We start from the raw sequence: 57,671 nt of genomic DNA on the forward strand, positions 1-57,671 counted from the left end.
CCCGGGGGGGTGTCGTTGTCGTGCGGGTCTTTGTTTGGAAGGCCAGGCTTGGGGGTTGGGGGGGGGCGGGCCGGGCGGCGAGCCCGGCCCGCCCACCCCGTGCGGAATCAGTCGCTGTGCGTCAGTCGCTGTGTGCGAACAGCTTCAGGACCGGCACCCCCACCTTGTGGCGGGCCCGGGACGCCCAGTCGCGGTGGAAGAACTCCTCCACGTAGTGCGGGGCGGTCAGCACGATCACCTCGTCGGCCTCGGACTCGTCGACCACCGATTTCATCTTGTTCAGGGGGTGGTCCTCGACCACCTGTCCGACGGCCTCGCAACCCGCGGCCCGCAGCGCCTGGAGCGAGGCCTCCAGGGCCTGCTCGGCGAGCGGCCTGGCCTCCTTGCCCTCGGGCTCGTCGCCCTCGCGGGTCGCCTCTTTCAGTTCGCCCATCGCCACGTCGTCGATGGCGCGCAGCAGTAGATCGGCCTGGTCACCACGCGGCTGCATCAGAACGATGAACGAGACGACCTCGTCACCGTGGAGCGTGGTGACGAAGTCCACGTCGGTGGACGTGAGGGGCTTCTCGATCATCAGAACGCTTGTGAACACCTCAGGAGCCCTTCTGCGGAAACCATCCTTCCCCGTGGCCCCACGGGGATTGCGAGAGTGATTCTGCCCAGCGGACGCTAAGCGGAACGACAAATTCCGCCGATTGTCAGATCCGACGGTAGCGGGTGAAGAGGAAGCCGTCCTGCTCCAGCACCGACGCCACGGCGAAGCGTTTCGGAACCGCGACGGACGGGCCCCCGGCGATCCGCTGCGCGGCGCCCGCCGTCATGGTCGGGGAGAGGGTCAGACACAGCTCGTCGAGCACCCCGGCGGCCACGAACTGCCCGAGCAGGCGCGGCCCGCCCTCGGTCAGCTGGCGCCGCAGTCCGCGCTCCGCGAGGGCCGTCACCGCGCGCTCCGGATCGATGCCGCGGTCGTCGCCGGCGATCACCACCTCGGCGCCCGCGCGCTCGGCCTCGGCACGGCGTTCGGCGGAGGAGCCGGCGCCGGTGAGGACGAGGGTGGGGACGAGCGGCTCGGTGAAAAGCGGAAGCGAGAAATCCAGGTCGAGCGAGGCGGTCACGACGGCGATCACCGGCGCCGGGCCCTGGCCCGCCGCCGCCCGCCGGGCCGCGAAGGCGTCCCGCGCCCGGGCCGGGCGGTAGCCCTCGCTCCGTACCGTCTCCGCGCCGACGACCACGACGTCCGCCAGGCCCCGCAGGGTGCCGAAGATCCGCATGTCGGCCTCGGAGGACAGCGGCTGCGAGCGGCCGTCGTGCTGGCCGGCGCCGTCGAGCGAGGAGACCATGTTGGCCCGCAGCCAGCGCCCGGTCGCCGCCTCCGGCGGGTACGCGTAGGCGTCGGCGAGCTCGTCGAGCGACCAGTCGTGGTCCGCGGGGCCGGCATGGTCGGTGCGGTCGGCGCTGGGAGCGGCAACGGTGTCGTGGGCCGTCGCTGTCATGTCCGTCACAGGAAGCAGGCGTCGCATCCCGGCAGTCTGACACGGCGCTTACAGTGGATAACTGTGTCGACCCGTGCCATGACAGAAGCCGCTTCCCTCGATTCCGCCGAGGCGGCCCCGCTCTCGCTCTGCTCCCGGGAGCCCCACGTACCCGCCGACCGGCTTGTGGCGGAGATGGTGCCGCCGCCGCGGTTCGACTCGGTGCGTTTCGACACGTACATCCCGGATCCGAACCAGCCCAGTCAGATCGAGGCGGTCAAGGTCCTGAGCGGCTTCGCCGAGGGCCTGGGCGGCGCGCACGCCACCGGTGCCGGCAAGCGCCGCTGGTTCTCCCGCGCCCCGAAGGCCACGGCCCCGGCCGGCCCGCGCGGTGTCTACCTCGACGGCGGCTACGGCGTCGGCAAGACCCACCTGCTCGCCTCCCTCTGGCACGCCACCCCGGCAGAGCCCGCGCTCAAGGCCTTCGGCACCTTCGTGGAACTGACGAACCTGGTGGGCGCGCTGGGCTTCCAGCAGACCGTGCAGACGCTGAGCGGGCACCGGCTGCTGTGCATCGACGAGTTCGAGCTGGACGACCCGGGCGACACCGTCCTGGTCTCCTCCCTGCTCAGCCGCCTGGTGGAGCACGGCGTGGCGCTCGCCGCGACCTCCAACACGCTGCCCGGCAAGCTCGGCGAGGGCCGCTTCGCCGCCGCCGACTTCCTGCGCGAGATCCAGGGCCTGTCGGCGCACTTCCGCCCGCTGCGGATCGACGGCGAGGACTACCGCCACCGCGGTCTGCCGGAGGCCCCCGCGCCGTACGACGACGAGACCGTGACCCGGACCGCGTACGCCACCTCCGGCGCCTCGCTCGACGACTTCCCGCACCTGCTCGAACACCTGGCCAGGGTTCACCCGAGCCGGTACGGAGCGCTGACGGACGAGCTGACCGCGGTCTGCCTCACCGACGTGCAGGCGGTCCCCGACCAGTCGACCGCGCTGCGGCTCGTCGTCCTGGCCGACCGGCTCTACGACCGCGAGATACCCGTGCTCGCCTCCGGACTCCCCTTCGACCGGCTGTTCAGCGACGAGATGCTGAACGGCGGGTACAAGAAGAAGTACTTCCGGGCGATCTCCCGGCTCACCGCCCTCGCGCGGGACGCGAAGGGGCTCGTGGCGCAGTAGCTTGGGGGCCATACCCGATCGAAAGGGATACACATGGCCACCGTGCGTCACGCCCACACCGTCTGGGAGGGCGACCTCCTCAAGGGTTCCGGTGTCGTCACCCTCGACTCCTCGAAGCTCGGCTCGTACGACGTCACCTGGGCGTCCCGCGCCGAGCAGCCGGACGGCCGGACCAGCCCCGAGGAGCTGATCGCCGCCGCGCACTCCTCCTGCTTCTCGATGGCCTTCTCCAACGGCCTGGCCAAGGACGGCCACGCGCCGACCCGCCTGGAGACCAAGGCGGACGTGACCTTCCAGCCGGGCGAGGGCATCACGGGCATCCACCTCACCGTGCGCGGCGAGGTGCCGGGCCTGGACGCGGCCCGGTTCCAGGAGCTGGCGGAGGACGCGAAGAAGAACTGCCCGGTGAGCCAGGCGCTGACGGGCACGACGATCACGCTGACGGCCGAACTGGCGTAGGTTCTCGCGCTCTTCTCATGAGGCGGCGTGCGGCCCGCATGGGTTCACGTGTCACCACACTGCGTGGTACACACATGCGGGTCACGCGTCACATCACGCACTTCAGTCCTGTCCGCCAACAGGAAGTGGGTTGCCTCATGTCCGCAACACGACGTCAGATCCTGACCGGCACCGGAGCGTCCGTCGCCGGGATCGTCTTCTCCGGCGCGCTGTCGGAACTCTTCGCCGGCACCGCCGTCGCGGCGCCGCCCCTGCGATCCGGCGGCTCCAGCGGCTACGGCCCGCTGGTCCCCGACCCGGCCGGGCTGCTCGATCTGCCGGCCGGCTTCTCGTACACCGTCCTCTCCCGGGAGGGCGATCCGCTCCGCTCCGGCGAGGGGCCGGTGCCGAGCAACCACGACGGGATGGGCGCCTTCGCGGGGCGCCGCGGCCGGGTGCATCTGGTCCGCAACCACGAGAACCGGGTCACCGGGAGGATCGGCGTGCCGGTCGTCGACGGCCTGACCTACGACCCGGCCGCCAAGGGCGGCTGCACGGCCCTCACCCTCGGCGGGCGCGGCGACGCCGTGCTCGACGAGCGGGTCGCCATCGCCGGCACCGCCGTCAACTGCGCGGGCGGGCCCACCCCTTGGCGTACCTGGCTGACCTGCGAGGAGACCGAGGACCGGGCCGGCACCAACGGCTACACCAAGGACCACGGCTTCATCTTCGAGGTCGACGGCGCCGACCCGCGCCGTACGGGCGCGGTGCCGCTGACCGCGATGGGCCGCTTCCAGCACGAGGCCGTCGCCGTCGACCCGCACAGCGGCATCGTCTACGAGACGGAGGACGCCTTCGAGCGCCCCTTCGGGCTCTTCTACCGCTTCCTGCCGGAGAAGCCGCTGGGCGGTACGGGTTCGCTGCGCGCGGGCGGCACGCTGGAGGCGATGCGGGTGCCGGGGGTGCCCGACCTGTCGGTGGTGCAGGAGCCGGGCACGCGGTTCGAGCGCGTCGAGTGGGTGCCCGTACCGGATCCGCTGGCCGCCGGGACGCCGATCCGGCTGCAGGACTTCGGCCCGAGAGGGATCACGCACGCGCAGAAGCTGGAGGGCTGCTACTGGGGTGGTGCGCAGAACGCCGTCTACTTCGTGTCGTCGTTCGCGCGGACCAAGGACGGCTCGGCGGGCACCCACTTCGGGCAGGTGTGGAAGTACGAGCCGGGGCGGCGCCGGCTCACCCTCGTCGTCGTCTTCGGCCCGGACACGGATGTGCAGCTGCCCGGCGAGTCGCCGGACAACATCTGTCTGTCGCCGACCGGCGGTCTGATGGTGTGCGAGGACGGGAACGGCGCGCAGCACGTGTTCGGCGTGAGCCGGCGCGGCGAGGTGTACGCGGTGGCGCGCGGCGCGCAGAACATCGGCACCCCGGACGACCCGGAGTGGGGCGAGTTCGCGGGGGTGACGTTCTCGCCGGACGGCTCGACGATGTACGTGAACTGCTACACGCCCGGGACGACGTTCGCGGTGCGCGGCCCCTGGTGCTGATCAGGCGAGGTCGTACCGGACGCCGGTGAGGCGTTCGGACAGCTCCCACAGGCGGCGGCCGTTCTCCGGATCGGTCGCCGCCGGCGCGTAGGCGACCGGCTTGGGCGCGCCGCGCAGTTCGCCGGGCCCATCCGGCCCGTAGAACGCGCCGCTCTCCATGTCCGGCGCGGTCGCCACGTACAGCTGCGGCAGCGCGCCGCGCTCCGGCGGCTGGGCGAGCAGCGGGCCGAGGACCCGGCCGTACACCCAGCGGACGAGGGCGACCGGGGTGTCGTTCTGGAGGTTGGTGGCGGTGTAGCCGGGGTGGGCGAGGACGCTGCGGACGGGGCTGCCGGCGGCGGTGAGCCGCCGGTGCAGTTCATGGCCGAAAACAGTGTTCGCCAACTTGGACTGGTTGTAGTGGCCCATGGGCGAGTAGCGCCGTGCGCCGTCGAGGTCGGCGAAGTCGAGGGTGCCCTTGCGGTGCTGGAGGCTGCTGACGGTGACGACCCGGGGATCGCGACCGGTGGCGGCGAGGCGGCCGAGCAGCAGCCCGGTGAGCGCGAAGTGGCCGAGGTGGTTGGCGGCGAACTGGAGTTCGTGGCCCTGGACGCTGAGAGTACGGGGCGGGGCCATGACGCCCGCGTTGTTGACGAGGACGTCGAGGCGGGGGCGCTCGGCGCGCAGCTTGGCGGCGAACTCGCGTACGGAGTCGAGGTCGGCGAGGTCGATCCGGCGGACGTCGAGCCGGTCCCGGACACCCGGGACCTCCTGGGCGATCTGCCGGGCGGCGGCGTGGCCCTTCGCCTCGTCGCGGACGGCGAGGACGACGTCGGCGCCATGGCGGGCGAGGGCGTGGGTGGTGGCGAGGCCGAGGCCGCTGTTGGCCCCGGTGACGACGAAGGTCCGGCCGGTGAGGTCGGGGATGCGGGCGGCGGTCCACTTCGAAGGTTCGGTCTTGGACTGTTCGGTCATGCGGCACACGTTGCCGCCGGTGTCACTCGGTGTCAAGTTTTTCGCGGAGTGACAAGGGTGTCGCTAGGATGCGTTTCATGACCTCCGACTCCTCTCTCTCACTGGCCGAGCGCAAGCGCCTCCTCGTCGCGACCGAGCTCTCCGAGGCGGCGCTCCAGCTGCTCGCGCTGCGCGGCTTCGACGCGGTCACCGTGGACGAGATCGCGGCCGAGGCGGGGGTGTCGAAGCGGACCTTCTTCCGCTACTTCGCGTCCAAGGAGGACGTGGTCGTCCAGTTCCTGTCCGGGATGGGCGGCGACATCCACACGGCGCTCGCCGCCCGCCCGGCGGACGAGCCCGCGTCCGCCGCGCTGCGCCACGCCCTCGCCGTACCCCTCCTCGCCTGCACCGACCAGCACCCCGACCACGCGGCCCGCGCCCTGCGGGTGGTCCAGCTGATCCTGCGCACCCCCGCGCTGCTCGCCCGCTTCCTGGAGCGCCAGGCCGAGTGGCGCGAGGCGCTTGCGGCGGAGCTGGCCCGCCGCCGGGGCCTCGACCCGGCCGCCGACCTCTACCCGCGGCTCGCGGCCGGCACCGCGCTCGTCGCCTTCCACACGGCGCTGCAGCGCTGGGGCGACAGCGACGCGGCGGACGACCCGCTCGGCCTCCTCGACCGGGCCTTCGCGGTGGTGCGACCGGCGCTCGACGCGCAGGATCGGTGACAGGACCGAGAAGGGCGGGCGGATGCCGAAGACGAAGCGGGACCAGCGGGACCAGTCCGTGCGGGAGCTGCTGCGGCTCCCCGTCGGCGAGCGGATCGACCTCTCGGCGTACGACGCGGGCGGGACGCCCGGCGGCCCGGACGGCAAGAAGGCCGGCGCCGCCGCGACCGCCGCGCTCGGCCCGCGCCTCGCCGAACTCCAGGAACGCCTGTACGCGGCGAGCACCGCGGGCGACCGGCGCCGGCTGCTCCTCGTCCTCCAGGGCATGGACACCAGCGGCAAGGGCGGCACCGTCAAGCACGTCATCGGCCACTTCAACCCCTCGGGCTGCCGCATCCGCGCCTTCAAGGCCCCGACGGAGGAGGAGCGCGCCCACCCCTTCCTCTGGCGCATCACCCGCGCCCTCCCCGTCGCCGGCGAGATCGGCATCTTCGACCGCTCCCACTACGAGGACGTCCTCATCGCCCGGGTCCGCGAGCTGGCCGGGCGTGAGGTGATCGAGGACCGCTACGGCGAGATCGACCGCTTCGAGAAGTCCCTCGCCGACGACGGCGTCACCGTCGTCAAGGTCTTCCTCCACATCTCCTACGAGGAGCAGCGCACCCGCCTCCTGGAGCGCCTGGACAACCCCGACAAGCACTGGAAGTTCAACCCGGGTGACATCGAGGAGCGCGCGCTGTGGCCCGCGTACCAGGAGGCGTACGGCATCGCGTTGGAGCGCTGCGCCACCGACCGCACGCCGTGGTACCTGGTCCCGGCGGACCACAAGTGGTACCGGAACTGGGCGATCAGCTCGCTGCTGCTTGAGCACCTGGAGGAGCTGGACCCGAGCTATCCGGAGGCGGATTTCGATGTGGCGGGGTGCCGGGCGAGGCTAGTCGCCTCGTGAGCGGCGCCACTTCTCGATGTAGCGGCTCAGGTCGCCATGGACGTACTCGTCGAGCTGGTCGAGCCTGCCGCGCGCTTCGAGAGAGGCGAGGAAGCGGTCGAAGAGGGCTGTGTCAGCGGCGAGGTCTTCGGCGAAGCGGCTCATCCCTCCCCCGGGGTCGACCCCCGCCATCAGATCGAACAGAATGTCGATCGCCACGTCGTCGTGCCGGGTCTCCGCGAGCTTCCGCAGGCGCGCGTGCTCCCCGTCCGGTGTGGAGGGCAGTTCGGAGCAGTACAGGTCGGCGACCAGCTCGGCCACGTCAGGCCTCCCCGCACGAACGAGACCGACCATGACGCGGAAGGCGAACAAGCGGTGCCACCTGAGGCTGCCACTCCTGGCCAGCGCATACGCCGTACGCCGGAAGCCCTCCCGCGACCGCTCATGGACGAGCGCGCCCACCGTCAGGCGGACCGCCCGGTCCGGGTCCGGTGTCCGCGCCACGGTCAGTGCCAGCAACTCGTCGGCCTGGGAGCCGGTGAAGGCCAGACGGGTCTCCTTCAGCCCCTCGTAGAAGACAGCGACATTACGCTCGGTCACGCGCGAGGAGATCGCGGTGAGCCAGGTGACCCCCAAGACGTACCGCGCCTTGGCCCTGAACTCGCGGGCGAACCAGAACAGCTCCTCTGCCGGCCGCAGCCTCCCGATATCGGTGACGAACTGGTCTCTGGCGCGGTCGGGGCCGTGCTTCTCCAACCACTCCAGCAGGTCCTCCGCGTCCTCCAGAGACCTCGCCCACGCCGCCTCCGTCAGCTCCCGGGACGCCTCCGCGAATTCGTCCGCCTCCCACATCGCCTTCAGCTGCCCCAGGAAGGCCTCCAACGGCAGCAACCCCGTCCCGCCGCCCTCCGGGCTTCGCCGGGACAGCTCCCCTTCCAGCCGCAGGACCTCGTCCCGCAGGTCGGCGCTGCGGCGTTCCGCGTCCAGGCGCAGGCGTTCGGCGTCCGCGAGGTCCAGCTGGAGGCGGGCGAGTTCGGCGCCCCAGTCGAGGCGGAGGCGGTCGAGCTCTTCGGCAGCAGTGTGGGCCTCGGCCTCCTTCTTCTCCAGGAGGGCGTGGAGCGCGTCCACGTTCCGGTGGGCGCGCGCCGCGTCGCGCCGGGAGCGGGCCAGCTCGGCCCGGAGGCTCTCCAGCCGGAACTCCGCCGGGTCGGTGACGCGCAGCGCCTCCATGCGCTGCGTCCTGATCGCCTCCTTGGCCTCCAGCTTCAGTGGGGCCCCTACGTGGGTCTCGACCTCCGCGACCAGTCGGTCGACGAACTCCTGCGGGGCGAGCCGACGCCCGCTGAGGAAGCGGGAGACCACCGACTTGTCGACGTGCACGCGGTGGGCGTACTGGCTCTGGCTGATACCGAGCCTGTTGAACAGCTCCTTCAACACGTTGCCGAGCGCCGCAACCTCGGGCACGCAGCCCCGCTCCATCTCGGACGAGCCGCCCTGCGTACGGGCCACTTCGGTCATGCCGCGCACTCCCCCACCGTGTTGACTCCGCATCGGCAACGGTTGCCGCTTCCGCAACGTTCCGGCCCCGCCCCAGCCTCTCCCCATGCGAACTCTCCGCTGGGCCCAGCGCGCCCTCATCGTCCTCGTGTCCACCCTCCCCCTGCTCCTCGTCACGCTCGCCTTCCTCCCTGCCCTGCTCGTCCTCCCCTTCCGCCGCGACCGCGCGGCGCACGCGCAGGCCATGGTGCGTCAGCTCACCGCGTGGACTCGGGCGCTGCTGCTGTCGAGCCGCGAACGATAGGGGTATCTGATCGGATATTTTCCGTGGGTGACCATTCCTGTACGAAGACTGTCGGCACTCGCCCTGTTGGGTGCCGTACTCGTCGGCTGCGGCGGGGGCGCGGCCGACACTCCGGCGCCCGCGAAACCCTCCGCGCCGGCCACCACGTCGCCCACTCCGGCCACGTCGGCCAATCCGGCCGCCGCGCCCGCCCCGCCCGTCCGCAAGGCACCCGCCCGCAAGGCCCCGCCGACGCTCGCGCCGGCGGCGGGCGGGCTCACCGCCGTGTACACGCACCGCGCCAAGAGCCCGGAGAAGGTCGTCGCGCTCACCTTCGACGCCGACATGACGGCCGACCAGGGCCCGCGTGCGGCGCGCGGGGAGCACTTCGACAACCCGCAGCTCATCGCCACGCTCCGCCGCCTGAAGGTGGACGCGACCGTCTTCATGACGGGCCGCTGGGCCGAGGAGTACCCGGAGCAGGCGAAGTCCATCGGCAACGATCCGCGGTTCGAGATCGCCAACCACTCCTACAGCCACTACGCCTTCGCGGAGCCCTGCTACGGCCTGCCGACCGTCGCCCGCCCCGACATGGCCGCCGACGTCCAGCGCGCCTTCGACGCCTTCCGCGACGCCGGGGCCACCAACGTCGTCCCGTACTTCCGCTTCCCCGGCGGCTGCTACGACGACACCGCCCGCCGCGCCCTCGCCCCGACCGGCGTCACGGCGGTCCAGTGGGACGTGGTCAGCGGCGACGCCTTCGCCAAGGACCCCGACGCCGTCGCCGACCAGGTCCTCGACGGCGTCAGGCCGGGCTCCCTGGTCGTCATGCACTGCACCCGCAGCGCGGCCCCGGTCACCGAGCAGGCGATCCGCCGCATCGTCCCGGAGCTGCGGGCGAAGGGCTACCGCTTCGTGAAGGTGTCGGAGCTGATGTCCTGACATTCTCCGCACACGTGATCGAAAGCTGCTGTACAACTCCCACTACCCGGTGTGAGGGTGTTGCCTTGTCGACTTCCGAAGAGCCGAGAGCTCGAAAGGCGGACCTTCACGTGCGTCGCTCCACCCGGCCCCTCTTCACGAGGGGCCTTCTGGCGACCGGGGGCGGGGTGGCGCTCCTCGCGTCCCTGCTCGTCCCCTCCTCCCAGGCCTCGGTCCCCGGGGAGACCGCTCCCCTGCCGGCCGCGGTCGCGGCCGCCGAGGCCACCCCGACGGTCTCACCCGTGGCGCAGACCGGGCCGCGCAACATCATCAAGCGGCTGTCGGACACGTACATCAAGAGCACGGACACCGCGGACCACTCGCAGGAGCGTCTCCTGCACGTCGGCTCGCCCGACAACGGCGCCACGAAGTACCGCAGCTTCATGCGCTTCGACGTGTCCAAGCTCCGCGGCGCACCGATCAAGAGCGCCACCCTGCGCGTCTACAACTCCTTCGTCTCCGACTGCGCCGCCAAGGCGTGGATGGGCGTCTACCCGGTCACCGAGACGTGGGACCAGTCGACGATCACCTGGGCCAACCAGCCGGCGGTCGGCGCGGGCAAGGACACGGCGTTCGGCCTCGGCCACCCGAACTGCCCGGACGTGCCGAACAAGACCAACCCGGAGGCGTCGAACGGCATCACGCGCATCGACGTCACCGACTGGGTCAAGGGCTGGGCCGCCACCACCCTGCCCAACCACGGCATCATGTTCAGGGCCCAGGAGGACGGTTCCTCCGGCTACAAGGACTTCTGCTCGATGAACCCGGTGTCGACGGACTACGCGTGCCACGCCGCGTACAACGCGCCGACGCTGGAGGTGGAGTTCAACGAGGGCCACACCCCCGTCATCTCGGGCAACGTCCACGGCCCGGCCTACCCGGACAACTACCCCACGGCCCACGCGGCCCTGGAGTTCTTCGACTCCACCAATCCGGCCGTCTGGCCCGCCTCCGGGCCGTACCAGCGCTGGATCCCCGACGCGTACCACTCGGTCTTCGACACGACCCTGAAGGGCGACACGTGGGAGGGCGGCACCTCGCACAAGCTGCGCCCCGGCGGCGTGTACGGCGGCAACGTCCTGGTCACGGGCGACGGCGCCAGCGGCTTCATCGGCGTGATCCCGTACCCGTCCCTCGCCGGCTACCACTGGGCGATCAACGTGGGTGACCCGGGCGACCTCCACGGCGTGGAGATGCTGCCGGACGGCACGGTCGTCGCCGCCTTCGCGTCCAGGGTCTTCGGCCAGGACACGACGGGCAAGGACATCAACGGCGGACTCCTCGTCTTCTCCAAGGCCCAGGGCACGCCGGGGAGCTGGAACGCGACACCCGTCCAGGACACCTCCCTGGCCGGCGCGCACGAGGTCCTCTACGACCCCGCCACCAACGTGCTGTGGGCCGTCGGCGACGAGCTCCTCGTCCGGTACAAGTACGCCAACGGCAGGCTCAGCTGGGACAAGGGCTTCCCGCTGCCCAAGCAGGCGGGGGACAACAAGGCGTACGGCCACGAGCTCGCGCCGGTGTACGGCAATCCGGACCGGCTCTGGATCGGGTCGAACGGCGGCATCACGCAGTTCTCGAAGAGCGAGGCCGTGGACTGCTACGCCAACACCGACGAGGTCCTGAAGAACCGCTGGCCGCTCGCGACCTACGTCACCGGCTTCGAGAACCGCTGGTGCACGGACTACCCGAACGCGGGAGAGGTGACCAACCGCACCCTGATCAAGAGTGTCGGCAACGACCCCGTCACGGGCGCCGTGGCCTCCACCTGCTCCCAGGGCTGCCCCGAGACCCAGACCTCGAACTACGTCTGGGAGACCCACTCGATCCGCTTCGTTCCCACCAGCGGCGCCCAGTCGATCGCGCAGGCCGACCCGGCCGACCGCCGCTACAAGGCGACCTGGGCCGTACCCGCCTACCAGTAGGGGACGGGCTCACCCACGCCAGGCCGTGGCCCTGCATGCCAGGGTCACGGCCGCCGCCGTGAGGGCCACGGCACCCGCCAGGGCCGGCCAGGGGTACGGGACCGCACCCGAGGTCGAGGCGGCGACCAGGGACGAGACCGCCGAGGCGGCCGGGGAGCCCGTCGCCACCAGGCCGAGGAGCGAGGCGAGGAGCAGGGCCGTCAGGGACCAGCCGCGGGCCCGGATCAGGGGGCGGGTGGTCAGGGCACCGATCGCCGTGCCCGTCAGGACGCACACGGTCGCGCCCAGGACGCCCGCCACGGCCGCCGGGAGCGGGCCGGCCAGACGGTGGTCGCTCATCCCGGTGACCGCGAGGACGGCGGTGACGCCGACGAGGAGGACCGCGCCGGTCGCGGTGAGGACCGCCGCCAGATGGGCGCGGGCCCGGCCGGCGGCCGCCGCGATGACGGTACGCGCGGCGGGCGGCTCCTGGTCGAGGCAGATGCGGACCGCCCAGGCCGCGACCGGGACCAGGCCGGCCACCGCATAGCCGAGGGCTCCGAGCACCGGTTCACCCGCCTGGATGCCGACGCCCACGAAGGCCGCGTACAGCAGGAAGGGCGCGAGCCAGCGCTGGGAGCGCAGGAGCAGCGCGGCCTGGTAGCGGAGCAGCGCGCTCATCGCCGTACCCCTTCGATGTGCCAGCCGGTGTCGAGCAGCGCCCGCAGCACCTTGTCGGAGTGTTCGGCTTCGACGGTGAGGGTCAGCCGGCCGTCCCGGTCGTCCTCCACCGTGCCGTCGGCCGGGAGCTCCGTGCCTCCGGAAGCGGTGATACGGAGCCGGGGAGGCGGCACCGGCGCGGGTTCCGCGCGGCAAACCCGGCCCTGCGTCACCTCGTACGCCGCGTCCTGCTCGCCCGCGAGGCGGCGCGGGTCGTGGTCGACGAAGACGACCCGGGCGCCGGCGGCGACGCGTTCGCGCACCGCGCGGTCGAGTTCGGTGCGGGCGCCGGCGTCGAGTCCGGTCCAGGCCTCGTCGAGGACGAGGAGGCCCGGCTCGGCGAGCAGGGCCTGGGCGACGGCCACCTTCTGGCTGGTGCCCTTGGAGAGTTCGGCGAGCGGGGTGTCGCGGTAGCCGGCCGCGCCGAAGCGTTCCAGCCACTCCCCCGCCCGGGCCCGGGCGGTCCGCCGGTCCAGGCCCTGGATGCGGCCGAGGTGGACGAGATAGCCGGCCGCGGTGAGCGGGAGGGCGGCGGGGAAGCGCTCGGGGACGTACGCGGTACGGGCCGGGCGGCCGGTGATCCGGCCCTCGCCGGGCGCGTCGATGCCCGCGACGAGCCGCAGCAGGGTCGACTTGCCGCTGCCGTTGCCGCCGCCGATCCGGGCCAGGGTGCCCGGGGGCAGCGCGAATCCGACCCCGCGCAGCACCCAGGGCCCGCGCGGTCCGTACCGCCGCCCGACGCCTTCCAACCTCATGCCGCCGTGTCCCCTGCCCCTGTTGTCAGTTGGCCACCTTCTGCGGGGTGGCCTCGCTCGGGCGTACGATGACGAAGCCCTGGCCGTCCAGGCGCAGTTGCACCGCCTCGCCCGAGCCGCCGCGGATCATCGAGCCGAAGGACTGGGAGCGGTGCAGCGAGGTCTGCAGGTCGGCGCTCCAGCCGACGACGGCGTCGGTGTCGACGCAGACGGGCGCCTGCGGGGTGACCGGGATGACGATCGGGTGGCCCTCGCACATCAGGGCGAGCTTGCCGTAGCCGGTGAAGACGCTGTTGAACAGGCCGCCGCCGGTCATGCCGGCGCCCTTCACCGTCTTGATCTCGTAGTGCAGCGTGGCGTCGAAGCACAGCACGTTGCGGCCGTTGACGGTGAGCGCGTCGCCCTGCTCGATCTCGACGATGAAGCAGTTCTGCGCCTCGTGCGCGAACCACGCCTCGCCCTGGCCGCGTACGGCCATCAGCGCCAGGCCCTCGCCGGTCACGGCGCGCTTGAGCAGCCCGCCGAGGCCCTGGCTCTTGTGCTCGAACTGCAGGTTCCCCCGGAAGGCGACCATCGAGCCCTGCCGGGCGTGCATCTCCCCGTTGACGGCGTACTTGACCGACTTGGCGTTCTGGAGGGTCATCCCCGGTATCTGCGCCGCCTCGGCGAGGTGTTCCTTGTTGAAAAGATCGCTCTTCATGGCAGGCATCCTGTCCCGGAACGTCCCATTCCCACAAGGAACCCTCCCGCGGGGAAGGCGTTCGCCCCACGGTGGCAGACTTGCCGGGTGAGCAGCAACGACCCCCGTGACGAGAAGCCGCAGTTCGTCCTCCCGCTCGTGGTGCGCATCGAGCGCGCCGCGCCCCCGGCCCGTACCGACGCCCTGGAGACCTCGGCCCGCGCGGTCCTGGAGATCCTGGCGGACGAGCGCTCGCAGGGCGAGGGCGAGTGGGCGCGGGCCGTCGAGGACTGGCAGGACGCCCGGATCCGCAAGGTGGTGCGCCGGGCGCGCGGTGCGGAGTGGCGCCGCGCGGAGGCCCTGCCGGGCCTGACGGTGACGAGTGCTCAGGGCACGGAGGTACGGGTCTTCCCGCCGGTCCCGCTGGACGGCTGGCCCAAGGACCTGGCCCGGCTCCAGGTCTCGGGCACCGACCTGGAGGACCCGGCGGCGCCCGGCCCGGCCCCGGCGGACGTGCCCGTGCTGTGGCTCAACCCCGAGCTCGACATGTCGGCCGGCAAGACGATGGCCCAGACCGGCCACGGCGCCCAGCTCCTGTGGTGGCGCCTGTCCGACGCCGACCGCGAGGCCTGGCGCGCCGCCGGCTTCCCCCTCGCGGTCCGCACCGCCGACCCGGCCCGCTGGCCGCTCCTCACGTCGGGCGACCTCCCGGTGGTCCAGGACGCCGGCTTCACCGAGATCGCGCCGGGCTCGTGCACGGTCGTGTCCGAGTACCCGGCGCTCGGGATCCGGGCCGCCGACGGCGTCTGACGAGCGGCAGCTTCACGTTCCACCACCATCGGCGTCCCGGGCCGCGAACCTCAAATCAAGCTCTGAAGGTTCCCCGGTGCGGATTCGAACGACGGCTTCGGGGCCATCACCCCAGGGACCGAAGGAGGGGGACATGGGGGACATGAAGAAACTCGGGGTCGGGATCGGGTGGCGGCCCGAGATCGCGGAGGCGGTCGAGGCGCTGGCCGGGGTCGACTGGGTGGAGGTCGTCGCCGAGAACATCTGCGCCGACCACCTGCCCGACTCCCTGGTACGGCTGATGGGGCGCGGGGTCACCGTCGTGCCGCACGGGGTGTCGCTGGGGCTCGGTGGGGCGGACCGGCCCGACGCCGGGCGGCTCGACGCGCTCGCGCGGAAGGCGGAGGCGCTGGGGGCGCCGCTGGTGACGGAGCACATCGCGTTCGTACGGGCCGGGGGCCCGCTGACCGCGACGCCGCTCCTGGAGGCCGGGCACCTGCTGCCGGTGCCGCGCACCTGGGACGCGCTCGACGTGCTCTGCGAGAACGTGCGGATCGCGCAGGACGCCCTGCCGGTGCCGCTGGCCCTGGAGAACATCGCCGCCCTGGTCGCCTGGCCGGGCGAGGAGCTGACGGAGGGGCAGTTCCTGGCCGAGCTGGTGGAGCGCACGGGGGTGCGGCTGCTCATCGACGTGGCCAACCTGCACACCAACCACGTCAACCGGGGCGAGGACCCGGCCGAGGCGCTGTCCGCGCTGCCGGTCGAGTCCCTCGCGTACGTGCACGTGGCGGGCGGCCTGGAGCGGGACGGGGTCTGGCACGACACCCACGCGCACCCGGTGTCCCCGGCGGTCCTCGACGTGCTGGCCGACCTGGCGTCGCGGGTCACCCCGCCGGGCGTGCTCCTGGAGCGGGACGACCGGTTCCCGGCGCCGGAGGAGCTGGCCGCCGAGCTGGCGGCGATCCGTACGACGGTGGAGACCGCCCGGCCCCGGCCGCTGCTGATCGGTGCGGGCGCCCGGGCCTCGGGCGGCGCGATGCCGGTCGCGCCCGTGCCCGTGCGTACGCCGGCGCCCGTGCCCCCGCCCCGTACGGTCGACGCGGCCGCCGCCCGGCAGCGGGTCGGCCTCGCCGAGGCCGCGCTGCTGTCCGCGCTGGTCGCCGGGACGCCCGCGCCGGAGGGCTTCGACGTGAAGCGGCTCGGCGTGCAGAGCCGGGCGCTCGCGGCCAAGCGGGCGGACGTGGTGGCGAAGGTGGCGCCCGAGCTGCCGGAGATCCTCGGCGAGGAGTACCGGCCGGCCTTCCTCGCGTACGCCCGGAAGCGCCCCATGACCGACGGCTACCGGCACGACGCCCTCGACTTCGTCGAGACGCTGCTCGTCGCCGGCCGTCCCGAGGACCCGGCGGCCCGCACCCGCCTCACCGCCTGGTGGCGGGAACGGGCGGACATCCGGCCGCCCGGCCCGGCGGCCCGCGTCCTCCACCGGATCCGTACCGCACTGGGAAGGGGTGAGAAGGAGTGAACACCATCGCCTTCCTCTACTACCTGTTCTTCACGCCGTTCGCCGCCGTCCTCGTCGTCAAGCTGCGCCGGATCCGGCGCACCCCGCCCGGCGGCGTCGCGGTCCACGACCGCTACGAGACGGCGTTCCTCAACGGCGGCCCCGCCCGGGTCGCCGACACGGCGATCACCGCCCTGCACGCGGACGGGCGGCTCATGGTGGGCGGCCCCGGCATCATGCAGGTGCTGCGGCCGACCGCGTACGACCCGGTCGAGCGGGCCGTGCTCCAGGAGCTGTCGAGCGCGCTGACGGCGGCGCTCGGGCCGCTGCGGTTCGCCGTGATGCGGCACCCGGCGGTGCAGGAGATCGGCGACGGGCTCGCCGCCCGCGGGCTGATCCTGCAGCCGCGGGCATGCCGCTCGGCGGGCGTGTGGGGGGCCTTCGTGGGCATGTTCTGCGGCATGGCGACGCTGTTCGCCCTGATGTTCTCGCTGCCCGACCTCGTCGGCTTCGGGCCTCGGCAGGTGCCGTTCGTCCTGAAGGTGCTTCCGGTGCTCGCGGTCACGCTGACCGCGGCCGTGATGTGCGCGGTCGCGGGGAAGCGGCGGGTCACTCCGGCGGGGCGGGCGGCGGTCGACGCGTTCGCCCGGTCGCAGGCCGTCGCGGACCCGGCCCTGCTCGTGGCCCTGCAGGGCCTGCCCGGGCTGCCCGACCCCGTGCTGCGCGACCAGCTGGCCACGACGGCCCGCACCTACCGCCCGGCGCCGCCGCCGCGCCGCTCCTCCGCGCACCCCCACCACGCGTCCACCTCCTCGTCCTCGTCCGACGCCGCCCTGATCCCCGTGATGTGGTGCGCGGCGGCGGCCGGCGGGGAGGGCGGCGGCTGCGGGGGCGGCGGGAGTTCGTGCTCCAGCAGCAGCTCGTGCTCCGGGGGCGGCGGCGTCAGCGGCTGCTCCTCGTCCAGCGGCAGCTCGTGCTCGTCCTCGTCGGGCAGTTCCTGCTCCTCCAGCAGCGGTTCGAGCTGCGGTTCCAGCTCGTAGGGCTCCTGGGGGCGCCGGACAGGCCCCAGGACCGTTTTCCGGTGGCGGGCCCGGCCCCGCTGCCGTACAACCGGATCATGGTCTGGGTCCCGCTGTTCCTCGTCGCCCTCGTGGTCACCGGCATCGCCTGCGCGCGGGCCTGTCGGGACGCCGTCACGGCCGACCTGCTGGGCCGCGGGGCGGCGGCCGAACTGACCGTCCTGGAGGCGGCGTACCTCGCGGGCGGGCCGCTGCGGGTCGCCGACCTCACCCTGGTGAGCCTGCACCGGGCGCGGCTCGTGCTGCTCGCGCACACCGGCTGGGCGACGGTCGTGGACGCGGCCGGCGGGCGCGACGAGCTGGAGCGGACGGTGCTCGGGGCGATCGGCCCGGACGGGCAGTCGCCGATCCCGGCGGTCCGGCCGCTGGTGGCCGAGGCGGCCTGTGTACGGGCGCTGGCGGACGGCCTGGTGGCGCGCGGGCTCGCGCTGCCGGAGCCCGCGCGGCGGGCCACGGTGGCGGGCGGTCGGGGGCTGCGGGCGGCGTTCCTGCTGACCCTGGGGCTCGGCGCGGCGGCGGCCATGCTCGTACCGGAGGGCGAACGCGGCCCGGTGCTCGCCTGGTTCGCGCTGCCGCTGCTCGCGGCGGGCCTGTGCCTGCTGGTCGCCCGCGCCGACGCGCCCGGCTGCTGGGCCTCCCCCGCCGGGCGCCGGCTGCTCGCCGAGCTCTCGCCCCGCGACCCGATGACGGCCCTGGCCCGCCGGGGCACGGCGGTGCTCGAACCGGAGCTGCGGGCCGCCTTCCGGACCCGCCTTTCGGGTACATGACACCCGACACCGGCCGTGGATCCTTTACTTGGGCGGTGCGCTGGGGTCCGCTGAAGCCCCGCCCCGCACCTAGAAGGGGATGCGCATGAAGGCCGCCGCGCTCGTGCTGTCCGCTCTCCTCGCCCCCACCGCCGTCGCCGTGCCCCGCGCCGACGCCCCGCCCTCCGAGAGCCGGGGCGTCACCGTCGCCGCCCGGGCCGCGGCGGCCGAGGGGATCGCCTTCGGGCCCTGCCCCAAGGCGGAGAAGCTGCCGGCGCCGGTGGAGTGCGGCACCGTGCGGGTGCCCCTGGACTACGCGGACCCGGACGGCACCCGGATCCCGCTCACCGTCAGCCGGGTGAAGGCCTCGGGGCCGGCGGCCGAACGGCAGGGCGCCCTGGTCTACAACCCGGGCGGGCCGGGGGCCTCGTCGACGTACTTCCCGCTGGCCGCCGGACTCCCGGCCTGGCAGCGGATCTCCGCCGCGTACGACCTGGTGGGCTATGCCCCGCGCGGGGTGGGCCGGTCGGCGCCGGTGTCGTGCCAGGACCCGGCGGACCGGACGAAGGGGCCGACGCTCGCGCCCACCGTGCCGTCGGAGGTGTTCAAGCAGGAGCGGATCGCGCGCGCCCGGACGTACGCGGAGGGCTGTGCCCGGCGTACCGGCGCGGCCCTGCGGCACTACCACTCGCTGAACAACGCCCGCGATCTGGAAGTGTTGCGGGCGGCACTGGGCGAGCGGCGGCTGACGTACATGGGCGCGTCCTACGGCACGTACTTCGGGGCGCTCTACGCGTCGCTGTTCCCGCACCGGGTGCGGCGGATGGTGTTCGACGCGCCGGTGAACCCGGCGCCGCAGCAGATCTGGTACGTCAACAACCTCGACCAGTCGGCGGCGTTCGAGCGGCGCTGGACGGACTTCCGCACCTGGGCGGCGAAGCACGACGAGGTATACGGGCTCGGCGCGACGGCCGGCGAGGTGGCGCGGAGCTACGAGAAGGTGCGGGCCGAGCTGGCGGCGGCGCCGGCCGGCGGGAAGGTCGGGCCCGGGCAGCTGCATGCGGCGATGCTGCAGGCGCTGTACGACGACCGGTTCTGGGCCGCGCGGGCGGGCGCCCTCGGCGCGTATCTGAAGGGCGATCCGAAGCCGCTGGTCGCACAGGCCGGTCCGGCCGATCCGCCGCCCGGGCGGGCGGAGGGCGCCGAGGTGGCCGATCCGGGGAACGCGGGGGCCGTCTACACGGCGGTGGAGTGCAACGACGCGCCGTGGCCGGAGGACTTCGCGCTCTGGGACCGCGACAACACGCGGCTCGCGCGGCAGGCGCCGTTCGAGACCTGGGACAACGTGTGGGCGAACCTGCCCTGCGCGTACTGGAAGACGCCTCGGCAGAAGCCGCTCGACGTACGGACGGGGCCCGGGGTGCTGCCGCCGGTGCTGATCCTGGCGGCGGAGCGGGACGCGGCGGCGCCGTACGAAGGGGCCCTGGAGCTGCAGCGCAGGCTGGGCGGCGCGGCGCTCGTGACCGAGCGGGACGCCGGGTCGCACGGCATCGGGGGCGGCGCGAACGCCTGCGTGAACGGCTATCTGGAGCGCTATCTGCTCACGGGTGCCGTGCCGGACGCGGCGAAGGTCCCGTCGGAAGGGACGCCGGTGCGGCGCGCGTCATGCGCGCCGCACCCGGAGCCGGACCCGGTGTCGCTGGAGCGGGCGGCGAAGCTTCGCCGGCCGTCTGATCTTCCGGGTCAAGGGATCACCGCCCGGCTGGGCGCCGGGCGGTGACCGGGTCAACGGTGCGGGGAGGCCGTCAGGCCAGGCCCGCCACCAGGTCGGCGACGCTCTTGCGGCGGCCGGTGTAGAACGGGATCTCCTCGCGGACGTGCATCCGCGCCTCGGAGCCGCGCAGGTGACGCATGAGGTCGACGATGCGGTGCAGCTCGTCGGCCTCGAAGGCGAGGATCCACTCGTAGTCGCCGAGCGAGAAGGAGGCGACCGTGTTGGCGCGCACGTCCGGGTAGCCGCGGGCCATCTTGCCGTGGTCGGCGAGCATCCGGCGGCGGTCCTCGTCGGGCAGCAGGTACCAGTCGTACGAGCGCACGAACGGGTAGACCGAGACGTAGTCGCGGGGGGTCTCGTCGGCCAGGAAGGCCGGGATGTGCGACTTGTTGAACTCGGCGGGGCGGTGCAGCGCCATGTTCGACCAGACCGGCTCCAGGGCGCGGCCGAGCTTCGTACGGCGGAAGAGGTTGTACGCCTCCTGGAGCTCGTCGCTCGTCTCGGCGTGCCACCAGATCATCACGTCGGCGTCGGCGCGCAGACCGGACAGGTCGTACGTGCCGCGGATGGTGATGTCCTTGGCGGCGAGCTGGTCGAACAGCTCCTGGACCTCGTCGGCGTAGCCGCTCCGGTCCTCGGGCAGAACGTCGCGCAGCTTGAACACAGACCACAGGGTGTAGCGGATGACCTCGTTGAGGTCCTTCGCCTTCTTACCGGCGTTCGGGATCTTTTCGGGCGCACTCATACGCCTATTCTCGCCCGTCACGATGCGTGCCCCGCACCAGGGTGGGTGGTTTTCGACGTGGCGATGATCTCGTCGGCCGCGCGCTCGGCGGAGGCGACGCAGGCGGGGATGCCGACGCCCTCGTAGACGGCGCCCGCGAGGGCGAGTCCGGGCAGGCCGGCGACGGCGGCGCGGATCCGCTCGACGCGGGCGAGGTGGCCGACCGGGTACTGGGGCAGACCGCCGAGCCAGCGGGTCACGGTGGAGGCGACGGGCCGGGCGGTGAGGCCGGTGGCGGCGGCCAGGTCCTTGAGGGAGACGTCGACGAGGTCGGCGTCCTCGCGGTGCACCTGGGCCTCCTCGCCGTGCCGGCCGACGGAGGTGCGAAGGACGAAGAGGTCGGGGGCGCCATCGGTCACCCAGCGCCACTTCGCGCTGGAGAAGGTGGAGGCCTTGATGGTGTGGCCATCGACGGGCGGGACGAGGAAGCCGGAGCCGGGGAGGGCCGGCCCGTCGAGGACGTCGCTGCGTTTGAAGGCGAGGGTGACCAGGGCCATGGAGGCGTACTCGACGGCGGCGAGTTCGGTCGCCGCTGCCGGGGCGTGGGCGCCGAGGAGCGCGGCGGCGGGCCCGGCGGGGGTGGCGAGGACGACGGCGTCGGCGGGGTACGTACGGTCCGGGGTCACGACCTGCCAGCCGCCGGTCGCACCGGTGCGGCGCAGTTCCGTGACCGGGGTACGGGTCAGGATCGTGCCGCCGGCGGCGCGGATCGCGTCGGCGACGGCGAGCGGGAGGGTGCCGACGCCGCCTTCGAGGCCGGCGAAGGGGGCGCCGCCGAGGCCGGACCCGCCCAGGCCCGTACCGGCGCCCGCCGCGTCGCTCGGGGTGGCCGCGCCGGCCCGCTGCACGGCGCGCACGGCCTCGCCGAGGGTGGCGTGCGCGCGGGCGGCGTGGAAGAGCGCGGGGACGGCGGCCTTCATGGAGATGCGGTACGCGTCGCCCGCGTACACGCCGCCGAGGAGGGGTTCGACGAGCCGGTCGACGACCTCGTGGCCCATGCGCTCGGCGACGTACGCGCCGATGGCGATGTCCTCGCCGATCTCGGTCTGCGGGAGTTCGCGGTCGCGGCCGATCCGCTCGACCGCCTCGGCGGAGAGCAGCCCCTCGACGGCCCGGCCGTCGGCGGGGACGCCCATGACATGGCCCTTCGGCATGGGCACGAGCTCGCCGCGGGACCAGACGGAGGCGGTGGTGGTGGCGGGGGCCTGGATACGGCCGGCCAGGCCGACCCGTTCGGCGAGCGCGACGGCCTCGGGGCGGCGGGCGAGCAGCGACTCGGCACCGAGGTCCACCGGGGCGCCGGCGATCTGCCCGGCCAGCAGTTTTCCGCCGATCCGGTCGCCGCCCTCCAGGAGGGTCACCCGGGCGCCCGCGGTGACGAGTCGGTGCGCCGCGGCGAGACCGGAGATGCCGCCGCCCACGACGACGACCTCGGGACCGCCCGCGACCTGCTGCGCGTTCGCGTTCATCGGGCTCATGCTCCTCGCTCCTGGGGACCGTGCTCGGGGGGGGCGGCGCTCCCGGTGACCGTGCTCAGGGGGCCGTGCCCATGGGACCACTCTCTCAAATCGCCCGGGCGGGCCGGTTCCGGACCCTGGCCGAAGGGCCCCGGCCGAACGGACCCTTCGTCGTAGCGTGTTCGTATGAGCGAACGACTGGTGGTCATCGGGGGCGACGCCGCGGGCATGTCCGCCGCCTCGCAGGCGCGCAGGCTCAAGGGGCCGGACGAACTGGAGATCGTCGCCTTCGAGCGCGGGCACTTCAGCTCGTACTCGGCCTGCGGCATCCCGTACTGGGTCGGCGGCGACGTACCCGTACGGGACCGGCTGATCGCCCGCAGCCCGGAGGAGCACCGGGCCCGGGACATCGACCTGCGGACCCGGACCGAGGTGGTCGAGATCGACGTCGCCGGGCAGCGGGTGCGCGCCCGGGACCTGGAGTCGGGCGCGGAGACGTGGACCGGCTTCGACAAGCTGGTGATCGCGACCGGGGCGCGGCCGCTACGCCCGCCGCTGCCGGGCATCGACGCGCCGGGCGTGCACGGGGTGCAGACCCTGGACGACGGCGAGGCGCTGCTGGCCTCGCTGGACCGGGCGAAGGGCCGGCGCGCGGTGGTGGTCGGCGCCGGGTACATCGGCGTGGAGATGGCGGAGGCGCTGCTCGGCCACGGCTTCGAGGTGACGGTCCTGAACCGGGGCGAGCAGCCGATGGCCACCCTGGACCCGGACATGGGGCGGCTCGTGCACGAGGCGATGGACGGCCTCGGCATCACCACGGTCGGCTCGTCGCCGGTGACGAAGGTCCTCACCGGAGAGGACGGACGGGTGCGGGCGGTGGCGACGGACTCGGGCGAGTACCCGGCGGACGTGGTCGTCCTCGGTACGGGCGTGGTGCCGGAGACGAGCCTCGCGCGGGCGGCGGGGCTGCCCCTCGGCGCGTACGGCGGGCTGCTCACCGACCTGGCGATGCGGGTGCGGGGGCACGAGAACATCTGGGCCGGCGGCGACTGCGTGGAGGTCCTCGACCTGGTGTCGGGCCGCGAGCGGCACATCGCGCTCGGCACGCACGCCAACAAGCACGGCCAGGTGATCGGTTCGAACGTGGGCGGCGGCTACGCGACCTTCCCGGGCGTGGTGGGCACGGCGGTGTCCAAGGTGTGCGACCTGGAGATCGCCCGCACCGGGCTGCGCGAGAAGGACGCCCGCGAGGTGGGCCTGCGCTATGTGACGGTCACGATCGAGTCGACGAGCCGCGCGGGCTACTACCCGGGGGCCGCGCTGATGACGGTGAAGATGCTCGCCGAGCGCCGCACCGGCCGCCTGCTCGGCGTGCAGATCGTGGGCCGCGAGGGCGCGGCGAAGCGGGTGGACATCGCGGCGGTGGCGCTGACGGCCGGGATGACGGTGGAGCAGATGACGGCCCTGGACCTGGGGTACGCGCCGCCGTTCTCGCCGGTGTGGGACCCGGTCCTGGTGGCGGCGCGGAAGGCGGTGACGGCCGTACGGGCGGCGGGGTGACCCGGGCGGCGGCGTTACGGATGGTGACGAGTTGCGGGGTTCCTGTCACCGTGCGCGACTGATCGCATGATGCGACAGACCCTGCGCGCGCTCTGCGCCGCCTCCCTCGCCCTCGCCCCGCTCGCCCTCGGCGCCGCGCCGGCGCACGCCGTGACCTCGTGCACGGTGAACGGCGTGCCGGTCACCGGCCCGAACGTGAACGGCACGCCCGGCAACGACGTCATCGTCTGCTCCCTGGTCGAATCCGGGGAGTCCGTCAACGGCGGCGCCGGCAGCGACTACATCACCCTCACCGGGCCCGTGAACGGTCTCGTCTACGGCGGCGCCGGCCGCGACAGCATCACGGCGCAGCCGGCCGCCACGGTGAACGGGTTCATCGTCGGCGCCGAGGACTCCGACCTCATCAGGGTCGCCGGCACCGTGACCAACCTCGTCGCCGGCGGCTCCGGAAACGACTACATCCAGGTCGCCACGAACGAGGGCGTGGTCACCGGCGACAGCGGCCTCGACGTGTGCCGGATCGGCACGGGCAACGCGCCCTTCGACTGCGAGGTGTGACCCCCGTGCCCGCGCCCGTGCTCGCGCGCGGGCCGCCGTGCCGGCCCGGGCCCCGGTCCGTCAGACCGCCGTCCGCGTGTGGACGTAGTCGACCAGGCGGGTCAGCGCGTCCGGGTCGGTCGTCGGCAGCACCCCGTGACCGAGGTTGAAGACGTGCCCCTCCAGGCCCTTCGCGGCGGCCAGGACCTCGTCCGTCTTGGCCTCCACGGCCTCCCGGGTCGAGAACAGCACGGCCGGGTCGAGGTTGCCCTGGAGCGCCTTGCCCGGCCCGACCCGGCGGGCCGCCTCGTCGAGCGGGACCCGCCAGTCGACGCCCACGACGTCGGCGCCCGCCTCGCCCATGAGGCCGAGCAGCTCGCCCGTACCGACACCGAAGTGGATGCGCGGCACGCCGTACGAGGCGACCGCGTCGAAGACCTTGGTGGAGGCGGGCATCACCGAGCGGCGGTAGTCGGCCGGGGCGAGGGCGCCGACCCAGGAGTCGAAGAGCTGGACGGCGGAGGCGCCGGCCTCGATCTGCACCTTGAGGAAGGCCGAGGTGATCTCGGCGAGGCGGTCGAGCAGATCGGCCCACAGCTGCGGGTCGCCGTACATGAGCGCCTTGGTGTGCTCGTGGTTGCGCGACGGGCCGCCCTCGACGAGGTAGCTCGCGAGGGTGAACGGGGCGCCGGCGAAGCCGATCAGCGGGATGGCGCCGAGCTCGGCGGTGAGCATGCCGATGGCCTCGGTGACGTAGTGCACGTCCTCCGGGGTGAGGTCGCGCAGCCGGGCCAGGTCGGCGCGGGTGCGGATGGGCTCGGCGACGACCGGGCCGACACCGGGCTTGATGTCGAGGTCGACGCCGATGGCCTTGAGGGGGACGACGATGTCGCTGAAGTAGATGGCGGCGTCGACCTTGTGGCGGCGCACCGGCTGCAGGGTGATCTCGGTGACCAGCTCGGGCCGCATGCAGGACTCGAGCATGGGGATGCCCTCGCGGACCTTGAGGTACTCGGGCAGGGACCGCCCGGCCTGTCGCATGAACCACACCGGGGTGTGCGGCACGGCCTCCCGCCGGCACGCCTTGAGGAAGGCGGAGTCGTACGTCTGCGGCTGGTGCTTCGTCTGCTGCCCCTCGGGGCCGTGGTTGGCGCTCACGCCCAGAATCTTCGCATGTGGCGAGAAGCCGCTCGCCCGGCCCGGGTGTCCCTCCCCGCACGCGGGCTCCGTTCCGCCTACTCTTCCCCGCATGGCTGCGGCTCAGGGACATTTTTCCGATCATTCCGACGGCACCAGAGGGACGAGGAAGACGGCGGGCGACAGGGTGAATCCCACGGATTCCACGGATCCCACGAACTCCGTGGATCCCCACGAGACGAACCCCGTGCCGGCCGCGTTCCGGCGGGCGGTCGAGGGGCTGCGCGCGGCCCGGCTGCGGCCGGAGATCGAGGTCGACCCGACCCGCCCGCCGCAGCGGCTCGCCCCGCACGCGTACGCCCTGGAGGCGGCGGTCGTGGCGGGCGAGGAGGACCTGGCGGACGGGCGGCTCGTGCTGCTGCACGACCCGGCCGGGCACGAGGCCTGGAAGGGCACCTTCCGGCTGGTGACGCTGGTACGGGCGGAGCTGGAGCCGGAGATGGCGGCTGACCCGCTGCTGCCGGAGGTGTGCTGGTCCTGGCTGACCGGGGCGCTCGACGCGCGCGGGCTCGCGTACGGGGAGGCGAGCGGGACCGTCACGATGGCGGGCTCCCACTATTTCGGGGGACTCGCGGAGCGGCGTCCGGCGACGCAGATCGAGATCCGGGCCTCGTGGTCGCCGGAGGCGGGCCCGGCGGGGGTGCCGGACACGGGGGCACACCTGGCGGCCTGGTGCGATCTGCTGTGCCAGGTCGCGGGGCTGCCGCCGGCGCCGGCCGACCCGGGGGCGGGGCCGGGCGCGGGGACGACCTCGGGGGCGGGTGTGGTGTCGCTGCCGCAGCGCCGGGGGCCGCAGCAGGCGTAGCCCGTGCTCGGGGGCGGGGCGCGGGGGCTTTTTTCGGACATTCTCGGTCGGGTCGCGGTCGGGTCGCGGGCGGCTTCGGGCCCGCGAGGGCTCGAAAGCGTTCGAAAGGGCCCGCCGGACCGTCCCCCGAAAGACTCACGACCGCGTGAGGCTCGTACGATGATCGATCACGCGTCCGAATTGCCCCAATTGTTACTCACCAAATCGTGATCTTTCCCTAAAGGCGGGCGGGCAAGGTGCCGAAGGAGTCAGTGACCCCTTCACAGCACGGGTTCGCCCCCGGCTTCTTCCCCGAGCCGGCTCCGTCCCGCACCTTCCCCAGGAGGCCTGGTGTCCGTTCTCCTCGAGCAGCCCGCAAGCCTGGTCGCCTACCGCCCGAACAAGCCGACGGCCATGGTCGTCGTGGCCGACCCGCGCGTCCGCTCCACCGTCACCCGCCACCTGTGGGCGCTCGGGGTGCGCGACGTCATCGAGGCGTCGTCCATCGCGGAGGCCCGTCCCCGCGTCGGCAATCCGCGCGACATCTGCGTGGCCGACGTCCACCTGCCCGACGGCAGCGGTCTGACGCTGCTGTCCGAGACCCGCGCGGCGGGCTGGCCCAACGGCCTCGCCCTCTCCGCCGCCGACGACATCGGCGCCGTGCGCAACGCCCTCGCCGGAGGCGTCAAGGGATACGTCGTCACCGGCACCCGCACCAACATCGGCCACCCCACCCGCCCGGGCGCGGCCCCCATCGGCTCGGCGGCCGCCCGCCTCGGCCACCGCCGCCCCCCGGGTGCCCCGAGCCACCCGGGCGGCTACCGCGAGCTCTCCGGCCGCGAGGTCGAGGTCCTGCGCCTCGTCGCGGAGGGCCAGTCGAACAAGGCGATCGGCGTCTCCATGGGCCTCTCCGCCCTCACGGTGAAGAGCCACCTCGCCCGCATCGCCCGCAAGCTGGGCACCGGCGACCGCGCCGGAATGGTCGCGGTGGCCCTGCGCACCGGGATCATCCACTGAGCGGCGGCCCGGTCTCCCGCCGGGCGTGAAGAGCGGTGGGCGCCCACCGACGGAACGTTCCCTCTCATCGGGACGCCGGGTCCGCACGACGGCCCGGCGTCCCGGTCGGGCTCCGATCCGACGCGAAACCGAACTCGGATCCGATGTCGCGGACTGTTCCGTCGCTGGGCGCTTGCCATTCACAGATACCCTTGACAGGTGACCGACGCCCAAGACACCGCGAGTGACACCGCACTGCGAACCACCGGGGGCGCCCCCTCGGACGACGACGTCCCTCCGCGTGGGCTGCCGATCCCGCTGCTCGAACCCCGCGAGGGCATTCCGCCCGTCGTGGCCTCCGAGGACGCCCTGGCCGAGGTGGTCGCCGCCTTCGCGGCCGGTCGCGGGCCCGTCGCCGTCGACGCCGAACGGGCGTCCGGCTATCGCTACGGGCAGCGCGCCTATCTGGTCCAGCTGCGCCGGGAGGGCGCGGGGACCGCGCTGATCGACCCCGTGGGCTGCCCCGATCTGTCCGGCCTCGGCGAGGCGCTCGACGGGACCGAGTGGATCCTGCACGCCGCGACGCAGGACCTGCCCTGCCTGCGGGACATAGGCATGCTGCCGAGCCGGCTGTTCGACACCGAGCTGGCCGGGCGGCTCGCGGGCTTCCCGCGGGTGGGCCTGGGCGCGATGGTCGAGTCGGTGCTCGGTTTCGCCCTGGAGAAGGGCCACTCCGCGGTCGACTGGTCCACCCGCCCGCTCCCCGACCCCTGGCTGCGCTACGCGGCGCTCGACGTGGAGCTGCTGGTGGACCTGCGCGACGAGCTGGAGAAGGAGCTCGACCGGCAGGGCAAGCTGGAGTGGGCGCTGCAGGAGTTCGACGCGATCGCCTCGGCCCCGCCGGCGCCGCCGCGCAAGGACCCCTGGCGCCGTACGTCGGGCATGCACAAGGTGCGCCGGCGCCGTCAGATGGCGGTGGTACGGGAGCTGTGGACGACCCGTGACCGGATCGCCCAGCGGCGCGACGTCTCCCCCGGCAAGGTGCTGAGCGACGCGGCGATCGTCGAGGCGGCCCTGGCGCTGCCGCCGAACGCGGGCGCGCTCTCGGCGCTGCCCGGCTTCGGGCAGCGGATGGGCCGGCGCCAGCTGGAGCAGTGGCAGGCGGCGGTGGACCGGGCGAAGGCGCTGCCCGAGTCCGAGCTGCCGCAGCCGGGCCAGCAGCCGGCGGGCCCGCCGCCGCCGCGCGCCTGGGCGGACAAGGACCCGGCGGCCGCCGCGCGCCTCTCCGCGGCCCGAACCGCGGTCTCGGCGCTCGCGGAGCAGCTGCATCTGCCGCAGGAGAACCTGATGACCCCGGACACCGTGCGCCGGGTCTGCTGGGAGCCGCCGCAGCCGACGGAGGACGCGGTCGAGGCCGCCCTCAGCGGCTACGGCGCCCGCCCCTGGCAGGTGCACCTGGTGGCGCCGCTGCTCGTGCAGGCGCTGCGGGCGAACGCGTAGGAGAACCGGCGGAGCCCCCGGTGCCTCGGGAGAGGCACCGGGGGCTTCTTCGTGTCCTGTGTCCCGGTTCTGTCACCGCTCCGGCGAAGTCATTTTGAACACGCTCAACCGCCGCTAGGTTTCTGAACATGATCAAAACGATGCGCACGACGAACGGGTACGAGGACTGGGTCGACGACTTCACCGCCGAGCGCGCCCGCCGGGACGCGCTCGGCGACCCCGACTGGACCCGCGGCGCCCGGCTGCCGGCCGCGCTGATCCGGAGCGTCCAGCGCTTCCAGGTCGGCGAGGACGGCGACGGCGCCCAGCTCAAGGCCAAGGCCCGCCGGGCCGGCGACCCGGTGTACGGCGAGGCCGTCGCCCTCTTCGTGGCCGAGGAGCAGAACCACGCCCGCCTCCTGGCCCTGCTGCTCGGCGCGGCGGACGCCCCGACCCTGCCGGGCCACTGGACCGACACCGCCTTCGTACGCCTCCGCCGCCTGCTCGGCCTGCGTACCGAACTCCTGGTCCTGATGGTCGCCGAGGCGGTCGCCCTGCACTACTACCGCGCCCTGCGCGACGGCTCCCCCGACCCGCTGACCGCCGAGGTCGCCGCCCGCATCCTCGCCGACGAACAGCGCCACGTCCCCTTCCACTGCCGCCGCCTCCGCGAGTCCCTGGCCCCCTTCCCGGCCCCGGCCCGCCGCGCCGCCACCCTCGTCTGGCAGTCCCTCCTCACCGCCGCCGCCCTCACCGTCGCCCACGACCACGGCCCGGCCCTCCGCACCCTCGGCCTGCGCCGCACCGCCTTCGTCCGGGCCGTCCTGCGGGACTCGGGACCGATGGCTGCGGCGATGGACGGGCGGGCCGAGGCGATGGACGGGCGGGCTCCGGCGGTGTGACCTTCGCCGCTTGGGGCGGGGGGACTGGGCAGTCTGGTTACCCGCAAGTAGCATGGGGGGAGCAAGCGCGCGCTTAGGTGCGTGTCGGGCCGTGTGCCCGCGCAGCAGCAGTGCCATCCCGCACCCTGGAGGAGAGCCATCGTGCCTCGTACCGTCAGGGACGTCGTCTTCGTCGACGGCGTCCGTACCCCGTTCGGCAAGGCGGGCCCGAAGGGCATCTACCACGAGACCCGCGCCGACGACCTCGTCGTCAAGGCCATCCGGGAGCTGCTGCGCCGCAACCCCGGCCTCGACCCCGCGAAGATCGACGAGGTCGCCATCGCCGCGACCACGCAGATCGGTGACCAGGGCCTGACCCTCGGCCGCACCGCCGGCATCCTGGCCGGTCTGCCGCAGTCCGTGCCCGGCTACTCGATCGACCGCATGTGCGCCGGCGCGCTGACCGCCGTGACGACGACGGCCGGTTCGATCGCCTTCGGCGCGTACGACGCCGTCATCGCCGGTGGTGTCGAGCACATGGGCCGCCACCCCATGGGCGAGGGCGTGGACCCGAACCCGCGGTTCGTCAGCGAGAAGCTGGTCGACGAGTCCGCCCTCTTCATGGGCATGACCGCCGAGAACCTGCACGACCGCTACCCGAGCATCACCAAGCAGCGCGCCGACGAGTACGCCGTGCGCTCGCAGGAGAAGGCCGCCAAGGCGTACGCCGACGGCAAGATCCAGCAGGACCTGGTGCCGATCTCGGTCCGCCGCACCTCCCCCGAGGGCGGCGAGACGGGCTGGGGCCTGGTCACCGCCGACGAGCCGATGCGCCCGGGCACCACCCTGGAGTCGCTGGCGAACCTGAAGACGCCGTTCCGCGTCCACGGCAACGTCACCGCGGGCAACGCGGCCGGCCTGAACGACGGCGCCACCGCCTCGATCATCGCCTCCGAGGACTTCGCCCGCGAGAACAACCTCCCGGTGAAGATGCGCCTGGTCTCCTACGCCTTCGCCGGCGTGGAGCCCGAGGTCATGGGCTACGGCCCGATCCCGGCCACCGAGAAGGCGCTGGCCAAGGCCGGCCTGTCCATCTCGGACATCGGTCTCTTCGAGATCAACGAGGCCTTCGCCGTCCAGGTCCTCGCGTTCCTGGAGCACTACGGCATCGCCGACGACGACGCCCGCGTCAACCAGTACGGCGGCGCCATCGCGTACGGCCACCCGCTCGCCTCCTCCGGCGTCCGGCTGATGACGCAGCTGGCCCGCCAGTTCGAGGAGAACCCGCAGGTCCGCTACGGCCTCAACACGATGTGCGTCGGCTTCGGCATGGGCGCGACGGTCATCTGGGAGAACCCCCACTGGGAGGGCAAGTGAGCACCACCGCCGAGCTTCTGAAGGGCGCCGCCGAGCTCTTCCCGGACGAGGTCGTGACCTCGGCCCACGTACGGCACTTCGAACTCCCCGCGGGTGCGGGTCGGTTCGCGCTGATCACGCTGGACAACGGCTTCGACCACACCAAGCCGACCACCTTCGGCCCGCAGTCCCTCGCCAACCTGAACACGGCGATCGACCAGGTCGAGGCGGAGGCCGCGAACGGTGAGATCGTCGGCGTCGGCATCACCGGCAAGCCGTTCATCTTCGCCGTCGGCGCCGACCTCAAGGGCGTCGAGCTGCTGAAGCAGCACGACGAGGCGCTGGCCATCGGCAAGGGCGGCCACGACGTCTTCAAGCGTCTCGCCGGTCTGGCCGTGCCGACCTTCGCGTACTACAACGGCGCGGCCATGGGCGGCGGCGTCGAGGTCGGTCTGCACTGCAGCTACCGCACCGTCTCCAAGGCGCTCCCGGCCTTCTCGCTGCCCGAGGTCTTCCTCGGTCTCGTCCCCGGCTGGGGCGGCTGCGCGATCCTGCCGAACCTGATCGGCGCGGAGAAGGCCGTCTCGGTCATCATCGAGAACAGCCTCAACCAGAACCGTCAGCTCAAGGGCAAGCAGGTCTTCGAGCTCGGCATCGCCGACGCGATCTTCGAGGGCGCCGACTTCCTGGAGCAGTCGCTCATCTGGACCGCCGGCGTGCTGAACGGCTCCGTGACCGTCGAGCGTCCCGAGGTCGACCGCGGCGAGGCCTGGGACCAGGCCGTCGCCAAGGGCCGCGCCATCGCCGACTCCAAGGTGCACGGCGCCGCCCCGGCCGCCTACCGCGCCCTGGCGATCATCGAGGCCGCCAAGGACGGCGACCTGCAGAAGGGCTTCGACGCCGAGGACCAGGCCCTCGCGGACCTGATCATGGGCGGCGAGCTGCGCTCCGGCATCTACGCCTTCAACCTGGTGCAGAAGCGCGGCAAGCGCCCGGCCGGCGCCCCGGACAAGAACCTGGCCCGCCCGGTCACCAAGGTCGGCGTCGTCGGCGCCGGTCTGATGGCCTCCCAGCTGGCCCTGCTGTTCCTGCGCCGTCTGGAGGTGCCGGTCGTCCTGACCGACATCGACCAGGAGCGCATCGACAAGGGCGTGGGCTACGTCCACGGCGAGATCGACAAGCTGCTCGGCAAGGGCCGCATCGACCAGGACAAGGCCAACCGCCTCAAGGGCCTGGTCACCGGTGTCCTGGACAAGGCCGCCGGCTTCGCGGACGCGGACTTCATCATCGAGGCCGTGTTCGAGGAGATGTCGGTCAAGCAGACGGTGTTCGCGGAGGTCGAGGCGGTCGCCCCGGCGCACGCGATCCTCGCCACCAACACCTCCTCGCTGTCCGTCAGCGAGATGGCCTCCAAGCTCCAGCACCCGGAGCGCGTGGTCGGCTTCCACTTCTTCAACCCGGTCGCGGTCCTCCCGCTCCTGGAGATCGTCCGCGGCGAGAAGACCGACGACGCCTCGCTGGCCACCGCGTTCGGTGTCGCCAAGAAGCTGAAGAAGACCGCGGTCCTGACGAAGGACGCCCCGGCGTTCGTCGTGAACCGCATCCTCACCCGCTTCATGGGCGAGATCCAGAACATCATCGACGAGGGCACCCCGGTGGCCGTGGCGGAGAAGGCGGTCGAGCCGCTCGGCCTGCCGATGTCGCCGCTGGTCCTTCTGGAGCTCGTCGGCCCGGCCATCGGTCTGCACGTCTCCGAGACCCTGAACCGCGCCTTCCCGGAGCGCTTCAAGGTCTCCCCCAACCTGAAGGCCGTCGTCGAGGCCGGCAAGCGCGGCTTCTACGTCTACAAGCCGGAGAACGGCTTCAAGCCGGAGCTCGACCCCGAGGTCGCCGCGCTCCTCAAGCAGGGCGACGTCGTCCTGACCGAGGAGCAGGCCCGCGACCGCGTCCTGGACGCGGTGGCGCAGGAGATCGGTCTGATGCTGGAGGAGGGTGTCGTCGCCGAGGCGCAGGACATCGACCTCTGCCTGATCACCGGTGCGGGCTGGCCCTTCCACCTGGGCGGCATCACGCCGTACCTGGACCGTGAGGGTGTCTCGGAGCGCGTCAACGGCAAGCGGTTCCTGGCGCAGGGCGTGGCGAGCGTCCCGGCGTAACGCCGCCGCGTAACCCGCACGGGTGACGGCCCGGTACCACGAGGGTGGTGCCGGGCCGTCATGCTGTCCCCATGGACCTCCTGCCTCTCCTGATCGTCGACGGCGCCAACGTGGTGGGCTCCGTGCCCGACGGGTGGTGGAAGGACCGGCGCGGGGCCGCCGAGCGGCTGCGGGACCGGCTGGCCGAGCGGGGCGGGCCGGTGGAGGGGCCGTACCCGGGGCCGTACGAGATCGTGCTCGTCCTGGAGGGGCGGGCGCGCGGGGTGGCGGCGGTGCCAGGGGTACGGATCGAGGAGGCGGCGGGCAGTGGCGACGACCTGATCGCGGAGCTGGCCCGGAACGCCGAGGGCCGGCCGTGCCTGGTGGTCACGGCCGACCGGGAGCTTCGGCGGCGGGTGGCGGAGAGCGGCGCGAACTGTGTGGGTCCGCGCGCTCTCCCGTAGGCCGAACGGGTGAACGGGTGGCGGCGGCTCAGTACTTCGCGTCCTGGCCCAGCTTGCCGAGGCGGCTGTGCTTGCGGCCGTACAGGAAGTAGACGACGAAGCCGATGATCATCCAGATGGCGAAGCGGAGCCAGGTCTCGCCCGGCAGGTTCAGCATCAGCCACAGCGAGGCGGCGATGGAGAGGATCGGCAGCACCGGCACCCACGGGGTGCGGAAGGCACGGTGCAGGTCGGGGCGGGTGCGGCGGAGCACCATCACGCCGACGGCGACCACCACGAAGGCGAACAGGGTGCCGATGTTCACCAGGGTCGCCAGCTCGTTGATGCTGGTGAAGCCGGAGACGATCGCGATGATCACGCCGAGCAGGATGGTCGGGCGGTACGGGGTGCGGAACTTCGGGTGGGTGATGGAGAAGAACCGCGGAAGGAGACCGTCACGGCTCATCGCGAAGAACACCCGGGTCTGGCCGAGCAGCAGGATCAGACAGACCGTGGTGAGGCCGATGGCGGCGCCGAAGCTGATCACGCCCGCGTAGAACGGGTGCCCGACGGCCTTGAAGGCGTCGGCGAGCGGGGCGCTGACGGACAGTTCGGTGTAGTGCTGCATACCGGTGACGACCAGGGCCACCGCCACGTACAGCACGGTGCAGATGAAGAGCGAGCCGAGGATGCCGCGGGGCATGTCGCGCTGCGGCAGCTTGGTCTCCTCGGCGGCGGTGGCGACCACGTCGAAGCCGATGAAGGCGAAGAAGACCACGGACGCGGCGGTGAAGATGCCCATCACGCCGAAGTTGGTGGGCTCGTAACCGAACATCAGCTGGACCAGCGGGGCGGTCTCCCAGCCGCCGCCGGTCTCCGGGGTGACCGCGTCCGGGATGAACGGCTTGTAGTTGTCGCCGACGATGAAGAACAGACCGGCGACGATCACGATCATGACCACGGTGACCTTGATCGCGACGACCAGGGCGGTGATCCGGGCGGACAGCTTCATGCCGAGGACCAGGACCACGGTGAGGACCAGGACCAGGATGAAGGCCAGGATGTCGAAGGTGCCTCCCGGCACGTCCGGCCCTTCGAGTGACGCCGGTAGGTGCCAGCCGATGTTGTCCATCAGCGAGCGCACATAGCCGGACCAGCCGACCGCCACCACCGCCGTGCCGAGCGCGAACTCCAGGACGAGGTCCCAGCCGATGATCCAGGCCGGCAGCTCGCCGATGGAGGCGTACGCGAAGGTGTACGCCGAACCGGCGACGGGCACCGTCGACGCGAACTCCGCATAGCACAGGGCGGCGAGGGCGCAGACGATGCCCGCGGCGACGAAGGCGAGCGCGGTCGCCGGTCCGGCGTTCTCCTTCGCCACCTTGCCGGTGAGGACGAAGATGCCGGTGCCGATGATGACGCCGACGCCGAACACGGTGAGGTCCCAGGCGGAGAGGGACTTCTTGAGCGCGTGCTCGGGCTCCTCGGTGTCGCGGATCGACTGTTCGACCGACTTGGTCCGGAACAGACCGTCGTTCGCTCGTGGCTGCTGGTCCGTACTCACGTAGCACCTCCCTGGCGCGGGCCCTGGCAGGGGGCTGCCCGCCCTCAGGCCAGGATGCACGCGGAAGGGCCGGTCGGCACTCCGAAGAGTGAGCCGACCGGCCCAAGGGTGACGTCGTGTGACGCCGAAGGGTGACGCCGCGTGAGGTACGGGGCGGGCGGGGCCCGTCAGTCCCGGGCGGGCTCCACGGCCTTGCTGCTGCTCTCGAAACGCCCGTCGAGGCGGGAGACCAGACCGGTGACCTGGCGCGCGATGTCCGGGGCGGTCAGACCGATCTCGGCCAGGACCTCGCCGCGGGAGGCGTGGTCCAGGAAGCGCGGCGGGATGCCGAAGTCACGCAGCGGCACGTCGACGCCCGCGTCGCGCAGGGCCTGCGCCACGGCGGAGCCGACGCCGCCGACGCGGCTGTTGTCCTCGACGGTGACGACCACCCGGTGGCGCTCGGCGAGCGGGGCCAGGGCCTCGTCGACGGGCTTGACCCAGCGCGGGTCGATCACCGTGGTGGAGATGCCCTGCTGGTCCAGGAGACCGGCGATCTCCAGGCACATCGGGGCCAGCGCACCGACGGAGACCAGGAGGACGTCCGGCTTGTCACTGCCCGCCTCGCGCAGCACGTCCATGCCGCCGATCCGGCGCAGCGCCGGGACCGCGGGGCCGACCGCGCCCTTGGAGAAGCGCACCACGGTGGGCGCGTCGGTGACCTCGACGGCCTCGCGCAGCTGGGCGCGGACCTGGTCGGCGTCGCGCGGGGCGGCGAGCCGCAGGCCGGGCACGACCTGCAGGATCGACATGTCCCACATGCCGTTGTGCGAGGCGCCGTCGGTGCCGGTGACACCGGCCCGGTCGAGCACGAAGGTGACGCCGCACTTGTGCAGGGCCACGTCCATCAGGACCTGGTCGAAGGCGCGGTTGAGGAAGGTCGCGTAGACCGCGAAGACCGGGTGCAGACCGCCGGTGGCCAGGCCGGCCGCGGAGACCGCGGCGTGCTGCTCGGCGATGCCGACGTCGAAGACCCGCTCGGGGAAGGCCTTGGCGAACTTGTCGAGGCCGACCGGCTGGAGCATGGCCGCCGTGATGGCGACGATGTCCTCGCGCTCCTTGCCGAGCGCGACCATCTCCTCGCCGAAGACGCTGGTCCAGTCGGCGCCCGAGGAGGAGATCGGCAGACCGGTGTCGGGGTGGATCTTGCCGACCGCGTGGAAGCGGTCGGCCTCGTCCTGCAGGGCCGGCTGGTAGCCGCGGCCCTTCTCGGTGAGGCAGTGCACGATGACCGGGCCGCCGAAGCGCTTGGCGCGGGTGAGCGCCGACTCCAGGGCCTCGATGTCGTGGCCGTCGATCGGGCCGACGTACTTCAGGCCGAGGTCCTCGAACATGCCCTGCGGGGCGATGAAGTCCTTCAGGCCCTTCTTGGCGCCGTGCAGGGTCTCGTAGAGCGGCTTCCCGACGACCGGGGTGCGCTCCAGGATGTCCTTGCCGCGGGCGAGGAAGCGCTCGTAGCCGTCGGTGGTGCGCAGGGTCGCCAGGTGGTTGGCGAGTCCGCCGATGGTGGGGGCGTAGGAGCGCTCGTTGTCGTTGACGACGATGACGACCTGGCGGTCCTTGGCGTCGGCGATGTTGTTGAGCGCCTCCCAGGCCATGCCGCCGGTCAGCGCGCCGTCGCCGATGACGGCGACGACGTGGTCGTCCTTCTTCAGGACCTCGTTGGCCTTGGCGAGGCCGTCGGCCCAGCCGAGGACGGTCGAGGCGTGCGAGTTCTCGATGACGTCGTGCTCGGACTCGGCCTGCGAGGGGTAGCCGGACAGGCCGCCCTTCATCTTGAGCTTGGAGAAGTCCTGGCGGCCGGTGAGCAGCTTGTGCACATAGCTCTGGTGGCCGGTGTCCCACAGGACGCGGTCCTTGGGCGAGTCGAAGACGCGGTGGAGGGCGATGGTCAGTTCGACCACGCCGAGGTTGGGGCCGAGGTGCCCGCCGGTCTTGGAGACGGCGTCCACGAGGAAAGTCCTGATCTCCTCGGCCAGCTGTTCCAGCTGTTCCGAGGAGAGCCGGTCCAGGTCTCGCGGTCCCCTGATACGGGTCAGCAGAGCCACCCGTGCCTCCTTGCTTTGAACTGGTCGAGCTTGCCGATTTGTCGAGTCTAATGTTCCGTCTTGGATCGTGGGCATCGGGCCGGGGACTCGGTCCCCACCCGGATGGCCGACACACCGCTGATCCGTGCGGTCGCCACGTTGATCCGGACGCAGCAGCGCCCGGCGCCGGTTCTCCGGCGCCGGGCGGACTGTGCGTGATGTCGGTTACGCGCGACCCGCGGTCTTCTGCGTGCGGCGGGAGACCGAGTCGATCACGACGGCGGCGAGCAGCACCGCGCCGGTGATCATGTTCTGGATGGCGTTGGACATGCCGATCATGTTCAGGCCCTGCTGGATCGACTGGATCACGATCATGCCCAGGAGCGCCGACCAGACCTTGCCGCGGCCGCCGAAGAGGCTGGTGCCGCCGATCACGGCCGCGGCGATGACCAGCATCAGCGTGTTGCCGCCGCCGAGGCTCTTGGTCGCGCCGCCGGAGAGGCTGGCGATGAACAGGCCGCCGAAGGCGGCGAGGGTGCCGGAGATCGCGAAGACCGCGATCCGGACGCCGTCCACGCCGATGCCGGCGCGGCGGGCCGCCTCGGCGTTGCCGCCGACCGCGAAGACCTTGCGGCCGAAGAGGGTGCGGCGGGCGACGAAGTCGCAGACGACCAGGACGGCGAGGAAGAGCACCAGGGCGAGCGGCAGGCCGCGGGCGCCGGCGGGCTCGTTCATCACGTACGCGACGGCGAAGACCAGCAGGGCGACGACGGCGGTGCGCAGCACGATCTCGCTGACCGGGCGGGCCGGGAGCAGCGCGGCCTTGCGGCGGCTGCTGTCGCGAAGCAGCGAGAACAGGTAGGCGGCGACCGCGACCAGGGCGAGGCCGTAGGCGGCGATCTTGTCGGCGAAGAAGTAGTTGGTGAGGTTCTCCACCACGCTGCCGGACGGCGTGTTGATGGAGCCCTCGCCGCCCATGAGCCATTCCTGGAGGCCCATCCAGCCGAGGAAGCCGGCCAGGGTGACCACGAAGGCGGGGACGCCGATCTTGGCGAAGAAGAAGCCGTGCAGCGCGCCGATGGCGGTGCCGGAGAGCACCGCGAGCACGATGGCCAGCCATTCGTTCATGCCGTTGCTGACCTGGAGGCCGGCCCAGACGGCGGCGCCGACACCGGCGACCGAGCCCATGGAGAGGTCGATCTCGCCGAGGACGAGCACGAAGACGATGCCGACGGCCATGATGCCGAGGCCGGAGGCGTAGACCGTGACGTTGGCGACCGAGCTCGCGGACAGGAAGTTGCTGTTCTGGAGCTGGAAGACGATCGCGATGACGATCAGGCCGAGGATGACGGGCAGGGAGCCGAGCTCGCCGCCGCGGATCTTGCGGGTGAACTCGGTCCAGTAGCCCTTGAGGCCCTCCTCGCGGACGAGGAGGCGGGGGTCGACGGCCGGGACGGGCGCCGCGGACTCGGCCACGGCGGCGGTCTCGGCGGCGTCCGCCTCCGCGACAGCGGTCTCGGGGGCCTCGGAGGCTTCGGGGGTCTTGGCGAGGTCGCTCACTTGGCGTCCTCCTTTGCAGCCGTACGGGCCTGCCGGCGGGTCACGGCGTTGTCCGTGGCCCCGGTGATGGCGGCGATGATCGTCTCGTGGGTGGTGTCCGCGACGTCGAAAACGCCGTTGTTGCGGCCGAGGCGGAGCACGGCGACCTTGTCCGCGACGGCGCGGACGTCGGCCATGTTGTGGCTGATGAGGATGACGCCGTGGCCGCGCTCGCGCAGCCGCTCCACCAGGTCGAGCACCTGTGCGGTCTGCTCGACGCCGAGGGCGGCGGTGGGCTCGTCCAGGATCACGATCTTCGGGTCGCCGATCAGGGCGCGGGCGATGGCCACGACCTGACGCTGGCCGCCGGAGAGGGCGGCCACGGGTATGCGGACCGAGGGGATCCGGATGGACAGGGTGTCGAGCAGCTCCCGGGCGCGCTTCTCCATGGCGATCTCGTCGAGGACGGTGCCGGAGCTGAGCTCGCTGCCGAGGAAGAGGTTGGCGACCACGTCGAGGTTGTCGCAGAGCGCCAGGTCCTGGTAGACGGTCGCGACCCCGAGGTTCTGGGAGTCGTGGGGCTTGGTGATCTGGACCGGGCGGCCGTCCCACTCGATGGTGCCCTCGTCGATCGGGTGGACGCCCGAGATCGTCTTGACGAGGGTGGACTTGCCGGCGCCGTTGTCGCCCACCAGGGCGACGACCTCTCCGGCGTGGATCTCCAGATCGACATCGGTGAGCACCTGGACGGCGCCGAACCGCTTGGAGACCCCGCGCAACGCCAGCACGGGCGTAGCGGACACGTGAATCATCTCCTTCGCCGCCTGACCGGCGGGGATGTGGTGCGGGGCACCCTCCCGACAGGGGCGGTGGGGGGTGCGAGGGGAGTCCGGCGCCCCGCCCCCGCTTGCGGGGCGTGGAGTGGGGCGGGTGCGCCGGACCGGTTCCTTGGGGCGGCAGGGGTTACTTGATGCCCGCCGCGTCGCAGGCCGCCTTGTACTCGGCGGTGCAGATGTCGGCCGCCTTGTAGACGTTGTCGGCGATGATCGTGGAGGCGATGTTCTCCTTGGTCACGACCTGCGCGTCGTACAGCTTGGCCGGGATGCCCTTGAACTCGCCGGTGAGGCTGTCGACCTTGACCGGGACGAGGTCGTCGATCTTCTCGCCCTTGAGGAGCTTGACGGCGATCTCGGCGGTGGTCTCGGCCTCGGGCTTGATCTGCTTGTAGATCGTGAAGGCCTGGTCGCCCTTCAGGATGCGCTGCAGACCCGCGAGTTCGGCGTCCTGGCCGCCGACCGGGACCTTGACGCCCTGCTTGGCCAGGGCGGTGATGATGCCGCCGGCCATGCCGTCGTTGGCCGAGTACACGCCCTGGAAGCCGGTCTTGCCCAGGGAGTCGATGGCGGCACCCATCTTCTTGTTGGCCTCGTCCGGGGACCAGTCCGGGATGTCCTGCTCGTAGACGACCTTCTTCACGGCGCTGTCGATGGCGCTGTGGGCGCCCTTCTTGAACAGCGGGGCGTTCGGGTCGGTCGGCGAGCCGTTGATCATGACAACGTTGGCGTCCTTGGCGTTGGCGCCGAGCGCCTTCACCAGGGCCTCGCCCTGCAGGCGGCCGATCTTCTCGTTGTCGTAGGACACGTAGGCGGAGATCGGGCCCTCGGCCAGGCGGTCGTACGCGACGACCTTGACGCCCTTCTTCTCGGCCTGCTGCACCCAGGACTTGGTGGCCTTGTAGTCGACCGAGTCCAGGATGATGACCTTCACGCCCTGCGTGACGAGCGCGTCGAACTGCTTCTTCTGCGTCTCGGTGTCCTGCGCGGCGTTGTTGTACTTGACCTCGCAGTCGGCGCAGAGCGCCTTGATCTTCGCCTCGATGATCGGGCGGTCGAAGGTCTCGTAGCGGGTGGTCTTGTTCTCCGGCAGGAGCAGACCGATGGTCTTGGTGTCACCGCCGGCGGCGGCGCCGTCCGCGCCGTTGTCGCCGGCCTTGCCACAGGCGGCGATCGAGAGGGCCATGGAAACCGCGGCCGTGCCTATGACGACGCGTCGCGTCACTGCGTTCATGTGGGGTTGCCTCCCTGACGAGGCCGCGACGTTGCGGCCGAGGTGGCTGGAAGTCAACTCGGCCGCGGGGCAACCGTCAAGAAGTAAATCCTTAACGAGATGGCAACGGTGCCATTCGTTATCTAAGTGAACGCAGGCGTACGGGTGGACGAAGCACCCGGAAGCGCGCCCTCCGACCCGTGCAAAAGCGTGGAATCGCCCATTTCGCTCAGTACGAGGGCGAGGGCGCCGAGCACCTCCGCACGGCCTCCGAGGGCCCCTGGGGCCACCGAGAGCTGCCGGGCGGCGCTGGGGATCGCGTAACGCGACACGGAGTCCCTGATGGGCGCCAGGACCAGCTCACCGGCCTCCGCCAGGTCGCCGCCAAGCACGACCCTGCTCGGGTTCAGAAGATTGCAGAGGTTGGCGACACCGCTGCCGATGTGCCGGCCGACGTCCGCGATCACCCGGCGGCAGCCCGGATCGCCCTCGCGGGCCAGCTGGACGACCCGCTCCATGGTCAGATCGGCCCCGTGGCTCGGCTGGAGCAGCGGCAGTACGTAGCGGGCGGCCGTGAAGGTCTCCAGGCAGCCCCGGTTGCCGCAGCGGCAGACCGGGCCCGACTCGTCGAGGGTGATGTGCCCGATCTCGCCGGCGGTGCCGCCCGGGCCCCGGTAGACCCGCCCGTCGATCACCAGGCCGGCGCCGACACCGCTGGCCACCTTGATGTACGCGAGGTCCTTGACGCCCCGCCCGCTGCCCCAGACCAGCTCGCCGAGCGCGCCGAGGTTGGCGTCGTTGTCGACGTGCACGGGGACGCCCAGACGGGCCGAGAGCTCGTCGGCCGGGTTGATTCCGCTCCAGCCCGGCAGGATCGAGGTGGAGCCGAGGAGGCCCGAGGAGACGTCGATCGGGCCCGGCACGCCGAGGCCCACCCCAACGACCTTGTCCCGGCCGATGCCGGTGGCCGCGATCAGCCGGCTGACCAGCTGCTCGGCCCGGTCGAAGCCCTCCGCGGACGAGGCGTCCACGTCCATGGGCTCCGCCTCCTCGGCGAGCACCTGGTGGGCCAGGTTGCCGACCGCGACCCGCAGGTGGGTGTGGCCGAAGTCGACGCCGATGACGATGCCGGCGTCGCCGCTGAGCGAGACGCTGCGGGCCCGGCGGCCCCCGGCAGAGGTCGGGGTGACCTCGACCGTGCCGCCTTCCTTCAGCTCCCGCACGATGTTGGAGACCGTGGCGGCGGACAGGCCGGTCGTCCGGGCGATCTCCGCCTGGGTGAGCGATCCGGCCATCCGTACCGCCCGGACGACCCGCTCGAGATTGGCCCGGTGCAGCGACGACTGCGACCCCGGAGTCTCCATTGACTCTCTCCACCCTACGACGTGTACAAGTTATGAACTCCAAGCTCCGCTGTAGGGCTTGTCGCCGTCAAGTCCTCGACGGTAGTGGAATCCGGAAGCAAAAAGTCCGGCCCCGAGGACCGTGTCCTCGGGGCCGGACGTCGAGCGGCGATTTCGTTACTTGAGCGTGGCCGAAGTGAGACCCGCCTGGACCTGCCGCTGGAAGGACAGGTAGACCACGAGCATCGGGATCATGGCGATGGTCACGCCGGCGAAGAGCACCGGCAGATCTGTCTCGTACCCCTGCTGCTGCTGGAGCTGGATCAGGCCCTGGGTCAGCACGTAGCGCTCGGGGTCGTCACCGGTCTGCGGCTGCATGAGCACGGTCGGCAGCACGAACTGGTTCCACTGCCCCAGCGTGTTGAAGATGCCCACGCTGATCAGACCCGGCTTCGCCATCGGCAGCATCACCTGGAAGAAGGCCCGAGTGTGCGAGGCCCCGTCCAGGATCGCCGCCTCGAAGACCGCCGTCGGCAGGGTCCGGAAGAAGGAGTGCATGAAGAAGACGGTGAACGGCATCGAGTAGGCGACGTACACCAGGATCAGACCCTGGTAGGTGTTGAGCATCCCGAGCATCTTCACCATGAAGAAGAGCGGGACCAGGGCCAGGAAGACCGGGAACATCGCGCCGGCCACGAAGAAGTAGTAGATGAGCCGGTTGCCCCAGAACTCGTAGCGCGCCAGGACGTAGGCGGCCATCGAGCCGAAGAGCATGGTCAGCGGCACCGAGAACACCAGGACGATCACGGTGTTCAGGAAGTAGTCGCCGATGCCCTTGTCCCAGGCCCGGGTGAAGACGTCGAAGGACCAGTTGGCCGGCCAGCCGAACGCCGAGCCCGCGATCTGGGAGTCGGTCTTGAAGGAGCTGAGCACCAGCCACAGCAGCGGCAGCACGATCAGCAGGGCCCAGACGGCGAGGAAGCCGTGCGAGAAGACGTTCAGGACCATGCCCTCGCGGGCCGGACCGGGTGCCGGGGTGCTCCCCTTGCCGGCGGCGCGCTGGCGCGGCACGGCGGCCCCGCCCGCCGTGGGGACGTCGGACTTCTGGATGGGTGCAGTCATCGTGGGTTCTCCCGCTCAGAACTCGAGGCGCTCGCGGCGGGTGGCGCGCAGCGTGACCACGGACACGATCAGGGTGAGCAGCAGCATGACCACGCCCATGGCACACGCGTAACCGCTCTTACCGAAGTAGAGGAAGTTCCGCATCATGACCGTGGACATCGTCTCGCTGTGGTGGTCGGGGCCGCCGCCGTAGTCGCCCGAGGTCATGGTCGAGACGAGGACGAACATGTCCATCGCCACGATGCCGAGGTAGACCCAGGCGGTCTGCACGGAGTCCCACAGCAGCGGCAGGGTGATGCGGAAGAAGGACTGGGCGCGGCCGGCGCCGTCGATCAGCGCCGCCTCGTAGATGTCCTTCGGGATGGACTGCATGGCGGCCGAGAACAGCACCAGGTAGAAGCCGACGCCGTGCCAGACGACGACCGCGATGAGGGCCCACAGCACGAAGTTGGGCTCGTTGAGCCATTCCACCGGCCGCTCGGCCTCGATGAGGCCGAGCTTCAGCAGGAATCCGTTGAGCATGCCGCCGGTGTCGCTGCGGTACACGGCGCCGAAGAGCACCGCGAGGATCGCGAGCGAGAGCACCTGCGGGAAGAAGTAGACGATCTTGTAGAACTTCGACCCGGCGACGCCCGCGACGCCGCCGGCCTTGCTGCGCCCGCCCGCGTTCACCATGAAGGCGAGGAAGAGGGCGAGCAGGATGGTGATCACCGGGATGAACACCAGGAACAGGATGTTGTGCCAGACCGCTCCCAGGAAGACGTCGTCCTCGAAAAGGGCCACGTAATTGTCGAAGCCGACGAAGGAGAAGGTCTGCGACTGGCCCTTCCAGTCGGTCAGCGAGTAGCCGAACGTCTGGATGTACGGCCAGATGACGAAGACCAGATAGAGGGCCACGGGTATGAAGAGGAATCCCGTGACGAACTTGTACTGCCCTTTGCGCATGGCGTTCCTGTCCCTGATGTCCCCGGCGGAGTGCGGTGCGAGGTGCGACCGCTCCGCGAGCTCTGTCCGCTCGGTCAGTCGCGGTGGTTGTTCTTGGCCGCCGGGTCCTTGGCCGCCTTGTCGACCGCGGCCTGGGCCCGCTTCAGCCATTCCGCGGGCTGGATGCGCTTGGCCATCAGCTCGTTGGAGGCGTTCTGGATCTCGGTGTCCATCTCGCTGTACCACTCGGTGTACAGGAAGCGGAAGGTGTTGCTGCCGGCCTTCTTGGAGGCCTCGACCGTGGACTGGGTGCCCGGGCGGAGCTTGACGCTCGGGTCCACGCCGTCGGCGAGGATGGTGAGCGAGTTGGCCTCCTTGGCGAAGAGCGTCGACCACTCCTTGGAGAGCATCATCCGCATGAACTCCTTCGCCTCGGCCAGGTTCTTGGCCTTGGCCGGGATGATGAAGGGCTCGCCGGAGCCGGCGCGGATCGCCTCGTACGGCATCTTGCTGCCGGGCAGCAGCGGCATCGGCATGAACTTCATGTCGAAGTCGGCCGGGGTCTGCTTCAGCTGCTCGTTCTCCAGCCAGGAGCCGGAGGTGATGAAGGCGGCCTTGTACTGGTTCCACCGGGTCTGCGACTCGGTGTGGGTGAGGCCGTTGGTGCCGGGCATGAGGTAGCCCTTCTCGACCACCTCGTAGATCGCCTCGACGGCCGCCTTGGCCGCGTCGGAGCCGACGAAGGCCTTGGGGTCGAGGTTGTCGATCGCCTTCATGGCGTCCAGACCGCCCTTCTTGGCGATCAGGTCCATGATGGCGACGTTGATGTAGTACGGGTACTTGCCCTGGTGGGCGAGGCCGCCGATGCCCTGCGAGGTGGCGTCCTTGCAGATGGCCAGGAACTCGTCCCAGGTCTTCGGCTCGGTCCAGCCCTTCTCCTTGAAGAGCTTGCCGGAGTACCACAGGCCCCACACCGTGTAGATGTAGTTGAGGGCGACGGTCTTGCCCTCCAGGATGCCCGCGTCGAGGGTGCCGGGGATCAGGGTGTCCCGGACCTTCTTGTTCGGGTCGTCGATCGACGGCGCGTCGAGGACCTCGGCCAGGTCGAGCAGCTGCCCGTTCTTCTGCAGCACGTCGATCTTGATCTTCTGGGCGCCGGAGTCGTCGACGATGTCCGGCGGGTTGCCGGCGTTGAAGCGCGGCTGGAGCTTGCCGGTGATCTCCTGGGTGCCGGTGTGGGTCGCGCTGACGCCCCACTTCTTGTTGAAGCTGGCCTCCCACGCCTTGGCGTAGTCGTCGCCGTAACCGCCCTTGAAGACGACGACGTCGATCTTGCCGCCCTTGGCGACGCCGAACGGATTGTCCTTCGTCTTCTCGCCCTTGGGCTTGTCGGACGCCGAGTCGTCGCCGCCGCTGGACGCGCAGGCGGACAGGAAACTCATCGTGGGCACCGAGATCAGACCGAGGGCGGCGGAACGCTTGATCAGATCGCGACGGCCGAGGCCCTCGTTCTTCGGGGCGGAGGTGGATCCCATGCTCAAGTCCTCGCCTTCATTCAGGACTCAGGCGGTGTACCGGTCGCCCGTACAGAGTTCGCCTCAGGCGAAGGGCCCCGCCACCGCGGTCAATTGCAGCTGGGTCGTGCAGGCGTCGGGCCGCCGTTGGTTTCCGCGTTTCCGCGACGACGGGCTGGACGCCGACAGGTATAGTCCACTTCCCTTCGCGGGAGCAAGATCGAAACCAGCTTTCCCGTGCAGTCTTCTCCGAGTTGAGACCTCCGAATCGACGATGGCGTTTCTGCCCCGTTTCCTCCTTCCGATCGATGTCAACACCCTTGACAACGGGCATCATTCGCCCGTCTCCTGGGGACTCGCGCAATCGGTTTGACAACGTTGTCTAGAACCAGCGGCAGGAGCGACGACACGGCATGCGTCCCCATCTCAGAGCGGTCTCTCTTGCGGCCTCGGCGGCACTCGTCCTGAGCCTCACCCCCACGGTGGCTCAGGCGCTTCCGGGCCGAACGGGTGAATCCGACACCTCCGCACGGGAGTTCACCACCTCCTTCGAAACGGACGAAACCCAGCCGACCTGGCGGAACACCGTCGAAGTCGGCCCCGACGGAAAGAAGCGCACATCGGGGGTCGACGGCGGATTCGTCAGCGGCATTCCCGGCAATGTGACCGACCGGGTCACCGCGGTGCGCGCCAGCGGTGAGAACGCCGGCTCCGGCGAGGTCAAGGAGAACCTGGTCGACCTGCAGCCCGGCACCAAATGGCTGGTCTTCGAGCCCACCGCCTGGCTCGAGTTCGACACCGACGAGCCGGTGAAGCTGGCCACCTATGCGCTCACCTCGGCCAACGACGCCGCCGAGCGCGACCCCGAGGACTGGACCCTGAAGGGCTCCGCCGACGGGAAGACCTGGACCGTGCTCGACACCCGGAGCGGCGAGAGCTTCGCCAAGCGCTTCGAGACGAAGTCGTACGACATCCCGGGCGCGGCCGGCGGCGGCGCGACCGCCTACGCCCACTACCGCCTGGAGATCACGAAGAACGCCGGCGCGGGCCTCACCCAGCTCGCCGACCTCCAGTTCTCGAACGGGGACACCTCCCAGCCCGTCCCCGAGGACATGCGCAGCGCCGTCGACCGCGGCCCCAGCGGCTCCCCCACCGCCAAGGCCGGCGCCGGCTACACCGGGAAGCGCGCGCTGCGCTACGCGGGCACGCACCAGGGCGAGGGCCGGGCGTACTCGTACAACAAGGTCTTCGACGTCGACACCCGGATCGTCCGCAACACCGAGCTCTCCTACAAGATCTTCCCGTCGATGTCGGCCTCCGAGACCGATCTCAACTATCCGGCCACCAACGTCTCCGTGGACCTGGCCTTCACCGACGGCACCTATCTGAGCGAGCTCGGCGCGACCGACTCGTACGGCGGGCCGCTCACCCCGCAGGGCCAGGGCGCGGCCAAGCGCCTGTACGTCAACCAGTGGAACCAGGTCACGGCGCGGATCGGCGACGTCGCCAACGGCAAGACGGTGGACCGGATCCTGGTGGCGTACGACTCCCCGAAGGGCCCGGGCAAATTCCAGGGCTGGCTCGACGACGTGTCGATCGCGCCGAGGACCCCGCAGCAGCCTTATGAGCGCCTGTCCGAGTACGCCTCGACGACCCGCGGCACCAACTCCTCGGGCTCCTTCTCGCGCGGCAACACCTTCCCCGCCGCCGCCGTCCCCCATGGCTTCAACTTCTGGACGCCGGTGACCAACGCGTCCACGCAGAGCTGGATCTACGAGTACGCGCGCGGCAACAACGCCGACAACCTGCCGACCCTGCAGGCGCTGTCCGTCAGCCATCAGCCGAGCCCGTGGATGGGCGACCGGCAGACCTTCCAGGTGATGCCGTCGGCGGCGGCCGGGACCGTGCCGACCGACAAGGCGGCCCGCGCGCTGCCGTTCCGGCACGCCGACGAGTCGGCGAAGCCGTACGGGTACGGGGTGAGCTTCACCAACGGCGTGAAGGCGGAGGTCGCGCCGACCGACCACGCGGCGCTGATGCGCTTCAGCTACCCCGGTGACGACGCGAGCGTGGTCCTGGACAACGTCACCGAGCAGGGCGGGCTGACCCTCGACCCGGCGACCCGTTCCTTCACCGGCTTCTCGGACGTGAAGAGCGGACTGTCCGCGGGCGCGGGCCGGATGTTCGTGTACGGCGTCTTCGACGCGCCGGTCACGAGCTCGGCGGCGCAGGGCGTGAAAGGCAGCCTCCGCTTCGACGCGGGCGCCGACCGGACGGTGAACCTGCGGATCGCGACCTCGCTGATCTCGGTCGAGCAGGCGAAGGCCAACCTCGCCGACGAGATCCCGGAGGGCACCTCCTTCGAGACCGTGCGCGAGCGGGCGCAGGACGCCTGGGACGAGGTGCTGGGCCGGGTGAGGGTGGAGGGCGCGAGCCACGACCAGCTGGTCACCCTCTACTCCAGCCTCTACCGGCTGTACCTGTACCCCAACTCGGCCTCGGAGAAGGTCGGTTCGACGTACAAGTACGCCAGCCCCTTCTCGGCCCCGGCCGGGCCCGACACCCCGACCCGTACCGGCGCGAAGATCGTCGACGGCAAGGCGTACGTCAACAACGGCTTCTGGGACACCTACCGCACCACCTGGCCGGCCTACTCCTTCCTCACCCCGGAGAAGGCGGGCGAACTGGTCGACGGCTTCGTGCAGCAGTACAAGGACGGCGGCTGGATCTCGCGCTGGTCCTCCCCCGGCTACGCGGACCTGATGACCGGCACCTCCTCGGACGTGGCCTTCGCGGACGCGTACGTGAAGGGCGTCGACTTCGACGCGGAGGCGGCGTACGAGGCGGCGCTGAAGAACGCCACCGTCGCCCCGCCGAGCGGCGGCGTGGGCCGCAAGGGCACGGCGACCTCCACCTTCACCGGCTACGCCTCCACCGCCACCCACGAGGGGCTGTCCTGGTCCCTGGAGGGCTACCTCAACGACTACGGCATCGCGAAGATGGGCGAGGCGCTCTACAAGAAGACCGGCAAGAAGCGGTACGCGGAGGAGTCGGCGTACTTCCTCGACCGGGCGCGCAAGTACGTCAGCCTCTTCGACGCCAAGGCCGGCTTCTTCCAGGGCCGGGACGCGAACGGCGCCTGGCGGGTGCCCTCGGAGTCGTACGACCCGCGGATCTGGGGCTACGACTACACGGAGACGAACGGCTGGGGCTACGCCTTCACCGCCCCGCAGGACTCCCGTGGCCTGGCCAATCTGTACGGCGGGCGGTCCGGGCTCGCGAAGAAGCTGGACGCCTACTTCTCGACGCCCGAGACGGCCTCGCCCGATGTCTCCGGCTCGTACGGCAGCGTCATCCACGAGATGACCGAGGCCCGGGACGTACGGATGGGCATGTACGGGCACTCCAACCAGGTCGCGCACCACGTGCCGTACATGTACGACGCGGCCGGGCAGCCCTGGAAGACGGCCGAGAAGGTACGCGAGGTCCTCTCGCGGCTCTACACCGGCAGCGAGATCGGGCAGGGCTACCACGGCGACGAGGACAACGGCGAGCAGTCGGCCTGGTTCCTGTTCTCGGCGCTCGGCTTCTACCCGCTGGTGATGGGCAGCGGGGAGTACGCGATCGGCTCGCCGCTCTTCACGAAGGCGACGGTGCGGATGGACAACGGCCGCACGCTGGTGGTGGAGGCGCCGCGCAACAGCGCGCGGAACATCTACGTGCAGGGTGTGAAGGTGAACGGCGTGGCGTGGAGGTCGACGGCGCTGCCGCACGAGCTGCTCGCGAAGGGCGGCACGCTGAAGTTCGACATGGGCCCGAAGCCCTCGGCGTGGGGCACGGGCGCCTCGGCGGCGCCGGTGTCGATCACCAAGGACGACAAGGTGCCGGCGCCGCGGGCGGACCTGGTGGCCCGCGGTACCGGGGCTGCGGGGGCGCTGTTCGACGACACGTCGGTGACGGCGGGGCCGGTGGCGGGCGCGGGCCTGGAGCTGCCGGTGACCGGTCCGGTCAAGGCGGTCCAGTACACGCTGACCTCGTCGGCGGACCGGGCGAAGGCGCCGGCCGGCTGGGTGCTCCAGGGCTCGGCGGACGGGGTGACCTGGACGGACCTGGACCGGCGGTCCGGTGAGTCGTTCGCGTGGGCCCGGCAGACCCGGGTGTTCTCGGTGGCGAAGCCGGGGGCGTACGCGAAGTACCGGCTGGTGGCGACGGGTTCAGGGGCCGAGCTGGCGGAGGTCGAGCTGCTGGGCTGAGGCCCGTACATGAGGAAGGGCCCTCTCCCCGAGCGGGGAGAGGGCCCTTGCCGTCCTGACCCTGATCCTTAGCCGCGGATCAGGTTGCGCAGCACGTACTGCATGATGCCGCCGTTGCGGTAGTAGTCCGCCTCACCGGGGGTGTCGATGCGGACGACCGCGTCGAACTCGACACCGGTGTCGGTGGTGACCTTCACCGTGCTGGGGGTGGTGCCCTCGTTCAGCTCGGTGATGCCGGTGATGGAGAAGGTCTCCTCGCCGGTCAGGCCGAGCGAGTCGGCCGACTGGCCGGCCGGGAACTGGAGCGGAAGGACGCCCATGCCGATGAGGTTCGAGCGGTGGATGCGCTCGTACGACTCGGTGATGACGGCCTTGACGCCGAGGAGCGCGGTGCCCTTGGCGGCCCAGTCGCGGGACGAGCCGGAGCCGTACTCCTTGCCACCGAGGATGACCAGCGGGGTGCCGGCGGCCTGGTAGTTCTGCGAGGCGTCGTAGATGAACGACACCGGGGCACCTTCTGCGGACCGGGTGAAGTCGCGGGTGAAGCCGCCCTCGGTGCCCGGCGCGATCTGGTTGCGCAGGCGGATGTTGGCGAAGGTGCCGCGGATCATGACCTCGTGGTTGCCTCGGCGCGAGCCGTAGGAGTTGAAGTCACGACGCTCCACACCGTGCTCGGTGAGGTACTTGCCGGCCGGGGTGTCGGCCTTGATGGCACCGGCCGGGGAGATGTGGTCGGTGGTGACCGAGTCGCCGAGCTTCGCGAGCACGCGGGCGCCCGTGATGTCGGTGACCGGGGTGGTCTCCATCGTCATGCCCTCGAAGTACGGGGGCTTGCGGACGTAGGTCGACTCGGCGTCCCACTCGAAGGTGTTGCCGGTCGGGATCGACAGCGCCTGCCACTGGGCGTCGCCGGCGAAGACGTCCTGGTAGGACTTGGAGAACATGTCCTCGCCGATGGCGTTGGCGACGACGTCGTTCACCTCGGCCTCGGACGGCCAGATGTCCTTGAGGTAGACCGCGTTGCCCTCGGTGTCGACACCGAGCGCGTCCTTGGTGATGTCCACCTTCATGGAGCCCGCGATGGCGTACGCGACGACCAGCGGCGGGGAGGCCAGGTAGTTCATCTTGACGTCGGGGTTGATGCGACCCTCGAAGTTGCGGTTGCCCGAGAGCACCGAGGTCACGGCGAGGTCGTGGTCGTTGACGGCCTTGGAGACCTCCTCCGGCAGCGGGCCGGAGTTGCCGATGCAGGTGGTGCAGCCGTAGCCGACGAGGTTGAAGCCGACCTTGTCGAGGTACGGGGTGAGGCCCGCCTTGTCGAAGTAGTCGGTGACGACCTTCGAGCCCGGGGCGAGGGTGGTCTTGACCCACGGCTTGCGGGTCAGGCCCTTCTCCACGGCCTTCTTCGCGACGAGCGCGGCGGCGACCATGACGTACGGGTTCGAGGTGTTGGTGCAGGAGGTGATGGCCGCGACCGTCACCGCGCCGTGGTCGAGGGTGTAGGTCGTGCCGTCGGGGGCGGTGACCTGGACCGGGTTCGACGGGGCGCCACCGTTCGGGTGGTTGGCCGGGGCGTCGGAGGCCGGGAAGGACTCCAGCTCGGCCTCGTCGGCGGTGGAGACGTAGTTGAGGACGTCCGTCTTGAACTGCTCGGCGGCGTTCGCGAGGATGATGCGGTCCTGCGGGCGCTTCGGGCCGGCGATCGACGGGACGACCGTGGAGAGGTCGAGCTCCAGCTTCTCGGAGAAGTCCGGCTCGGCCTTCGGGTCCAGCCAGAGGCCCTGCTCCTTGGCGTACGCCTCGACGAGCGCGACCTGCTGCTCGGAGCGGCCGGTGAGCTTGAGGTAGTTCAGGGTCTCGTCGTCGATCGGGAAGACCGCGGCGGTGGAGCCGAACTCCGGCGACATGTTGCCGATGGTGGCGCGGTTCGCGAGGGAGGTGGCGGCGACGCCCTCACCGTAGAACTCGACGAACTTGCCGACGACACCGTGCTTGCGCAGCATCTCGGTGATGGTCAGCACCAGGTCGGTGGCGGTGGTGCCGGTGGGCAGCTCGCCGGTCAGCTTGAAGCCGACGACGCGCGGGATGAGCATGGAGACCGGCTGGCCGAGCATCGCGGCCTCGGCCTCGATGCCGCCGACGCCCCAGCCGAGCACACCGAGGCCGTTGACCATGGTGGTGTGGGAGTCGGTGCCGACCAGGGTGTCGGGGTAGGCCTGGCCGTTGCGGACCATGACGGTGCGGGCCAGGTGCTCGATGTTCACCTGGTGGACGATGCCGGTGCCCGGCGGGACGACCTTGAAGTCGTCGAACGCGGTCTGGCCCCAGCGCAGGAACTGGTAGCGCTCCTTGTTGCGGCCGTACTCCAGCTCGACGTTCTCCGCGAAGGCGGAGTTCGTGCCGAACTTGTCGGCGATGACGGAGTGGTCGATGACCATCTCGGCCGGGGACAGCGGGTTGATCTTCGCCGGGTCGCCGCCGAGCGCCGCGACGGCCTCACGCATGGTGGCCAGGTCGACGACACAGGGGACACCGGTGAAGTCCTGCATGATCACGCGGGCCGGCGTGAACTGGATCTCCTGGCTGGGCTGGGCCTGGGAGTCCCAGTTGCCCAGGGCCCGGATGTGGTCGGCGGTGATGTTCGCGCCGTCCTCGGTGCGGAGCAGGTTCTCCAGGAGGACCTTCAGGCTGTAAGGGAGGCGCGCGGAGCCCTCGACCTTGTCCAGCTTGAAGATCTCGTACGACTCGTCGCCCACGCGCAGCGTGCTGCGGGCGTCGAAGCTGTTCGCCGACACGACAGTCTCCTTCATATATGTGCGCGTTCCACCACATCCTGCCGCCACGTACTCGTCGTCGATCCGCTAAGGTAAGGCTAAGTTAGGTAACCCTTACCAGGGTGGCGGCAGCGGTGCGCCTCGGCAGATATCTCGATGTCGAGATAACTCTAGTACATCACCGGCGGTCGGTCATGCCCGGACCGCCTCGGATCGCGCGCGTCTCCCGCGCATCCCCCACACGCACGGGACACAGGGGTCCATTCGGACGCGTGCGCGTTGCCGGGGGCGCGGGACGGGTCGAGGATCGGAGCATGTTCAGCGGCGCGCACGTCATCCTCTACACCCGCGACGCGGAGGCCGACCGCGCCTTCCTCAAGGACGTCCTCGGCTTCCCGCACGTGGACGCCGGCCGGGGCTGGCTCGTGTTCAAGCTGCCACCCGCCGAGATCGCGGTGCACCCGACAGAGGACGAGCCGAAGCACGAGGTCTATCTGATGTGCGAGGACCTCACCCGCACCCTGGCCGACCTGGAGGACCGGGGCGCCGAGATCTCACGGCCCATCACCGAGCAGTCCTGGGGCCTGCTCGCGGCGGTACGGCTGCCGAGCGGGACCGAGCTGCCGCTCTACGAGCCGCGACACCCCACAGCGCTCGACCTCCCCACGTAGGCCGAATCGGTCATATAGCCTCATAAGTAACGACACGTCACCCGATTGCCGCACCCCGGTGATCGTCACATCTCATATCTGAGATAACGTGACGCCATGGCAGACGACTACCTCGTACGCATCGGCAAGCTCATCCGTGACGCACGGCAGCACCGCGGCTGGACCCAGACGCAGCTCGCCGAGGCCCTGGCCACCAGCCAGAGCGCCGTCAACCGGATCGAACGCGGCAACCAGAACATCAGCCTTGAGATGATCGCCCGCATCGGCGAGGCCCTCGACAGCGAGATCGTCTCCCTCGGCTACGCCGGCCCGATGCATCTGCGCGTCGTCGGCCGCCGCCGGCTCTCCGGCGCCATCGACGTCAAGACCAGCAAGAACGCCTGTGTCGCGCTGCTCTGCGCCTCGCTGCTCAACAAGGGCCGCACGGTGCTGCGCCGGGTGGCGCGGATCGAGGAGGTCTTCCGGCTCCTCGAAGTCCTCAACTCCATCGGCGTCCGCACCCGCTGGATCAACGAGGGCGTCGACCTGGAGATCGTGCCGCCGGCCGAGCTGGACATGGAGTCCATCGACGCCGAGGCCGCCATCCGCACCCGCTCCATCATCATGTTCCTCGGCCCGCTGCTGCACCGCCTCGACCGCTTCAAGCTGCCGTACGCGGGCGGCTGCGACCTCGGTACGCGCACGATCGAGCCGCACATGATCGCGCTGCGCCGCTTCGGCCTCGACATCACCGCCACCGAGGGCCTCTACCACGCCCAGGTCGAGCGCGCCGTCGCCCCGGACCGCCCGATCGTGCTGACCGAGCGCGGCGACACGGTGACCGAGAACGCCCTCCTCGCCGCCGCCCGCCACGACGGCGTCACCGTCATCCGCAACGCCTCCTCCAACTACATGGTCCAGGACCTGTGCTTCTTCCTGGAGGCCCTGGGCGTACGGGTCGACGGCATCGGCACCACCACGCTGACCGTCCACGGCGTCCCGCAGATCGACGTCGACGTCGACTACTCCCCCTCCGAGGACCCGGTCGAGGCGATGAGCCTGCTCGCCGCCGCCGTCGTCACGGAGTCGGAGCTCACGATCCGCCGGGTCCCGATCGAGTTCATGGAGATCGAGCTCGCGGTCCTGGAGGAGATGGGCCTCGATCACGACCGCTCGGCCGAGTACCCCGCCGACAACGGCCGCACCCGCCTGGTCGACCTGACGGTCCGCCCCTCCAAGCTGGAGGCGCCGATCGACAAGATCCACCCGATGCCCTTCCCGGGCCTCAACATCGACAACGTCCCCTTCTTCGCGGCCATCGCGGCCACGGCCCAGGGCAAGACCCTGATCCACGACTGGGTCTACGACAACCGCGCCATCTACCTCACCGACCTCAACCGCCTCGGCGGCCGCCTCCAGCTCCTCGACCCCCACCGCGTCCTGGTCGAGGGCCCCACCCGCTGGCGCGCCGCCGAGATGATGTGCCCCCCGGCCCTCCGCCCTGCGGTGGTCGTCCTCCTCGCGATGATGGCGGCGGAGGGCACCTCGGTGCTGCGCAACGTCTACGTCATCAACCGCGGCTACGAGGACCTGGCGGAGCGGCTGAACTCGGTGGGGGCGCAGATCGAGATCTTCCGGGACATCTAGGACGTCCGGCTGGTGGCCGACCTTCGTGCCGAGCGCCCCATCCCCTGCAGCGCAGCGGGTAATGGGGTGCTCGGTCTCTTCGTGGTCGGCGGAAGCGCTCTGTGATTACTCGCCGGAGGCGGCCATTGCGCCCGTGGCGCTGCGGGCGCGCTCAACCCAGTGATCCGGCACGGAGATATCCGGATTCTCCACCTGGATGCCCCCGAGAAGCCGCTCGTACTGCCGAACAGCATCCCATCGGTGCAGCTGTGCCGCGGCTTCGAGAGCCAGTACGCACGTCGCGATCCGTGTGACCGGAGGCAGCACCTTGCCGTCGTCGCTGAGCGCGAGCACGGCGTGTGTGAAGGTCTCTTCCCACAGCGACTTCTCTCGGTATTCCCTTGCGAGGGCGAAGTGAGCCAAAGCTATCGTCTTCGCTTCGTCGAACTCAGCCAGGATTTGGAGGGCCTGGTTGACCACCGCAATGCTTTCGGCGTGAGGACCCCCATGAAAGAGGACAGAGATCTGGGAAACCACAGTCTGAGCGAAGCGTTGTCGGTCACCGAGTTCCACGAACCGATCCCGTGCGAGGGCCGCACGCTCCACAGCCTCGTCGATCCGCCCCAGACGGTAGAGGATCTCGGCAGCGTTCCCATGTGCCACACCTTCACCCGAGGTATTGCCTGAGGAACGGCACAGCTCAATATCCTCCGCGTGGAGCGACAGGGCTTCCTCGAACCGTCCTTGGCGACGGAAGGTGAGGGCAAGGTCGTTGAGAACCATGCTGATCTTGTGGGGGTTCCTGAGCCGAGAGAAGATGCTCAGGGCGTCGCGTTGCAACTTCTCAGCCGTTTGAGGCTCACCCAGTTCAGCGTAGGTGATGCCCATGGTGTTCATCGTCTCTGCCGCGCCTGCTTCATCCGACGTCTCGCGGCACACGGCAAGGTCTCGCTCGAAATACGGGAGAGCAGTGCGTAGTTCGCCGGAGTCACGATGGATCGTGCCCAAGTTGTAGAGAGCCTTGCCGACTTCGTGTTTCATGTTGAAGCGCTCGGCCAGCTCAAGACTCTCGTGCAGCAGCGGAAGCGCCTCATTCCGGCGCCCGAGGTCCATCAGCAGACACCCCATCAGGCTCGCTGTACCAGTGATGAGTGCCACCGCCTTCGTTGCACGCGATTCGTCGTGCGCTTGGCTGGCATGAGTGAGCGCGGTGGCGAAGTCCCTCCGGTAGCGTGCCAGGTTGGCGGTTTCTGTGAGAAACGTGACCCGTAGCTCGGGCTCTTCGGCAGCTGTTGAGGCTCTCAGCCCTGTCGCGCACACGGTGGCCCACTCGTCCCATCGTCCGACGGTCTGGCAGACGAGATTGAGGGACAGTGCGAAGGTAGCCGTGTCCTTCGGCCGACCAAGCGCTTCGGACATCACTAGGGCGCCAACTGCGTTGGCGATCTCTTGTTCCACCCAGGTAACGGCTTCTTCGAAGGAACCCACGGCTGCGCCGGTGCTGGTGGGAACCTCCACCTCGAGGACGCCCACGATGTGGTTCTGCGCACGAAGGGCGGAGTTCTGCAGCCACAGAATCATGCGTCGTACGTCCGCGGCGGACTCAGTAGGTGATCCCTTCAGCGCTTTCTCTCTGACGAACTCCTTCAGCAGGTCGTGAATCCGGTACCGGCCGGCCACCGCGGACGGTTCGACCAGGTTCGCCTCGGCAAGTTTCCGCAAGGCCTTCCGTGCCTGAGCTTCCCCGCTGCCCGTCAGCGCACCGCAGATACCAGGTCCGAACTCCGAGGTGGGGACATGGGCCACCTTCTTGAAGGTGTTCCTGCTCGCCTTCCCCAGCTTTCGGTAGGAAAGGTTGAACGCCTTGCGCACTGCGAGATCACCCACGGAGAGAGCGTCCAGCCGCTCGTGCTCGTCGTGCAGTTCGACGGCAAGGTCGGCCATCCTGATGCGCGGACTGGACTGCACGCGGTATGCGGCGATGCGAAGTGCGAGGGGGAGGTGGTCACAGTGCTCGGCCACCTCGATCGCTGCCTGGGCCTCCGCGCCTGCGAGTGTCCGGCCCGTGACGCGTTCCAGGAAGTCAAACGACGTACGAGTCGAGAAGACTGCGAGATCGAATCGATGCGTCGACTCCAGTCCGGCCAGCCTGTTCCGGCTGGTGACGAGGACGGCGGTTCCCGGCCCGGAGGGCAGCAAGGGCCGGACCTGTCGTTCGTCGGCGGCGTTGTCCAGGACGACCAGGAGGCCCCGGCCGGCGGTCCTGTGCCGGTACAGGTCCAGCCTGAGGTAGGGATCGGCCGGAATCTCACCGTCAGGGACGCCGAGAACGTGCAGAAAGCGCCGGGCGATCTCGTCCGGCGGAGCTGGAACCGGATCAACACCCCGAAGGTCGGCGTAGAGGACGCCGCCGGTGAACTCCTGCTCGATCATATGGGCGATGCGCAGCGCGAAGCTTGTCTTGCCGATGCCAGGCTGCCCGGAGATGACCGCCACCATCGTCCCGGGCGACGAGAAGTTCGCGCGCACTGCCTCCACCGCACGGTCGACATCGTCCTCACGTCCGGTGAAGTCCTGCACGTCGGGTGGTAGCAGCTTCGGTCGGGAGGAGGATTCCGGAGTGCTGCCGGGGACGACGATGAACTGGGGCGAGTTCACCAGGATCGGGCCGTGCGCGTCGCCGCCGATCGCCACGGACGCATCGCCCTCAGCCCGTACGTCCACAGGCCGGCGCCTCATCGGGCTTCACCGGAGTCGGTGCGTACGGAAGC

47 protein-coding genes (1 of these 47 running past the window's edge) are annotated in these 57,671 nt (G+C 71.0%); 25 read left to right on the forward strand and 22 right to left on the reverse strand.

The window, feature by feature from the left end; genetic code table 11:
• Nucleotides 1-121: 121 nt before the first annotated feature.
• Entirely contained in the window at nt 122-592 is a 471-nt protein-coding gene (locus KV205_RS32365; RefSeq protein WP_265868410.1) for an indole-3-glycerol phosphate synthase, read from the reverse strand.
• 106 nt (nt 593-698) lie between these two features.
• Nucleotides 699-1,520 carry a pyrimidine reductase family protein gene (locus KV205_RS32370; RefSeq protein WP_265868412.1) on the reverse strand — a complete coding sequence of 274 codons (822 nt, stop codon included), beginning with the start codon at nt 1,518-1,520 and terminating at the stop codon, nt 699-701.
• A gap of 51 nt (nt 1,521-1,571) precedes the next feature.
• On the opposite strand from KV205_RS32370, the gene zapE reads away from it, so the two are divergent.
• The 3 genes from zapE to KV205_RS32385 all read left to right on the forward strand — a co-directional run bounded on the left by zapE (nt 1,572) and on the right by KV205_RS32385 (nt 4,639).
• Nucleotides 1,572-2,657: a cell division protein ZapE gene (gene zapE / locus KV205_RS32375; RefSeq protein WP_265868413.1), complete on the forward strand. Its 1,086-nt coding sequence runs from the start codon at nt 1,572-1,574 to the stop codon at nt 2,655-2,657.
• Nucleotides 2,658-2,690: 33 nt separating this feature from the next.
• Entirely contained in the window at nt 2,691-3,116 is a 426-nt protein-coding gene (locus KV205_RS32380; RefSeq protein WP_265868414.1) for an OsmC family protein, read from the forward strand.
• A 137-nt stretch (nt 3,117-3,253) separates the two neighbouring features.
• Nucleotides 3,254-4,639 (forward strand): alkaline phosphatase PhoX, encoded by a 1,386-nt coding sequence (locus KV205_RS32385; protein WP_265868415.1) that lies wholly within the window; start codon nt 3,254-3,256, stop codon nt 4,637-4,639.
• Here KV205_RS32385 and KV205_RS32390 read toward each other — a convergent pair whose 3' ends face one another.
• On the reverse strand, nt 4,640-5,593 hold the full coding sequence (locus KV205_RS32390; protein WP_265868416.1) for an oxidoreductase: 954 nt from the start codon (nt 5,591-5,593) through the stop codon (nt 4,640-4,642).
• A gap of 77 nt (nt 5,594-5,670) precedes the next feature.
• Here KV205_RS32390 and KV205_RS32395 point away from each other — a divergent pair, with 77 nt between their 5' ends.
• Together KV205_RS32395 and KV205_RS32400 are read left to right on the forward strand one after the other, a co-directional pair.
• Nucleotides 5,671-6,294: a TetR family transcriptional regulator gene (locus tag KV205_RS32395; RefSeq protein ID WP_374214762.1), complete on the forward strand. Its 624-nt coding sequence runs from the start codon at nt 5,671-5,673 to the stop codon at nt 6,292-6,294.
• Nucleotides 6,295-6,316: 22 nt separating this feature from the next.
• On the forward strand, nt 6,317-7,183 hold the full coding sequence (locus KV205_RS32400) for a PPK2 family polyphosphate kinase (RefSeq protein WP_265868419.1): 867 nt from the start codon (nt 6,317-6,319) through the stop codon (nt 7,181-7,183).
• Here the strand turns inward: KV205_RS32400 and KV205_RS32405 are convergent.
• The gene (locus KV205_RS32405; protein WP_265868420.1) at nt 7,169-8,680 is read right to left on the reverse strand and encodes a helix-turn-helix transcriptional regulator; all 1,512 of its coding nucleotides are present in this window, start codon (nt 8,678-8,680) and stop codon (nt 7,169-7,171) included. The two genes, KV205_RS32400 and KV205_RS32405, sit on opposite strands and share 15 nt — an antisense overlap.
• Before the next feature lie 85 nt (nt 8,681-8,765).
• On the opposite strand from KV205_RS32405, the gene KV205_RS32410 reads away from it, so the two are divergent.
• The 3 genes from KV205_RS32410 (at nt 8,766) to KV205_RS32420 (ending at nt 11,848) form a co-directional block, all read left to right on the forward strand.
• Complete coding sequence (locus tag KV205_RS32410) at nt 8,766-8,963, forward strand: hypothetical protein (protein WP_265868421.1); 198 nt, start codon at nt 8,766-8,768, stop codon at nt 8,961-8,963.
• A 27-nt stretch (nt 8,964-8,990) separates the two neighbouring features.
• Entirely contained in the window at nt 8,991-9,884 is an 894-nt protein-coding gene (locus KV205_RS32415; protein WP_265868422.1) for a polysaccharide deacetylase family protein, read from the forward strand.
• A 110-nt stretch (nt 9,885-9,994) separates the two neighbouring features.
• Nucleotides 9,995-11,848, forward strand: coding sequence for a DNRLRE domain-containing protein (locus tag KV205_RS32420; RefSeq protein ID WP_265868423.1), 1,854 nt, complete (start codon nt 9,995-9,997; stop codon nt 11,846-11,848).
• A 9-nt stretch (nt 11,849-11,857) separates the two neighbouring features.
• On the opposite strand, the gene KV205_RS32425 is transcribed toward KV205_RS32420, so the two are convergent.
• From KV205_RS32425 to KV205_RS32435, 3 genes are read right to left on the reverse strand one after another with little or no spacing between them, the layout of a single operon-like run.
• Nucleotides 11,858-12,508 carry an ABC transporter gene (locus KV205_RS32425; RefSeq protein ID WP_265868424.1) on the reverse strand — a complete coding sequence of 217 codons (651 nt, stop codon included), beginning with the start codon at nt 12,506-12,508 and terminating at the stop codon, nt 11,858-11,860.
• A complete protein-coding gene (locus KV205_RS32430) occupies nt 12,505-13,302 on the reverse strand; it encodes an ATP-binding cassette domain-containing protein (protein WP_265868425.1) in 798 nt (265 codons plus the stop codon). Before KV205_RS32430 ends, KV205_RS32425 begins: the two co-directional genes overlap by 4 nt.
• Nucleotides 13,303-13,327: 25 nt before the next feature.
• Entirely contained in the window at nt 13,328-14,002 is a 675-nt protein-coding gene (locus KV205_RS32435) for an AIM24 family protein (protein ID WP_265868426.1), read from the reverse strand.
• An 87-nt stretch (nt 14,003-14,089) separates the two neighbouring features.
• Between KV205_RS32435 and KV205_RS32440 the strand changes: the two genes are divergently transcribed.
• The 5 genes from KV205_RS32440 to KV205_RS32460 all read left to right on the forward strand — a co-directional run bounded on the left by KV205_RS32440 (nt 14,090) and on the right by KV205_RS32460 (nt 19,876).
• Complete coding sequence (locus tag KV205_RS32440) at nt 14,090-14,791, forward strand: peptidyl-tRNA hydrolase (RefSeq protein ID WP_265868428.1); 702 nt, start codon at nt 14,090-14,092, stop codon at nt 14,789-14,791.
• Between the two features lie 142 nt (nt 14,792-14,933).
• Nucleotides 14,934-16,292 carry a DUF692 domain-containing protein gene (locus tag KV205_RS32445; protein WP_265868475.1) on the forward strand — a complete coding sequence of 453 codons (1,359 nt, stop codon included), beginning with the start codon at nt 14,934-14,936 and terminating at the stop codon, nt 16,290-16,292.
• Nucleotides 16,289-17,311, forward strand: coding sequence for a TIGR04222 domain-containing membrane protein (locus KV205_RS32450; protein ID WP_265868429.1), 1,023 nt, complete (start codon nt 16,289-16,291; stop codon nt 17,309-17,311). Before KV205_RS32445 ends, KV205_RS32450 begins: the two co-directional genes overlap by 4 nt.
• Complete coding sequence (locus KV205_RS32455) at nt 17,245-18,117, forward strand: TIGR04222 domain-containing membrane protein (RefSeq protein WP_308404122.1); 873 nt, start codon at nt 17,245-17,247, stop codon at nt 18,115-18,117. Before KV205_RS32450 ends, KV205_RS32455 begins: the two co-directional genes overlap by 67 nt.
• Nucleotides 18,118-18,202: 85 nt before the next feature.
• A complete protein-coding gene (locus tag KV205_RS32460; RefSeq protein WP_265868430.1) occupies nt 18,203-19,876 on the forward strand; it encodes an alpha/beta hydrolase in 1,674 nt (557 codons plus the stop codon).
• A gap of 25 nt (nt 19,877-19,901) precedes the next feature.
• On the opposite strand, the gene hemQ is transcribed toward KV205_RS32460, so the two are convergent.
• Together hemQ and hemG are read right to left on the reverse strand one after the other, a co-directional pair.
• Nucleotides 19,902-20,615, reverse strand: coding sequence for a hydrogen peroxide-dependent heme synthase (gene hemQ / locus KV205_RS32465; protein WP_265868431.1), 714 nt, complete (start codon nt 20,613-20,615; stop codon nt 19,902-19,904).
• 17 nt (nt 20,616-20,632) lie between these two features.
• Nucleotides 20,633-22,123, reverse strand: coding sequence for a protoporphyrinogen oxidase (gene hemG, locus KV205_RS32470; protein WP_265868477.1), 1,491 nt, complete (start codon nt 22,121-22,123; stop codon nt 20,633-20,635).
• A 174-nt stretch (nt 22,124-22,297) separates the two neighbouring features.
• Here hemG and KV205_RS32475 point away from each other — a divergent pair, with 174 nt between their 5' ends.
• Both KV205_RS32475 and KV205_RS32480 read left to right on the forward strand, forming a co-directional pair.
• Nucleotides 22,298-23,671, forward strand: coding sequence for an FAD-dependent oxidoreductase (locus tag KV205_RS32475; RefSeq protein WP_265868432.1), 1,374 nt, complete (start codon nt 22,298-22,300; stop codon nt 23,669-23,671).
• A 66-nt stretch (nt 23,672-23,737) separates the two neighbouring features.
• Nucleotides 23,738-24,229, forward strand: a complete 492-nt coding sequence (locus tag KV205_RS32480) for a hypothetical protein (RefSeq protein WP_265868433.1) — start codon at nt 23,738-23,740, stop codon at nt 24,227-24,229.
• Nucleotides 24,230-24,289: 60 nt separating this feature from the next.
• Here KV205_RS32480 and hemE read toward each other — a convergent pair whose 3' ends face one another.
• Nucleotides 24,290-25,366: a uroporphyrinogen decarboxylase gene (gene hemE, locus KV205_RS32485; RefSeq protein ID WP_265868434.1), complete on the reverse strand. Its 1,077-nt coding sequence runs from the start codon at nt 25,364-25,366 to the stop codon at nt 24,290-24,292.
• 91 nt (nt 25,367-25,457) lie between these two features.
• On the opposite strand from hemE, the gene KV205_RS32490 reads away from it, so the two are divergent.
• The 7 genes from KV205_RS32490 to KV205_RS32520 all read left to right on the forward strand — a co-directional run bounded on the left by KV205_RS32490 (nt 25,458) and on the right by KV205_RS32520 (nt 33,500).
• Entirely contained in the window at nt 25,458-26,210 is a 753-nt protein-coding gene (locus tag KV205_RS32490) for a DUF3000 domain-containing protein (protein ID WP_265868435.1), read from the forward strand.
• A gap of 330 nt (nt 26,211-26,540) precedes the next feature.
• On the forward strand, nt 26,541-27,206 hold the full coding sequence (locus KV205_RS32495) for a response regulator transcription factor (protein WP_017242457.1): 666 nt from the start codon (nt 26,541-26,543) through the stop codon (nt 27,204-27,206).
• A gap of 198 nt (nt 27,207-27,404) precedes the next feature.
• The gene (locus tag KV205_RS32500; protein ID WP_265868436.1) at nt 27,405-28,685 is read left to right on the forward strand and encodes a ribonuclease D; all 1,281 of its coding nucleotides are present in this window, start codon (nt 27,405-27,407) and stop codon (nt 28,683-28,685) included.
• A gap of 140 nt (nt 28,686-28,825) precedes the next feature.
• Nucleotides 28,826-29,566 (forward strand): ferritin-like domain-containing protein, encoded by a 741-nt coding sequence (locus KV205_RS32505; RefSeq protein WP_265868437.1) that lies wholly within the window; start codon nt 28,826-28,828, stop codon nt 29,564-29,566.
• A 141-nt stretch (nt 29,567-29,707) separates the two neighbouring features.
• The gene (locus KV205_RS32510; RefSeq protein WP_265868438.1) at nt 29,708-30,922 is read left to right on the forward strand and encodes an acetyl-CoA C-acyltransferase; all 1,215 of its coding nucleotides are present in this window, start codon (nt 29,708-29,710) and stop codon (nt 30,920-30,922) included.
• Nucleotides 30,919-33,057 carry a 3-hydroxyacyl-CoA dehydrogenase NAD-binding domain-containing protein gene (locus tag KV205_RS32515; protein WP_265868439.1) on the forward strand — a complete coding sequence of 713 codons (2,139 nt, stop codon included), beginning with the start codon at nt 30,919-30,921 and terminating at the stop codon, nt 33,055-33,057. The genes KV205_RS32510 and KV205_RS32515 overlap by 4 nt, the downstream gene beginning before the upstream one ends.
• Before the next feature lie 71 nt (nt 33,058-33,128).
• A complete protein-coding gene (locus KV205_RS32520) occupies nt 33,129-33,500 on the forward strand; it encodes an NTP pyrophosphohydrolase (protein WP_265868440.1) in 372 nt (123 codons plus the stop codon).
• Nucleotides 33,501-33,528: 28 nt separating this feature from the next.
• Here the strand turns inward: KV205_RS32520 and KV205_RS32525 are convergent, their stop codons facing one another.
• The 9 genes from KV205_RS32525 to ngcE form a co-directional block, all read right to left on the reverse strand.
• Nucleotides 33,529-35,043 (reverse strand): amino acid permease, encoded by a 1,515-nt coding sequence (locus KV205_RS32525; RefSeq protein WP_265868441.1) that lies wholly within the window; start codon nt 35,041-35,043, stop codon nt 33,529-33,531.
• A 167-nt stretch (nt 35,044-35,210) separates the two neighbouring features.
• The gene (dxs, locus tag KV205_RS32530) at nt 35,211-37,130 is read right to left on the reverse strand and encodes a 1-deoxy-D-xylulose-5-phosphate synthase (protein ID WP_265868442.1); all 1,920 of its coding nucleotides are present in this window, start codon (nt 37,128-37,130) and stop codon (nt 35,211-35,213) included.
• Between the two features lie 204 nt (nt 37,131-37,334).
• A complete protein-coding gene (locus tag KV205_RS32535) occupies nt 37,335-38,669 on the reverse strand; it encodes a sugar ABC transporter permease (RefSeq protein ID WP_265868443.1) in 1,335 nt (444 codons plus the stop codon).
• The gene (locus KV205_RS32540) at nt 38,666-39,460 is read right to left on the reverse strand and encodes an ATP-binding cassette domain-containing protein (protein WP_265868444.1); all 795 of its coding nucleotides are present in this window, start codon (nt 39,458-39,460) and stop codon (nt 38,666-38,668) included. The genes KV205_RS32535 and KV205_RS32540 overlap by 4 nt, the downstream gene beginning before the upstream one ends.
• Before the next feature lie 151 nt (nt 39,461-39,611).
• Nucleotides 39,612-40,715, reverse strand: a complete 1,104-nt coding sequence (locus KV205_RS32545) for a substrate-binding domain-containing protein (protein WP_265868445.1) — start codon at nt 40,713-40,715, stop codon at nt 39,612-39,614.
• Nucleotides 40,716-40,837: 122 nt separating this feature from the next.
• The gene (locus tag KV205_RS32550; protein ID WP_265868446.1) at nt 40,838-42,058 is read right to left on the reverse strand and encodes an ROK family transcriptional regulator; all 1,221 of its coding nucleotides are present in this window, start codon (nt 42,056-42,058) and stop codon (nt 40,838-40,840) included.
• A gap of 156 nt (nt 42,059-42,214) precedes the next feature.
• Nucleotides 42,215-43,159: a carbohydrate ABC transporter permease gene (locus tag KV205_RS32555; protein ID WP_265868447.1), complete on the reverse strand. Its 945-nt coding sequence runs from the start codon at nt 43,157-43,159 to the stop codon at nt 42,215-42,217.
• A gap of 15 nt (nt 43,160-43,174) precedes the next feature.
• The gene (locus tag KV205_RS32560; protein ID WP_265868448.1) at nt 43,175-44,104 is read right to left on the reverse strand and encodes a carbohydrate ABC transporter permease; all 930 of its coding nucleotides are present in this window, start codon (nt 44,102-44,104) and stop codon (nt 43,175-43,177) included.
• 74 nt (nt 44,105-44,178) lie between these two features.
• Nucleotides 44,179-45,618, reverse strand: coding sequence for an N-acetylglucosamine/diacetylchitobiose ABC transporter substrate-binding protein (gene ngcE / locus KV205_RS32565; protein WP_265868449.1), 1,440 nt, complete (start codon nt 45,616-45,618; stop codon nt 44,179-44,181).
• A gap of 392 nt (nt 45,619-46,010) precedes the next feature.
• Between ngcE and KV205_RS32570 the strand changes: the two genes are divergently transcribed.
• Nucleotides 46,011-49,850, forward strand: a complete 3,840-nt coding sequence (locus KV205_RS32570) for a GH92 family glycosyl hydrolase (protein WP_265868450.1) — start codon at nt 46,011-46,013, stop codon at nt 49,848-49,850.
• Between the two features lie 68 nt (nt 49,851-49,918).
• Here the strand turns inward: KV205_RS32570 and acnA are convergent, their stop codons facing one another.
• Complete coding sequence (gene acnA, locus KV205_RS32575) at nt 49,919-52,645, reverse strand: aconitate hydratase AcnA (protein WP_308404123.1); 2,727 nt, start codon at nt 52,643-52,645, stop codon at nt 49,919-49,921.
• A gap of 293 nt (nt 52,646-52,938) precedes the next feature.
• Between acnA and KV205_RS32580 the strand changes: the two genes are divergently transcribed.
• Together KV205_RS32580 and KV205_RS32585 are read left to right on the forward strand one after the other, a co-directional pair.
• A complete protein-coding gene (locus KV205_RS32580; protein WP_265868452.1) occupies nt 52,939-53,295 on the forward strand; it encodes a VOC family protein in 357 nt (118 codons plus the stop codon).
• 96 nt (nt 53,296-53,391) lie between these two features.
• Nucleotides 53,392-54,921: a UDP-N-acetylglucosamine 1-carboxyvinyltransferase gene (locus KV205_RS32585; protein ID WP_265868453.1), complete on the forward strand. Its 1,530-nt coding sequence runs from the start codon at nt 53,392-53,394 to the stop codon at nt 54,919-54,921.
• Between the two features lie 105 nt (nt 54,922-55,026).
• Here the strand turns inward: KV205_RS32585 and KV205_RS36365 are convergent, their stop codons facing one another.
• Entirely contained in the window at nt 55,027-57,594 is a 2,568-nt protein-coding gene (locus KV205_RS36365; protein WP_265868454.1) for a tetratricopeptide repeat protein, read from the reverse strand.
• 41 nt (nt 57,595-57,635) lie between these two features.
• Nucleotides 57,636-57,671: the final stretch of a hypothetical protein gene (locus KV205_RS32595; RefSeq protein WP_265868455.1), read on the reverse strand. It continues 348 nt past the right edge of the window; only the last 36 of its 384 coding nucleotides appear in the window; the start codon falls outside the window, past its right edge; the stop codon is at nt 57,636-57,638.

This window comes from Streptomyces sp. SKN60, assembly GCF_026236535.1.
Lineage (GTDB): Bacteria > Actinomycetota > Actinomycetes > Streptomycetales > Streptomycetaceae > Streptomyces.

What these genes read in the sequence shown, in the direction of transcription:
- KV205_RS32370 (WP_265868412.1), bottom strand. Translation starts at nt 1,520, where the DNA reads ATGCGACGCCTGCTTCCTGTGACGGACATGACAGCGACGGCCCACGAC.
- zapE (WP_265868413.1), top strand. Translation starts at nt 1,572, where the DNA reads ATGACAGAAGCCGCTTCCCTCGATTCCGCCGAGGCGGCCCCGCTCTCG.
- KV205_RS32380 (WP_265868414.1), top strand. Translation starts at nt 2,691, where the DNA reads ATGGCCACCGTGCGTCACGCCCACACCGTCTGGGAGGGCGACCTCCTC.
- KV205_RS32385 (WP_265868415.1), top strand. Translation starts at nt 3,254, where the DNA reads ATGTCCGCAACACGACGTCAGATCCTGACCGGCACCGGAGCGTCCGTC.
- KV205_RS32390 (WP_265868416.1), bottom strand. Translation starts at nt 5,593, where the DNA reads ATGACCGAACAGTCCAAGACCGAACCTTCGAAGTGGACCGCCGCCCGC.
- KV205_RS32395 (WP_374214762.1), top strand. Translation starts at nt 5,671, where the DNA reads ATGACCTCCGACTCCTCTCTCTCACTGGCCGAGCGCAAGCGCCTCCTC.
- KV205_RS32400 (WP_265868419.1), top strand. Translation starts at nt 6,317, where the DNA reads ATGCCGAAGACGAAGCGGGACCAGCGGGACCAGTCCGTGCGGGAGCTG.
- KV205_RS32405 (WP_265868420.1), bottom strand. Translation starts at nt 8,680, where the DNA reads ATGACCGAAGTGGCCCGTACGCAGGGCGGCTCGTCCGAGATGGAGCGG.
- KV205_RS32410 (WP_265868421.1), top strand. Translation starts at nt 8,766, where the DNA reads ATGCGAACTCTCCGCTGGGCCCAGCGCGCCCTCATCGTCCTCGTGTCC.
- KV205_RS32425 (WP_265868424.1), bottom strand. Translation starts at nt 12,508, where the DNA reads ATGAGCGCGCTGCTCCGCTACCAGGCCGCGCTGCTCCTGCGCTCCCAG.
- KV205_RS32430 (WP_265868425.1), bottom strand. Translation starts at nt 13,302, where the DNA reads ATGAGGTTGGAAGGCGTCGGGCGGCGGTACGGACCGCGCGGGCCCTGG.
- KV205_RS32435 (WP_265868426.1), bottom strand. Translation starts at nt 14,002, where the DNA reads ATGAAGAGCGATCTTTTCAACAAGGAACACCTCGCCGAGGCGGCGCAG.
- KV205_RS32445 (WP_265868475.1), top strand. Translation starts at nt 14,934, where the DNA reads ATGAAGAAACTCGGGGTCGGGATCGGGTGGCGGCCCGAGATCGCGGAG.
- KV205_RS32460 (WP_265868430.1), top strand. Translation starts at nt 18,203, where the DNA reads ATGAAGGCCGCCGCGCTCGTGCTGTCCGCTCTCCTCGCCCCCACCGCC.
- hemQ (WP_265868431.1), bottom strand. Translation starts at nt 20,615, where the DNA reads ATGAGTGCGCCCGAAAAGATCCCGAACGCCGGTAAGAAGGCGAAGGAC.
- hemG (WP_265868477.1), bottom strand. Translation starts at nt 22,123, where the DNA reads ATGAACGCGAACGCGCAGCAGGTCGCGGGCGGTCCCGAGGTCGTCGTC.
- KV205_RS32475 (WP_265868432.1), top strand. Translation starts at nt 22,298, where the DNA reads ATGAGCGAACGACTGGTGGTCATCGGGGGCGACGCCGCGGGCATGTCC.
- KV205_RS32480 (WP_265868433.1), top strand. Translation starts at nt 23,738, where the DNA reads ATGATGCGACAGACCCTGCGCGCGCTCTGCGCCGCCTCCCTCGCCCTC.
- KV205_RS32490 (WP_265868435.1), top strand. Translation starts at nt 25,458, where the DNA reads ATGGCTGCGGCTCAGGGACATTTTTCCGATCATTCCGACGGCACCAGA.
- KV205_RS32505 (WP_265868437.1), top strand. Translation starts at nt 28,826, where the DNA reads ATGCGCACGACGAACGGGTACGAGGACTGGGTCGACGACTTCACCGCC.
- KV205_RS32520 (WP_265868440.1), top strand. Translation starts at nt 33,129, where the DNA reads ATGGACCTCCTGCCTCTCCTGATCGTCGACGGCGCCAACGTGGTGGGC.
- KV205_RS32540 (WP_265868444.1), bottom strand. Translation starts at nt 39,460, where the DNA reads ATGATTCACGTGTCCGCTACGCCCGTGCTGGCGTTGCGCGGGGTCTCC.
- KV205_RS32545 (WP_265868445.1), bottom strand. Translation starts at nt 40,715, where the DNA reads ATGAACGCAGTGACGCGACGCGTCGTCATAGGCACGGCCGCGGTTTCC.
- KV205_RS32550 (WP_265868446.1), bottom strand. Translation starts at nt 42,058, where the DNA reads ATGGAGACTCCGGGGTCGCAGTCGTCGCTGCACCGGGCCAATCTCGAG.
- KV205_RS32555 (WP_265868447.1), bottom strand. Translation starts at nt 43,159, where the DNA reads ATGACTGCACCCATCCAGAAGTCCGACGTCCCCACGGCGGGCGGGGCC.
- KV205_RS32560 (WP_265868448.1), bottom strand. Translation starts at nt 44,104, where the DNA reads ATGCGCAAAGGGCAGTACAAGTTCGTCACGGGATTCCTCTTCATACCC.
- ngcE (WP_265868449.1), bottom strand. Translation starts at nt 45,618, where the DNA reads ATGGGATCCACCTCCGCCCCGAAGAACGAGGGCCTCGGCCGTCGCGAT.
- KV205_RS32570 (WP_265868450.1), top strand. Translation starts at nt 46,011, where the DNA reads ATGCGTCCCCATCTCAGAGCGGTCTCTCTTGCGGCCTCGGCGGCACTC.
- KV205_RS32580 (WP_265868452.1), top strand. Translation starts at nt 52,939, where the DNA reads ATGTTCAGCGGCGCGCACGTCATCCTCTACACCCGCGACGCGGAGGCC.
- KV205_RS32585 (WP_265868453.1), top strand. Translation starts at nt 53,392, where the DNA reads ATGGCAGACGACTACCTCGTACGCATCGGCAAGCTCATCCGTGACGCA.